Annotated in this window: 38 protein-coding genes (1 of these 38 running past the window's edge); 10 read left to right on the top strand and 28 right to left on the bottom strand. The window is 41.7% G+C overall.

The window, feature by feature from the left end; translation table 11 throughout:
* From HG263_RS22720 to HG263_RS17450, 4 genes are all read right to left on the bottom strand, one after another.
* Nucleotides 1-2,826, bottom strand: a 2,826-nt coding sequence (locus tag HG263_RS22720) for a SpvB/TcaC N-terminal domain-containing protein (RefSeq protein ID WP_171627381.1), incomplete at its 3' end; no start/stop codon positions are given.
* 4 nt (nucleotides 2,827-2,830) lie between these two features.
* Nucleotides 2,831-3,133, bottom strand: a complete 303-nt coding sequence (locus HG263_RS17460; protein ID WP_171627380.1) for a hypothetical protein — start codon at nucleotides 3,131-3,133, stop codon at nucleotides 2,831-2,833.
* 10 nt (nucleotides 3,134-3,143) lie between these two features.
* Complete coding sequence (locus HG263_RS17455; RefSeq protein WP_171627379.1) at nucleotides 3,144-3,884, bottom strand: hypothetical protein; 741 nt, start codon at nucleotides 3,882-3,884, stop codon at nucleotides 3,144-3,146.
* 28 nt (nucleotides 3,885-3,912) lie between these two features.
* The gene (locus HG263_RS17450; RefSeq protein WP_171627378.1) at nucleotides 3,913-4,635 is read right to left on the bottom strand and encodes a hypothetical protein; all 723 of its coding nucleotides are present in this window, start codon (nucleotides 4,633-4,635) and stop codon (nucleotides 3,913-3,915) included.
* A gap of 233 nt (nucleotides 4,636-4,868) precedes the next feature.
* Between HG263_RS17450 and HG263_RS17445 the strand changes: the two genes are divergently transcribed.
* Nucleotides 4,869-5,159, top strand: coding sequence for an ArsR/SmtB family transcription factor (locus tag HG263_RS17445; RefSeq protein WP_171627377.1), 291 nt, complete (start codon nucleotides 4,869-4,871; stop codon nucleotides 5,157-5,159).
* A 53-nt stretch (nucleotides 5,160-5,212) separates the two neighbouring features.
* Nucleotides 5,213-6,190: a permease gene (locus HG263_RS17440; protein WP_171627376.1), complete on the top strand. Its 978-nt coding sequence runs from the start codon at nucleotides 5,213-5,215 to the stop codon at nucleotides 6,188-6,190.
* 75 nt (nucleotides 6,191-6,265) lie between these two features.
* Here the strand turns inward: HG263_RS17440 and HG263_RS17435 are convergent, their stop codons facing one another.
* The 3 genes from HG263_RS17435 to HG263_RS17425 form a co-directional block, all read right to left on the bottom strand.
* Complete coding sequence (locus HG263_RS17435) at nucleotides 6,266-8,284, bottom strand: methyl-accepting chemotaxis protein (protein WP_171627375.1); 2,019 nt, start codon at nucleotides 8,282-8,284, stop codon at nucleotides 6,266-6,268.
* A 638-nt stretch (nucleotides 8,285-8,922) separates the two neighbouring features.
* Nucleotides 8,923-10,698 carry a hypothetical protein gene (locus tag HG263_RS17430; RefSeq protein ID WP_171627374.1) on the bottom strand — a complete coding sequence of 592 codons (1,776 nt, stop codon included), beginning with the start codon at nucleotides 10,696-10,698 and terminating at the stop codon, nucleotides 8,923-8,925.
* 115 nt (nucleotides 10,699-10,813) lie between these two features.
* Complete coding sequence (locus tag HG263_RS17425) at nucleotides 10,814-12,283, bottom strand: flavin monoamine oxidase family protein (RefSeq protein WP_171627373.1); 1,470 nt, start codon at nucleotides 12,281-12,283, stop codon at nucleotides 10,814-10,816.
* A 267-nt stretch (nucleotides 12,284-12,550) separates the two neighbouring features.
* Here HG263_RS17425 and HG263_RS17420 point away from each other — a divergent pair, with 267 nt between their 5' ends.
* Nucleotides 12,551-13,879, top strand: coding sequence for a dicarboxylate/amino acid:cation symporter (locus tag HG263_RS17420; RefSeq protein ID WP_171627372.1), 1,329 nt, complete (start codon nucleotides 12,551-12,553; stop codon nucleotides 13,877-13,879).
* 17 nt (nucleotides 13,880-13,896) lie between these two features.
* Here the strand turns inward: HG263_RS17420 and HG263_RS17415 are convergent, their stop codons facing one another.
* Together HG263_RS17415 and HG263_RS17410 are read right to left on the bottom strand one after the other, a co-directional pair.
* Nucleotides 13,897-15,009 carry an ATP-binding protein gene (locus HG263_RS17415; protein WP_171627371.1) on the bottom strand — a complete coding sequence of 371 codons (1,113 nt, stop codon included), beginning with the start codon at nucleotides 15,007-15,009 and terminating at the stop codon, nucleotides 13,897-13,899.
* Nucleotides 15,010-15,281: 272 nt separating this feature from the next.
* Entirely contained in the window at nucleotides 15,282-18,623 is a 3,342-nt protein-coding gene (locus tag HG263_RS17410; RefSeq protein WP_171627370.1) for a LamG domain-containing protein, read from the bottom strand.
* A gap of 356 nt (nucleotides 18,624-18,979) precedes the next feature.
* On the opposite strand from HG263_RS17410, the gene HG263_RS17405 reads away from it, so the two are divergent.
* Together HG263_RS17405 and HG263_RS17400 are read left to right on the top strand one after the other, a co-directional pair.
* A complete protein-coding gene (locus HG263_RS17405; protein WP_171627369.1) occupies nucleotides 18,980-19,792 on the top strand; it encodes an alpha/beta hydrolase in 813 nt (270 codons plus the stop codon).
* A 151-nt stretch (nucleotides 19,793-19,943) separates the two neighbouring features.
* Nucleotides 19,944-20,474 carry a hypothetical protein gene (locus tag HG263_RS17400; protein WP_171627368.1) on the top strand — a complete coding sequence of 177 codons (531 nt, stop codon included), beginning with the start codon at nucleotides 19,944-19,946 and terminating at the stop codon, nucleotides 20,472-20,474.
* A 53-nt stretch (nucleotides 20,475-20,527) separates the two neighbouring features.
* On the opposite strand, the gene HG263_RS17395 is transcribed toward HG263_RS17400, so the two are convergent.
* From HG263_RS17395 to HG263_RS17380, 4 genes are all read right to left on the bottom strand, one after another.
* Nucleotides 20,528-23,590 carry a hypothetical protein gene (locus HG263_RS17395; RefSeq protein ID WP_171627367.1) on the bottom strand — a complete coding sequence of 1,021 codons (3,063 nt, stop codon included), beginning with the start codon at nucleotides 23,588-23,590 and terminating at the stop codon, nucleotides 20,528-20,530.
* Between the two features lie 88 nt (nucleotides 23,591-23,678).
* The gene (locus HG263_RS17390) at nucleotides 23,679-24,869 is read right to left on the bottom strand and encodes an anhydro-N-acetylmuramic acid kinase (RefSeq protein WP_171627366.1); all 1,191 of its coding nucleotides are present in this window, start codon (nucleotides 24,867-24,869) and stop codon (nucleotides 23,679-23,681) included.
* Nucleotides 24,870-24,891: 22 nt separating this feature from the next.
* A complete protein-coding gene (locus HG263_RS17385) occupies nucleotides 24,892-25,296 on the bottom strand; it encodes a hypothetical protein (RefSeq protein ID WP_171627365.1) in 405 nt (134 codons plus the stop codon).
* Between the two features lie 63 nt (nucleotides 25,297-25,359).
* Nucleotides 25,360-27,315 carry a RecQ family ATP-dependent DNA helicase gene (locus tag HG263_RS17380; RefSeq protein ID WP_171627364.1) on the bottom strand — a complete coding sequence of 652 codons (1,956 nt, stop codon included), beginning with the start codon at nucleotides 27,313-27,315 and terminating at the stop codon, nucleotides 25,360-25,362.
* 125 nt (nucleotides 27,316-27,440) lie between these two features.
* On the opposite strand from HG263_RS17380, the gene HG263_RS17375 reads away from it, so the two are divergent.
* Entirely contained in the window at nucleotides 27,441-28,958 is a 1,518-nt protein-coding gene (locus HG263_RS17375) for a phospholipase effector Tle1 domain-containing protein (protein WP_171627363.1), read from the top strand.
* Here HG263_RS17375 and HG263_RS17370 read toward each other — a convergent pair.
* The 8 genes from HG263_RS17370 to HG263_RS17335 form a co-directional block, all read right to left on the bottom strand.
* Nucleotides 28,935-29,711, bottom strand: coding sequence for a substrate-binding periplasmic protein (locus HG263_RS17370; protein WP_439331997.1), 777 nt, complete (start codon nucleotides 29,709-29,711; stop codon nucleotides 28,935-28,937). The genes HG263_RS17375 and HG263_RS17370 overlap by 24 nt on opposite strands.
* Before the next feature lie 152 nt (nucleotides 29,712-29,863).
* Entirely contained in the window at nucleotides 29,864-30,082 is a 219-nt protein-coding gene (locus HG263_RS17365) for a DUF2798 domain-containing protein (RefSeq protein WP_171627362.1), read from the bottom strand.
* A 328-nt stretch (nucleotides 30,083-30,410) separates the two neighbouring features.
* Nucleotides 30,411-32,870 (bottom strand): glycosyl hydrolase family 18 protein, encoded by a 2,460-nt coding sequence (locus HG263_RS17360; RefSeq protein ID WP_171627361.1) that lies wholly within the window; start codon nucleotides 32,868-32,870, stop codon nucleotides 30,411-30,413.
* A gap of 116 nt (nucleotides 32,871-32,986) precedes the next feature.
* Nucleotides 32,987-34,423 (bottom strand): lytic polysaccharide monooxygenase, encoded by a 1,437-nt coding sequence (locus tag HG263_RS17355; RefSeq protein WP_171627360.1) that lies wholly within the window; start codon nucleotides 34,421-34,423, stop codon nucleotides 32,987-32,989.
* A gap of 44 nt (nucleotides 34,424-34,467) precedes the next feature.
* Nucleotides 34,468-37,590 carry a glycosyl hydrolase family 18 protein gene (locus HG263_RS17350; protein ID WP_171627359.1) on the bottom strand — a complete coding sequence of 1,041 codons (3,123 nt, stop codon included), beginning with the start codon at nucleotides 37,588-37,590 and terminating at the stop codon, nucleotides 34,468-34,470.
* A 557-nt stretch (nucleotides 37,591-38,147) separates the two neighbouring features.
* Nucleotides 38,148-39,107 carry a sensor histidine kinase gene (locus HG263_RS17345; RefSeq protein ID WP_171627358.1) on the bottom strand — a complete coding sequence of 320 codons (960 nt, stop codon included), beginning with the start codon at nucleotides 39,105-39,107 and terminating at the stop codon, nucleotides 38,148-38,150.
* Nucleotides 39,108-39,653 carry a heme NO-binding domain-containing protein gene (locus HG263_RS17340; protein ID WP_171627357.1) on the bottom strand — a complete coding sequence of 182 codons (546 nt, stop codon included), beginning with the start codon at nucleotides 39,651-39,653 and terminating at the stop codon, nucleotides 39,108-39,110. It abuts the gene before it with no gap.
* A 17-nt stretch (nucleotides 39,654-39,670) separates the two neighbouring features.
* Complete coding sequence (locus HG263_RS17335; protein ID WP_171627356.1) at nucleotides 39,671-40,783, bottom strand: HDOD domain-containing protein; 1,113 nt, start codon at nucleotides 40,781-40,783, stop codon at nucleotides 39,671-39,673.
* An 87-nt stretch (nucleotides 40,784-40,870) separates the two neighbouring features.
* On the opposite strand from HG263_RS17335, the gene nosR reads away from it, so the two are divergent.
* The gene (gene nosR / locus HG263_RS17330) at nucleotides 40,871-42,211 is read left to right on the top strand and encodes a response regulator c-di-GMP phosphodiesterase, NosR family (RefSeq protein WP_171627355.1); all 1,341 of its coding nucleotides are present in this window, start codon (nucleotides 40,871-40,873) and stop codon (nucleotides 42,209-42,211) included.
* Here the strand turns inward: nosR and HG263_RS17325 are convergent.
* The 4 genes from HG263_RS17325 to HG263_RS17310 form a co-directional block, all read right to left on the bottom strand.
* Nucleotides 42,174-45,320, bottom strand: a complete 3,147-nt coding sequence (locus tag HG263_RS17325; RefSeq protein ID WP_171627354.1) for an efflux RND transporter permease subunit — start codon at nucleotides 45,318-45,320, stop codon at nucleotides 42,174-42,176. The two genes, nosR and HG263_RS17325, sit on opposite strands and share 38 nt — an antisense overlap.
* A complete protein-coding gene (locus HG263_RS17320; RefSeq protein WP_171627353.1) occupies nucleotides 45,317-46,654 on the bottom strand; it encodes an efflux RND transporter periplasmic adaptor subunit in 1,338 nt (445 codons plus the stop codon). Before HG263_RS17320 ends, HG263_RS17325 begins: the two co-directional genes overlap by 4 nt.
* 1 nt (nucleotide 46,655) lies before the next feature.
* Nucleotides 46,656-47,306 carry a TetR/AcrR family transcriptional regulator gene (locus tag HG263_RS17315; RefSeq protein WP_171627352.1) on the bottom strand — a complete coding sequence of 217 codons (651 nt, stop codon included), beginning with the start codon at nucleotides 47,304-47,306 and terminating at the stop codon, nucleotides 46,656-46,658.
* A 110-nt stretch (nucleotides 47,307-47,416) separates the two neighbouring features.
* Nucleotides 47,417-48,967 carry a methyl-accepting chemotaxis protein gene (locus HG263_RS17310; protein WP_171627351.1) on the bottom strand — a complete coding sequence of 517 codons (1,551 nt, stop codon included), beginning with the start codon at nucleotides 48,965-48,967 and terminating at the stop codon, nucleotides 47,417-47,419.
* A 350-nt stretch (nucleotides 48,968-49,317) separates the two neighbouring features.
* On the opposite strand from HG263_RS17310, the gene hemH reads away from it, so the two are divergent.
* Nucleotides 49,318-50,337, top strand: a complete 1,020-nt coding sequence (gene hemH / locus HG263_RS17305; RefSeq protein WP_171627350.1) for a ferrochelatase — start codon at nucleotides 49,318-49,320, stop codon at nucleotides 50,335-50,337.
* Between the two features lie 54 nt (nucleotides 50,338-50,391).
* On the opposite strand, the gene HG263_RS17300 is transcribed toward hemH, so the two are convergent.
* The gene (locus HG263_RS17300) at nucleotides 50,392-51,132 is read right to left on the bottom strand and encodes a hypothetical protein (RefSeq protein ID WP_171627349.1); all 741 of its coding nucleotides are present in this window, start codon (nucleotides 51,130-51,132) and stop codon (nucleotides 50,392-50,394) included.
* Nucleotides 51,133-51,299: 167 nt separating this feature from the next.
* On the opposite strand from HG263_RS17300, the gene HG263_RS22715 reads away from it, so the two are divergent.
* Nucleotides 51,300-52,406 carry a histidine kinase gene (locus HG263_RS22715; protein WP_171627348.1) on the top strand — a complete coding sequence of 369 codons (1,107 nt, stop codon included), beginning with the start codon at nucleotides 51,300-51,302 and terminating at the stop codon, nucleotides 52,404-52,406.
* A complete protein-coding gene (locus HG263_RS17290) occupies nucleotides 52,399-53,040 on the top strand; it encodes a response regulator (RefSeq protein ID WP_171627347.1) in 642 nt (213 codons plus the stop codon). Before HG263_RS22715 ends, HG263_RS17290 begins: the two co-directional genes overlap by 8 nt.
* 450 nt (nucleotides 53,041-53,490) lie before the next feature.
* Here the strand turns inward: HG263_RS17290 and HG263_RS17285 are convergent, their stop codons facing one another.
* Complete coding sequence (locus HG263_RS17285) at nucleotides 53,491-53,733, bottom strand: hypothetical protein (protein WP_171627346.1); 243 nt, start codon at nucleotides 53,731-53,733, stop codon at nucleotides 53,491-53,493.
* A 488-nt stretch (nucleotides 53,734-54,221) separates the two neighbouring features.
* Nucleotides 54,222-55,310: the 3' portion of a winged helix-turn-helix domain-containing protein gene (locus tag HG263_RS17280; RefSeq protein WP_171627345.1), read on the bottom strand. It continues 1,029 nt past the right edge of the window; only the last 1,089 of its 2,118 coding nucleotides appear in the window; the start codon falls outside the window, past its right edge — the gene reads right to left on this strand; the stop codon is at nucleotides 54,222-54,224.

The raw sequence follows: 55,310 nt of genomic DNA, 5'->3' as shown, positions 1-55,310 counted from the left end.
GTGTGACTTACCACAACGTGTTATCGAAGACATACCCGCCAGTGACCAGCCAATACCCGCAGCCCCCATGCGCTTATTCGAACTTGAGTAACTTAAGCCCAGTTGCGGCTGAATGCCACCCGAGCCCACTGGTAAGTCAAACGGCACGTTATACGTGGCATTACCTGACTCATCAACCCTAAACTCACCCGGTGTGGTCAGCACTATGCCGCCTTCTTTATCATCCGGTAACGATAACGTATTTGAATCATTGCTTGGTGCAAAGTGTTGCTCACTAAATGAGTATAAGTCGCGATCTGCTTTCGGCTGAGCAATGTTAATCCAAGACGTACAAGTGTTATCCGAAAAACACACTTTTATGCGGTAAACCTTGCCTGCTGAATTACTCAGACCAAAACTCGTCTCACCATTTGTAAGTGTGGCTAACTCGTCCCAATCAAGCGATGCAAAATCACAGTTGCTTGCAGCAGCACACGAAGCGCTTTCAATCACAACACGGGTTGCACCTGGCACACTTGGCCAAGTTAGCTCTGTGCCTATATTTTGTGGTGCAAACTCGATGTCTATAATTTTTATACGCTGCTCTGTTTCTCGATACTTGTTACATATAAGCGGGTTACTTGCTTCACATACTCTTATATAGAAGAAATAAGTACCGAACGTTGAAAGAGGGCTATTAGGTTGGTATTCAACCAACTGTGATGAATTAGGTGCTTTGACCCAGTAGGTTGCAACAACATCAGATGTAAAAAGCTCTGGCATCGCCCAATCAAAGGTTACACCATGGTTTTCACCAGCACTGAGCACATCAAACCGTGTTACTTGAGGTAATACATCTCCTCCCACATTATAAGTTACCCCTCCGGTTCGACTTGCACATCGGCCATCAAGACTGCAAGGAACCACTTGTACTAAGTGATCTCCGCGTCTATAAAGAGGTCCCCTTTCTATCGCAAAATGGTCTCCGTCAGTAATTTCTGCAGCTGTAAGCTTACGCCTCCAAAGCAAAGGCATATCCTGAGGCTTTGTGATATATATGTCATAGACCAGTTCGTCATCATAATATGCTGGTTTTTGCCAAAATATTTTAACCTTATCGCCATAGGTTAACTTCGTTGCACTTAACGACAAGTTATCAACCGCCACTAAATCTAACGGCACTTTAATATCAAATGTAAACGGTTCACTGTCGTAGTATTTATCAGCTCTGAAAACAATTGTATGTTGCCCCGCAGGCAGTAGCCCAAAGCTATAATTAAACAACTGTCCATCGTCACTGCTTAAGGTTATCCATTCACCATCATTTATTTTTGCTTCTAGCTGTTTTAATTGGCCGCCATTTTGGGTTTGTATTTTTACGATAACTGCTTGGTCAACATACCCTACTTTATTATTTACACCAGTATAGGTGACATCATATTTGACCTCAGCAGGCTTCGAGTTAATGCGCACGGCTTGACTTCTCGGCCCACAGTTAACTTCAAAACCACCGGTTTCGTTATATGGATTACATGCTCTAACTGTTACTACATAGTCTTGTTGTGCAGCATCAAAGTGCATTTCATAATGAAAGTCGTTATCGTTGTAACGCCTTGCTATATATGGCGCAACACCAAACACTAGGCCTTGTTTTGTGTGCCCTTGTGGGTAATCAACTTCAACGAGATAGTAGCCTCGATCTGAGTCCACCTCCGAAGATTTTGGCCAACTTAGATAAACCGTGCTGTCAGGCTCCGTTCTAACAAAGTCATAAGGTGTGGTGTCACCTAACACACCATTGATGTAAACACCTGCTACTGGCTGTGTCGGTTTTCTATAAGGTGTCGGTGGAACGCCAACATAAACATGCACTTTTTGAGTTGGTCCACATACTTCGCCTGCACTAAGCCGATTACAAGCTCGCAGCGCAATATCATATTTACCATTACTTGATATTGAGATCTCTTTATGGAATTCATTTTGGCCATACTGATATGTTAGATAAGGTGCTGTTCTATAAATGATACCTTCATCACCATTTTCAATACGATATTTATAATACCCAGTATTTGGTGGGGCTATTTCTTCAGTAGCTTGCCAATGCAAAACTAAGTCTTCAGGGCTGCTGAGCACCAAGCTCTGTTGACTATGATAATTAGTCTGCCCAACTTTACCGATGGCTAAGCTATTAACTGCTTTGGTTGGCTGTCCATAAACCCTAAAAGATATCGGCTGGACCACTTCACCATTAATTTTTACATGTAGTTGGTACTGCCCAGGCTCAGAGATATTCACCGGAAAGGTAAATTGCGCGTTGCTGCTTTGACTGGTATGCCACACGCTTTTATCAATGCTAAATTCAACTTTATCCGTTGCTTGTAGCTGCTCTAGTAGCGTTAATGTAACTTGAGCACTGCCACCTGCTTCAATTACCCCCTGCTCGCCAAACACAACCTCAAGTCGTTTTTTAACCTCTAACTCTAATACTTCAGAGAATGGGCTACATATCTGCCCGTTACACGCTCTTACCTTGAACGATTTTTGCTCTGGGGTGGTAAAGTAAAATTCAGCACGATCTGTTGTATAAGTGTGCTTATTGCCATTTAGCCATAGTTCATAATGACTGGCATTGATATCTGTCGACCATTGTAGCGTTATTGTTTTATGTGTTGTAGGGTTGCTAGGTTGGTTGACCCACACTGGTTTAACTTCGAGCTGCTTTGGCTCAAAGGTGTTCATAATATATTGGCTATGTACCGGCAACCAAGCGGAGGCAAAGCTGGTTGCTGAGCATAACAAACACGCCGCTATGCTTATAGAAGCAAATATCGCACTTAATTTTTTCACGTGTTTAATCCTTTATGCTTACTTTGCTAATACGCTCGTAGCGACCATTACCAATACACACCTGTGTGCCTTCGATGGTTACAGGCTTTGCCATAGCAACCGCCGTTAAAATCAACCCGTATAATGCGTGGTCTTGCTCTTGGCTCATATCGAGCCCCCAAGATTGGGTTGTACATGGGGAGTCATTGCGCACAATGTTGGGCAAAATCACCACAACACCATTGTCGAGTTCTACCTGCTTTATTTTTGACGAGGCAAATGCACATGACGAACACGCCAAGGACAAAGCCAAAATATATTTATACACCGCTTAGTCCTTAATCTTCACGTATCTTACAAGGGCCTGTGCCGCAAACAGGGTGGGTTGTTTGTTTTATCAAAGGATAGGCTTTAAAGTTATAAGAACTTATATCTGGCTTAAAACAAGCACCATCCCTATATATCGACTTAGCTAAAACAGGATTGGCTTTATCTGAGTTATAGAAAGTCTTATCTTCAGTTGAATAATACAGGCTTTCGTGAAACAATTGCTCTCCAGTACAATTTAAACCCGAGTAATAAGTATCCACACTTTGCCTTCCAAACTGCATTCGTACTTCTTTAAAAGCACTTTGGTGACTATTTTCAGCATCCTTGTCGATGTACCTCCAGAAACCCAATGTACCTGATTGGTATAATCCTAATCGCGTCACTCCATCATGTTTATAAAGACCAATACTGCCGCTGATGTTGTTTTCTCGGCTGGTATCAGCCAACAAGCGCAGAGATTGAATACGCTCAACGTCTTGTGTATCTGCGCAATCTAGCGCCGAATGCACTTCAACGGCATAGTTTTTTGATAGCGCTGTAACAATCAGCGAGTACATAGCCCTGCCATCGTGAGTATTGAGCGAAAAAGCCCGGAGTTTTTTGTTGGTATTACTCGCACACGATATGGTGCTATCTGTCATTGATTCGGTTGAGAACAACACAGTATTGTTTTTAACTTCAACTTGGTTAACCAAGCCGGCTTGTGCAGCGGTGCTAGCAAATAGAGTTAATAAAATAAATTGGCGCATGGAGTCGTCCTGTTGGTTTTACAGTAGATTAGTCTTGTTTAATGGTGCAAGGGCTAGTGCCGCAGATGGGGTGCTCTCCAAGCTTGGTTCCAAAAGCGCTGGTTCCATAACCACCACAAGAAGAGTTTTTAGTGGAAGACTTTGACTGAACTCTAGTTTTTATTGTTTTATCCGCAACATAGTATTTGCCATTCGCCATAATCATAGTATTCGGTATACTATCTGGTATCACCAAATCTCCTGTGCAATTAGGACCAGAGTGGTATATGTCATATGAGGTAATAGTTTCTAACGTCTTTAAGCCCGTTTGAGCTTCATCATCGACGTAAGTTATTACTTTGGTAATATTATTAAAATTAACAAACGTTCCAACTCGCGTTTTACCATCTGCTTTATATACACCTATTGAATGCGACCCTGAGCTTTGCTGGATAGTCACAGCAGTTAAACTCACCTTTTGGGCTCGCTCTATTGTATCGATATCCCCACAGTCATTAGCTGACTCCACGTCAATACCATGTTGTTTTGTTAGCGCAGTGACTAGCAATGAGTAAGTTGCGCGCCCTTGGTGGGTATTCAACGACACCGTTCTATATGTTTTTTGATTATCTGCTGCACAAGCTGCTGTGCTAGGAGTCATTGAATCTGTACTAAACACAACGGTGTTGTCTTCAATTTCAAGATTGGTGATCAAACCCGCATTGCTAAAAAACGATGCGAATAAGCAAAGAATAGGGATGGCTTTAATCATAGTAAGTAGTCATTTTAGACACAAAGGCGACATTTTAATTTTATAAGCGAATAAAGCAAGCGCACAGGGGGAGAAAGTTTATTAAATAAACCAACTTTTAAGGGTATAGAGTCAGAATTAACCCTCAGTTGTCACTCTTATTATAAAAGTGACAATGATTGGGCAGCCCAAGACATTTCCACAATTGTAGAAATATCTTGCTTTTTAAAAATTCAGCCAATACACTGGCGAGCATGAAAATTGAACAAGCAGCCACACAGTTGGCTGAGCTGGGGCATGTTACCCGGCTCGAAATATATCGTATTTTGGTGCGTGCTGGTCACAATGGCTTGGCAGTGTCGGCTATTCAGCAGCAGTTGGATATTCCGGGCTCTACTTTGTCTCACCATATTTCACGCTTGGTTAAAGTAGGCTTAGTGAGTCAAACCCGCGAAGGCCGCGTGCTACGTTGCCAAGCACAATATCAACAGCTTGAAGGGCTGATTGCCTTTTTGTCTGAAGAGTGCTGCGCTAATAGCGGCTAAAAAATTTACCTTATATTTCGATAATTCTAGAAATATAAAAACAGGAGATAATTATGTCTACTTCAAAACAGTGGCAAAGTGCCATCGAGTTTTTTATTGGGGCTTTTATAGAGTTGGGCGTATTATTTGTGCTGATCAGCTTTATTGTCAGCATCGTTAATCACACTCTACCTATGAGCAAAGTGCGCGCACTACTGTCGGGTAATAAGGGCTATGGGATTGCAATGAGTTTAGGGGCAATAACACCCTTTTGTAGTTGCTCGACCTTACCAATGATGGTGGGATTGCTTAAAGCCAGAGCGGCATTTGGCCCAGTGATGGCATTTTTGTTTACTTCCCCCCTACTCAACCCATTTATTGTGGCATTATTTTGGGCCACATTTGGGCCGAGCCTTACTTTCATGTATGCATTTTTTGTGATTGTAATGGCGCTTTCGTCAGGTTTTTTGCTGCAATACTTGGGTTTTGAGCGTTATATCCGCCCTGAGTTATTTGCCGAGCAGCCGAATAAGAGTCCTCAGTGTAACACTGGTTCATCTACTTCATCATGCACTGACACCCGCCCAACATGCGCGCCAACAGCTGCTCACGAGCAACCAAAACAGTCCAAAGTTTCACTGGGAGTTACGCTGTTTAAAGGAGCGCTTTCACAACTCAAAAGCATGCTGCCTTATATGGTGCTAGGCATTGCTATTGGTGCTGTGTTACATGGCTTTGTGCCGAGTGAGCTGTTTGCCTCCCTCAGTGGCGTGCACACGGTTTTTCTCATTCCACTTTGCGCACTGGTTGGTACCTTTTTATACGTCAGAGCATCAACGATGATCCCCATTGCGGCATCATTAGTCGCCAAGGGTTTAAGTATGGGGGCGGTGATGTCTTTAACCATCGCAGGGGCTGGAGCGAGTTTGCCTGAGATGATCATGCTTAAAAAGCTGTTTTACTGGCCTCTTTTGGTCGCGTTTATCGGCCTTATATTCATTACAGCGTGCCTTACCGGCATCAGCATCGAGCTACTAAATTTGCAGCCATAAGCTGCGAGCAGCTAAAGCAAAGCGCACTATTGCCTTGAAATAATTAACATAGTGCGCTGTTGGTTTATCTTCAAATTACTGCGTTTTAAAGTGCTGCAAGCTTTGCAACAAGGTTTCACTCTCTTCTTGCAGCTGGCCTCCTGCCGTATTGGCTTTTTGCATCATTTGCGAGGTGTTATGCGATAAATCTTTGGTGGTAACGATGTTTTTTGATACCTCTTCAAGCACTGTGGATTGCTGATGCGTAGCAGTTGCAATTTCTACTGACTGCATTTGAATTTTTTCCACTTGGGCGGTTAATTCTGTCAGCTTTTGATGGATTGCTTGGGCATGTTGCACACTATCCTCGGCATGTGAGCGGTTTACAATCATTGCTTCTAATACGCGTTTGGTATTTTCACGTAGCGAGTTGATGATGGTTTGAATATTATGTGTTGATTCTTGCGTTTGTTTAGCCAAAGTTCTCACCTCGTCAGCTACAACCGCAAAGCCTCGACCATGCTCTCCCGCTCGTGCTGCCTCAATAGCCGCATTGAGTGCCAATAAATTGGTTTGGTCAGCAATGCTGCCGATCACATCAAGTACTTCACCGATGCGGTCACTGCTGTCATTAAGTTCGCTCACCAACACTTCATTGTCTCTAAAACTAGTGGCCATTTGATTGATCTGCTGATCGGCCTGAGTAGCAAGGCTCATGCCGTGCTCTACTTGTTTTTTAACTTCAACCGTTGCATCACTAGAACTTTGTGAACTTCGACTAATTTCACTGACAGCATGAGACAACTCGGTGGTTGCTGTAGCCACCATATCTAACTGTGCATCTTGCTCTTTAACCGCTTGCTCGGCTTTAACCATCATCTGTTGCATGTTGGCACTGGATGCAGACACTGAATTGGACACCCGCAAACTGTTTGAAACAATGTCGTTAATATTATCTACAAAGTCATTAAACAAACTGGCCACTTTGCCAATTTCATCATTGCTTTTTACTTCTAAACGTTGCGTCAGGTCGCCATCGCCGCTAACAATACGTGCCATGGCACTGGTCACTTCTTGTAATGGTTTTAAACCTAGTTTAATTGACCAAGTCAACACCATTGCAATCGCGACTAACAGCACAACAGTCATTAACACCAGCTGCCAAATGGCTCTATTAATTGGCTCATCAATTTTTGCTTGTGGGTAAAGAAGTACCAAACGCCAGTTCATCAGTGGCTCATCCATCGCCACTTTAACAACTGCAGCCAAATAGCGACTGTGTTGCCACTTAACAGGCACATAGGATAAATCCTCTGACAAATCATTTAACGCCGCAAATCCTGAGTTACCCGCTAATGAGTCGAGCTTTATTAGATTACGGTTTTGTGGTTTTAAGTTTGTATCGGGTAATAAGGTGATCAAACGACCATCGTCTTGGAATAAGAACGCATGACCAACCCCTTGATATTTAGTGTTGTTGGCAATTTGTCTTTGAATGGCTTCAAGTTTTAAATCTATGCCTGCAATGGCAATTCTACGTCCGTGCTGATCAAATATAGGTTTCGAAATAGCGGCAGATACAATTTGCGTTCTGCTATCTTCAAAAGGTTCGTTAACAACGCCTTTGCCCTTAGATTCAGTGAGCTGCCACCAAGGAATATCGGTGATAGGTCGCGTCATCACTTTTTGCGGTATACGGCCGCTTTCATCCCAGTACTCGCGACTGCGCTCGGGGCTATAAAATACACTGATGATCTCGGGTTCACTATTAACTATACGAGTAAGAAACTGATTGATATTGGCATATTCAGGCTCTGAGTCTAATGGTGCCCACGCTTGCGTACGACTACTTAGCCAGTTTTGCATGGTGGTTGAATCAAATGCGGTTTGTAACACTTTATAGCGACTTAAAAATAGCTCTTCAACATTTCCCGCTTCGGTTTCTATTGCACGTGCCAAGCCTGACTTTACGCGTGAGGTACTTTCTTCTGTTATGCGATTAACCGCAACAACAGACAGCACAATAAAAATGGCTGAAACGATGGCACACACACGCAGTACCAGGCGCCATGTGAGAGAAAGCTTTTGCAACGGTTCTCGTTGAGAGTTTTTCATAAAAGTTACCTAATTACTACGTAGATAGTTTGAGTGTTATTAACCTAAACACTGTATTGACGTATTCGCCAGTTGGGTTTCGAAAAATACAGCGATAGAACATTAAAGTAACCAATAAAGGTACTCGATTGTTGCACTCAATTGTTTAAATAAAAAGAATTTTTGTGTAACAGCAGGTGTTTTTATGATTGTTTAGTGCTGAATAAACGGTATTTTTGCGCCACCGTTATTATTGGTATTATTTGCGCTTGTGCTTAAACGAGTATTATTAAACAGAGTCGGCCAATCGAGTTGCCTTTACTGTTTAGCATACTGGCTTGCAAAGTATCTTGTCTAAAAAGGCGCGTAGTATACCAAGCACCAAGACACATGAGAAGGTACAAGAATAGATATCTAACCAGCATCATTCTAACGCCATATACCGCCTTGTTTTATATAAATAAAATTACAAACCCATCAATAAAAAAAGAAATTCATTGCGAATTGGTGAATATCTATGCACTTTACCATCAGTAAGAAACCACCACTGTAAAACATGTGTTTAAGCTTGGCTTTACACTACAACTACTTCGTAGCGATTCCTTCGTAGCGACGAAAATTCGCAACAACGTATACAACCATTCAGCTCCGGTTAGCAGCTAAAATGTACATTCTATTTCTATCAGTTCATCTGGCTTGTCAAAATCTAACTTGGGAAAGTGCTCAATGAGCCGATTATAGAGCCATTCATGCTTGCGTTTAATTTTATACATGGCATCGATGTGTGTGTCGTTTAATTGAGTATGTTCAATTAAACTTGAGAGCGCATTGAAAGGTAATGCTCGCTTTGGGTCTCCAACTTCATTAAGCGTTTGCAACTTAAACCACAGCGGATCTACGTCATTTTCACTACTGACTAACGAAACCCCTTGCGATATTAAAAACGGTATCAGTTCATCAACCACAGATTCTGGCCTTCTCAAGTCTTTTTCTAACACTTGTGTTATCAGCGAAAACCCCAACGGATTAGTATTTTTTAAGTTATATTGTTGCGCAACCAACAGCTGTTTTTGTTGCTCTATGGGTAAACGAAATAACATAGCGTAAAAGTCACTATTCAGTGGCGTTACCTTATCTTCAATTAACGTGTTAATTTGCTCACTAGTGTAAGGTGATTCTGCATACAGTTGTTCAAATAACACCGTAGATTCGTACCCGTCTAAATCTCTGAACACAGCTTTGAGTTTTGCGCTATTTGCCATGATCGTTTCAAAATTCTTTAAGCCATCTAAATTTAGCTGGTGATTGTTTAAACTAGAAGATATTGCAACGTACGCAAACACAAAGCTCTTTTTTGGACATAAGAAATCGCCAATAACTTGCCACCGTTTTCCCAGCTTTGTATTTAAATCGTCAGTCTTTATGTTGCGTATAGGGATACTCGGACGTATCGTTTGGTGAGCACAGATGTCGGCCGCATTGGGCTCAACTTGCAAACCTGAGTACCGTATTACTAATTCATCCATGCGCTTTTGAACACCCGGTGCTACTTCAAATGAATGTGAAGAAACCTCTTTAATGCGCCAGCTAGATTGGTCACGATTAATACCCATAAAAGTTTGTTTGATAAAACTAGTCTGACTATTATGCTTGTCGTCTAAATACACGGGGGCAAGTGCAAACATAGCATTAAACAACTGCTGAGCGTGTTGTTTTGCAAAAGCACTCAGTGAAACAACATTGTCGCTATTTCTTAGCGGGTGCTCAAAGAACAATTGGTTTCGAGAGAATTTTTGTAACTTATTAATAATACTTAAAGATCGTTGAAAATCTACGGCGTAAAGTGCTCGAGATAATTCGCCTAGCCAAAGAGTTAGCTCAACATCGGGGTAAAGGTTAAGCTGTTTATTAAAATCAAAGTGTTCAGTGTAAGTGTTTACCCTATAATCTCCTAGCTGATGTAAGCTAAGTTTGTCTGGTTCACTGATGGCATCATAATCTAGCTCGTCAATGCGCTGCATAAGGGCGGTGTGTTTTTCGTGATAGCGAGACAAGCCATTAACCTGCTCTACCCACATCATCGCTTTATCATAGCCGTACAATGCAGTGAGCGCTTGCGCTATTTGATGCTTGTCTGTGCCCTCAAAATACCAACCAATCGCTTTTAAACCAACAAAGTTAAATTTCATCCTGTATAACTTTTCTTGTGCGCGCTCAAACGCTTCACAGCTTGTACTGTCTTTTTGATTTATTTTTTCCGACTGGGTGGAAAGCTGCGGCGGTATCTGCTTTGGATTATTTGCCGTACTCACTTGATGTGTATCGTTCACAGACTGAGGTGCTGCGGGGCCTTGCTCTGCTTTTGAGGTGATGAAATAAAGCAAAACACAACAAGAAAGGATTAACAGCAATATAATTATTTTTCTTTGTGACATGTGTGAATCAGTCCATGTATACAAGGTAATTCCATTAGGTCTACTAATACTGCATGTATGTTTCTAAAAAGACAACTGCCTTTGGCTAAGATAGACCAAAGGCAGTTCAATAAATCTACAGACCTAGCGCTTTAATCTGCTCAGCAACCCGAACACCACTTCTAACAGCACCTTCCATGTAGCCAAGATATAAAGTATCGGTATGCTCGCCTGCAAAGTACACTCGCCCTACTGGCGCATAGAATAATTTCCAGTATTCACTTACCTGACCCGGACCATAAGCTAAATAGCCGCCTTGCGTCCATTGTTCATTAAGCCAATTTTGCGCTTTGGCTTCAATAAAGTAATCAGATGAACCGGGATACATTTGCTCTATTTCGTCTAGACGAGCATTAATAATTTGCTGATCTGTCCAATGCTTTTGTATTTCACTAAAATCGCCCGAGGTATACGCTATAAGGATCCCGCCTTCACCGCCTTGCCGCTCGGTGGTTTCCCATGTCCAACCCGTTGGTAAACTTGCCACAACGGTATCGCCACCTAATTTTTTATCTAACCAAAAGCGTTTGCTGTAACGCAATAATACTTTAGAGTGCGTACCGTAATTTATATTATCTGCAGCTTGCGTTAATGCTTCTGGCAAAGCGGGAGAAAATGCTATTTTACTTAATACCTTCAGTGGAACAGTGACAACTATTACATCAGATGTATAGCTTTTATTTGTTGCAGTTGTCACCATTATTTTGTTTTCTACTTGCTGAATGTGAGTAACCGCCTGATTAAGTATAATCTCACCATTGATATTATCTTTATACGCTTGCGTCATAGCCCGCCCGCCTTTTAAAAACCTAGAAGACTCAACATCATCATCAGAAACATTTTCATATACTTTGGCATATTGTGCTAAATGTAATAATGACAGGTCGCTCGGTTCATCAAACTCACCACGTACAAACTGCTCGGCCATTTGCTTTGCTGTTGGGTGTAACTGCAATTCATTTAGCCAGCTTTGTACGGTGACTCTATCGTATTCTTTAGCTTGGGGTAATTGCGCTGGGTTTTCTGGATCTGGCACTGCATCCGCCAACTGTTTCATGCTGTCTTTAAAGCGTTGGTAATCATTTACTACGGCTTTATCATAATTATTATCGAACTCTTTGTAGCTAACTAATTGGCCGTCTATATAGTATGCCCCTTCGTCAATATCACCGTCGTAGCCAACATCTGCTAGCTCAACATTAAACAATGTTGCATAACGGTGTAGTTCCTTGTGGACTGTTTCACCGTCAATAAGCTCGCCGCCTATCTCACCGGTTTGAGTGCCCATTTCTATCGTTGCGACTCGCCCACCAATCCTATCTCTTGCCTCTAGTATGATTACAGCAAAGCCTTGCTGTTCTAACTCATATGCCGCAGTTAATCCCGCCAAACCAGCTCCCACAACTATCGCATTTTTGCTTAATACAGCCGGCTTATCTACCTGCTTTGATTGCGCCGTTTTATTACTGCCACATGCCGTTAATATGATTGAGAATATAACGGTCATTACAACATGACGGAAAATATCCTTTTTCCAAAATTTCATTTTTATAAACCTCTTACTGTTAAAGTTAAATTAAAATCAATAATGCAGTTAATATTTTAAATACCACTAAAAATTAAAACCACAAAATGATATACAAGAAATTAAAATTAACAACAAAAATAAAATATTATTTTACCTTCCGTTAATATCACCTTTTAAGATTTTATAGCTACACTTTACAGACAAATAAACTTGGCTTGATGCGCATCAAGTCACAACTGTACAAACTTGCTAACGTTAAAGCTTCAGTTCCAACAAGGAAAGAACATGACATCGCATTTCTCAATAGAGCATTTATTAAATCGCAAACGGTTATGGTTACAAATCATTATTGCATTGCTGCTTGGTGTGGGTATTGGTTTGCTGCTTTCACCAAAAGGTGCCGCAATTGTGAGTCCCCCAGTTGCCGAGCAAATTGCTCAGTGGGTCGCGCTGCCAGGTAAAGTTTTTTTGGCACTTATCCAAATGGTGGTGATCCCACTCGTACTCTCGTCGATCATATTGGGGGTGGCGGGTAATAAAGACACCAGCTTCTTAAAAAAGGTTGGGATCAGAATATTCCCATATTTTGTACTCACCACTTTTGTTGCTGTCCTCATTGGATTATTGGTCGTCACGATTATGGAGCCGGGTAACTATGTTGATAACCAGTTACTTACCAGCCTTAATTCACAAACCAATGACGTGCAAATAAGTCAAATAGAAACCAAGACTCTCCCTGATCGAGTCGTTTCAATCATTCCAGAGAACATAACTCGCTCTACGCTAGATAAAGATATGTTTGCGGTAGTCATGTACGCTTGTTTTATTGGTATTGCTTTAACTACGTTATCAATCAAACAAAAAACGCTACTTCTTGAAATAACGCAAGCTGCACAATCTCTGTCACTGCGCATTGTAAACTGGGCCATGTTTTTGGCTCCATTGGCGGTATTTGGTTTGCTGTGTGACATTACAATTAGAATTGGTATTGACGCACTCATAGGGGTATCGGCTTATGTCGGCACCGTTCTTATTGGCTTACTGATACTGCTACTCGTCTATCTTTTGATAGCAAAGGTGCTGGGCAAAGTCTCGCCATTCAAGTTTTTAAGTGCCATAAGAAGTGCCCAACTGTTGGCGTTTTCAACCTCAAGCTCTGCCGCAGTTATGCCGCTTTCGATGCGAACGGCTGAGATAGAGTTAGGTGTTAAAAAACCCATCTCACAATTTATCATACCTTTAGGCGCCACTATCAATATGGATGGGACCGCGCTATATCAAGTTATTGCTGCGATTTTTCTTACCCAAGTATTTGGTGTGCAACTGTCAGATAATCAAATCATCTTACTTATATTGACAACGGTGGGGGCCTCAATCGGCTCTCCCAGTACACCAGGGGTCGGTATTGTTATTTTAGCATCTGTGCTTGCTAACTTTGGGATCCCAGCTGGCGGCATTGCGCTTATACTGGGGGTCGACCGTATCTTGGATATGTGTAGAACCGTGCTCAATGTCACGGGTGACTTAACAGCTTGTGTTGTTATGAATCGCTTATTGGGTGATGACATTGATATGCACACCCACCCCGTTACGCCTACATCGACACAAGCTTAAAGTTAATATCAGGATATTTAGGGGCTGTTAGCCTCTAAATATCTGATAAATCCTGGAGATTCAATATAATATTTGTCTGCATATTGAGAGATAATTTCCATTCCTTTGAGTTTTTTTACGCTGGTTTGAATCGCTGAAGTCGTCACCTCTGACGCCACTGTTTTTGAAAGTTCCTCCACGACCTGAGCGCTATATAATGCTGTTTTTTCTTGTCTGATCAATCTGAGTATTTCGATATCTAAATCTCTTAAACGTTTTTTAAGCCCCTCAAAATCACCATCTTGGATCATCAACGCTTTGATATAATCTGTGCCCTCAGTTAAAGATGCCTTATGAGCCATTAAGTAGGTCATCAACTTCATCATCCAAAATGGCGACTTATCTATTTCTTCATAAAACGCATTAACGGCAAGTGCGTCGTAATTTAAGTCAAAATGTTCTCTTAGCGTGTCACAACAGTGCCTTACAAACTCTTCGCCCAAACGAGGAAAATCAATCATAAATGCCGAATCATAAAAGGGCTTATCTTTATCAGAAAACATTGCATTGACACCCGAACGGCTAGAGCCTGCGAACACCACACAAATATCACTATAAGTATCAAGCGCAGTGCGCAGTGCATGCTGCACGCTTAAAAACTTCTCTGATGAAGCTAGGTGTTGAATCTCATCGATGATGATCAAGGCCTTATCACCACATTTATTGAATAATGCTTCGACTAATTGACCTATTTTAAAAAGTTCAGATTCGCTGGGCTTATGTGCATTTTTATCACTGAATTCAATGGTTGCTTTGCCAAACACATTGTTGCCCACCTCTAACTTTTTTATCTCGCTATTAGCAAGTTCGCTGAGCTTTCCTGTAACCGTCTCATTAAGTGCATTCAGGGTATTATTCAGAGCCTGAGTAATAGCAAGCGTTGGGCTATCAGGCTCTCCCCAAAGATTGATATAAACGGGGATAAAACCATTTTCCAAGGCTATTGGATATAGATCCTTAAGTAAAAACGTTGTTTTGCCTGTGCGCCGCACGTCTAATAAAGCAATACGACTCATCGCACCTTGATACACAGTTTGTAAATATGATTCGGCTAATGTTTTACGCTGAAAATGCCAATTTACCTTTTTCATAACTTCCCACCCTGCTGGTTATGGCCGTTTATGCACTATTATGGTTAGTATACATAACAAGACATAAATGAACATAACCGTAGGTAAACAATTTTATTAAAAAGTATATTTAGCGAGCAGGAATTGCTACAACACAATGAAATGTATTGCTTTTATGAAATAAAGAAGAAGGCTTTAATTTAAACGCAAGTCGCAAGCCCTATGACCAAGGGCTCGCGTGGCAAGCAAGAAAAAAGACAAAGCCAGAGCAACACTGGCTTTGTCTGTTTCGATTAGTTACCAGTGAAAAGAGCCTGCACTTCGGCGTTTGTTAGCGCCTTTTTATAAAAGCCGACATTGTCGATATCACCATCAAAGTGATTACTCATGCTCTGGTTATCGCCATCGCGTCTTGCACCTATCAAGATGTCCATACCATTACTTGGCATCAAACCTGATAACTTGGAGCCTAATTTTTGACCATCAAGATATAACGTAAACTCGTTCTTTGTGTGATCATTAACCAAAGCGGCAAAGTGCCATTGACCATCATCAATGATGTTTTTATCGCTACGAATGGTTCTATAAGCATTTCCCTCAAGGCCAACCCTGCTATACAGCGCCCCATTGCTTCCTGCAAAAAGATAAAACTGAACATCTGAAGTTGAGTTTTTAACTTTAGAGATCAAAGCACCACTTTGTGTGGTTCTAAACCATAATGTAGCTGTAAAGCTATGCTGTGCTGGGTTCACATCCATCAGCTCATGGCTGCCTAAGTTGACATAGTCATCACCATCAAAGTGTAAGGCGCCTTGTTGATAGCCGTCCGCGGTCCACGTGGCTCCCCCAACTATGCCATTTACATCCGTTAGAGTACCGCTATTTACAGCAACATTACCCGACGTTTCATCAAGTTGTAGTGACACCAAGTGTGCATAACTTTGGTCAAAACCAAAACGAGCTTCAATAACGTGATGCGCTGTTAAGTTATCAAAAGTATATTGCTGTGCAGGTTCGACAGATTCGCCATCAACACTTAATGACACTACTTTGTGTAACGGAGCTGGCACCATAGTAACCACTTGCTGTGCTGTGCGAGCAACAGAGATTGGACCATTTGGAGTAATGTCACCATTTTCATTGGCAAAAGTACTGATCCTGACAAATTTAGGGGCAAAATTAGCCGTTACTATTTTATGCCCTGTCACTTCGCAACGACCGTCGACAATCTGGTCGCACCCTTCCCAACCCATAAAATCATGGTCACTGTCTGCAATCGCGAATAACGTGATCAATTGATCCTCAGCAAAAGCATGTCCACAGGTTGTCGGACATTCAATACCATTAGGGTTACTCACTACACGCCCACCACTATTGGCTAACACCCTTAACGTTACATACTCAAGTGCACCGATATCATAGGCACCTTGCAAAGGTCTGATAATATTAACTAAGTCTTTCGTAAGTCGAGTGCCATCAATACCAAAATCATTAGGCATATCGGTGCCGGTATTTACAGCAGCTGTGCCACTGGCGAGGGCGTAAGGTAGGCTGGTAGTTCCTTCAAGTACAGTCGATGAAGTATTAAAGTTACTCACAACCACTACGTCACCCTCTACATCCATCGGCGTATCAGCTGGAATAATTAGGTTATTGGCGATCGAATGCGTTTCTCGGAGCATTCTAAAATCAACACTCTCTTTAACTGCATCGATGATGGTGTTGTTGATCACATGATGAGATTTGCCCGCATAAATCTGTTGCCATGGGATATGCTGATCGTACTCGTCATACATTTTATGATGATCATCATCAGTATTAAAACGCACTTGAATAGCCGCTTCTTTGCCATCTCGACCGCCTTTCCCCGCGCCTTTAATGACGTTGTTAGCAATTACACCGCCAAGATTTGGCGCATGTATTCCTAAGCCATATCCGCCCTCATCACCTCCTTCAAGCGTATTGCGATAAACATCACACTCTGTATTTGTTTGCAGGCTAATTGCGCCAATTTGGTCGCGATGATAGTTTTTAGTCGAAAAGTGAGTGACATGGTTATCGAATATCTCACACGATACTGCACTCGATTTTACATTGATCGAATCCCAACCAGTCCTATCCACCAGATTACTATAAATTTTTACTCCAACCAACTGACCAGCCATTGGCTCGTTATAATCACCAAAGGCAACTTGCTGTTGTTTATCAGGTGCTTGGTAATATTGGCAAATTCTTCTCTCATTACCGCCCATACCTGAACCCGGCAAATGAAATGGATCAGGGTGTTCTGTGGGTTTATACAATCGGTAGCCCCCATTGGAGCCAATATACATCCCCTCAGTACCCGTATGATGAATATAATTGTGATGGATACTCGCATTGTAAAAAACCATCTCGCTGCGACCGCTTGCGTCAAGCTGATCTATCACACCGTCATTATTGTAATCGTGCATATGCTCTTTTTGATACTGCTCAGGCGTGTCGTGTAATACTAACGGTTCATTGTAAGCATCATAAAACTGTGGCGTTTCATTTTGTTCTGCATAGCGCGCAGGGACTGAGCCATCAGAGCAATTGCTAAAGGTCTTTAAATTAACGCCTGATTGAGACGTATAGCCAACCTCAAAATGATCCAGCTCTATATCGCTGCTGCGTTTATAATAACTCACGCCTTTGCGGATTGTTCCGACACGACCATCGACTGTAAAACCATATTGATATGCCTGATTACCAGAGCCCGTGATCCGTAAATGCTGACTATTTAACACCTCAAACGCGGTATCAATATAACCACTGCTATCACGGTTTTTGAAAACAACCTGACCGCCCGTATTGATGAGCGTAATTGGCGCATCGGCACTGCCAGCTACGTTTTCAATTCTTAACTCATTACTTGCACCACTGGGCGCACCTTTAACACACAATACCGCACCAGGAGTCAGTAGTTCTGACGGGTTAAGCTGCTCATTGCCTTGGCCGTTTACGCTTGCGAGGCGACCATCAACGGTAACCCTCTCATTATCGCTCAATGTCACGGTATTCGATGCTGTACATAGGGACTGAGTTTTTAAGGCTGTGATCACACCCTCAACACGCGTATTGTTTATCTCACTACCAGGGACTGACTGGTCAAATAAACGCATATAAAAGGTATGCGACATCCATTGCTCAAATGTCGGTTCAAGTAATGTACTACCTACTGGGTTATTATTGGCTTCAAACTCCATATACAAATCACTTGTGCGCACACAGAGCTGGTTATTAGCCGCAATATTATCGGGCATAATTAAATATGAGCCAGCGTGTTCAGGTTCAATAACAACTCTAAGTGATGGGTTCTGTTTATCCATGTTTAGACTTAAGCCATCCACTGTGGCTTGGTAACGAATACCTGCAGAATTAGATTGCGCCGTGTAATTTGGATGTTCACTCAAATCATGCATTTGGTCGTCATACCAATATTCACCTGAGATGGCACCACCTTGTTTAATCGTATTAGTAACCAGCTGATGTGGGTCATTTACTTCACTGACGTAACCGCTAAAAGTCACGCGGTACATCTGAGCGGCGCTTGTTAGCGGCAGACAAACAAGGCTGGTTGCTAAAAGTGCCAGTTGAGGTTTAGATAAAGCCATTATTAATCCTTTTGTATTAAATTTGCTTATTCGGTAAACACCTCATTATGTTTAGATTATTTATTCTATACATTGTGTTTATCTGAATAACATTAACCCCCCCCCGACAATACACCTATATTTTATATGGGTATAAATTGTAAGATATCATTAATAAAACCAACGGCAAGCGAGATAAATATGATTTTTTTAATAAAAACATTTGCTTGGTAGTTATCAGAAAATACGCCAAACTATTGCCAATAAAAGAATACGAAATAAGACTGAGAAACTAAATTCACTATTACTATACAAAGCAGTGCGCTTTTTTTATCATTCCGAAGCAGAACAAAATTCCCGCTGCGCAAGGAGCAAGCATGGCCAGAACAATCATTAAGTTTATAAGCCTTATCATGGCTTTTTCTGTCATAGCAAATGACAATGTTACTATTAAGCCTTTTGAATTTGCACACTCCGTTGCATTTGAATCGAAAGTATTAAAGCAGTCTCGTTTAATTAACGTTTATTTACCAAATGGTTACGATGCAAATCAAAGTCTAAGGTATCCTGTTATCTACTTACTTGATGGCTCTAAGGATGAAGATTTTATTCATATTGCAGGGTTAGTACAGTTTACTAATTTCCCTTGGTTGAATATTTTACCCAAGAGTATTGTTGTAGGGATAAGTAACCTCGATAGAAAACATGATTTCACTACCCCAAGTAATAACGCACTGGATAAAAAAGAGCTGCCCACACATGGTGGAGCCAAAAACTTTATCCGATTCTTAGACGAAGAACTCCGCCCTTTGGTAAATAAGCAATATCGAACTAACTCAACGTCTACTCTCATCGGGCAATCTTTAGGGGGACTGTTAGCAAGCGAAATTTTATTTAACCACACGACGATGTTTGAGCATTATGTGATCATCAGCCCAAGCCTTTGGTGGGATGATGAGTCATTACTTGCCAGCAAGTTTGAACCCACACACTTTCCACAATCTGTTTATATTGGTGTAGGTAAAGAAGGCGAGATTATGGAACGTGTAGCAAAAGCACTTTATCAAAAAATATTGCCTAAGCTAAAAGATAAAACACAGCTCAAGTTTAATCAGTTTTCACAGCTTAGTCATGGTGATACGTTACATTTGGCAGTATACGACGCGTTTAATACTATCAATTATCAGTAGTCAATGTGCTCACAGCGCGCCGGTGTGAGCATAGCACTTAGAGCATAAACTCCAGTTAGTTCCTATAAAATTAACAAGGAAATGGGAAATTGCTACATTTTTGTTTATTGTTGCAAACAAAGTCATAAAACTGTCATTTTATTGCGCAATAATGCGCCCCACTTTAAATCAACCATTACTTTTGACCATGACACAACCGCCAGTACTGCTGAGCTTTTCAGCTCGTGCCTTAGATGAACATGCAGAAGATCAAGCATGTCAGCATGCATTGCAGTACGATACGCTAAAGCTAGATTACCACTCCTTAGGGCTGTCATTTTTATGCGAGCTACCTTTTGATGCTCAATTAGGAGATGTGATTGCTTTATATGCAACGCCAATCCAAGCGCGTTATGCAAGCTTCAGTGCCGAATCTCCATTAACTAAACAAGCGCTGGAAACAGGTCACCAAAGTTTACATCTAACAGGATACGGTGAATCAGGTGAGTATATTGTGCAGTTAAACTTAATTGGGCGTCATGGTATGGTAAAAAATTCGGTTGAATACAATGCATATATTAACAGTTCAGTGCAAGGTGACGGATTGTCTTCGCACAAGCCCCCATTGATATCAGGTTCTATGACATCAGCATTAAAACGCCATACAACTAACCTAATGGCGTCTTTACTCGCAATTTTTTAAACTGATGCTTATGTTAAAAAGGCTGAACGAGAGTTCAGCCAGATAACTTCAACTTATAAATTTTTCTTATTTTTTAAAACTCTTACGTTCCAAACTGAGTAACATAGTAATAACAGCATAATGTAAGAAAGGCTCCCACTGCTTTTTTTTGTGTTATTTGATGCCGCTTTTTCAACTTGAATTTGCGTATCTATATTCAAAGTGATGGTATTGGGTGCTGAATACTCGACACCATCAAACACACTATATTGCAACTGCTCAGTGAATAACTTATTACTTGGTACATAAAAAGTCATCGTGCCTGTTTCTTTATTCAGTGCAATATCGATATGCTTGGGCTTCTCTATCCACTCAAATGTCAATAAGTCTGTGTCCTCATCTTTTGCTTCGAGTGTTATGCTTACTAAGCCAGCACTACTTATCGTTCGCTCTAAGTCCACGCCAACAGGAGGAGTGTTGGTACGCACTATATCAACTCTTTTCTTGAACATAGTACCTTGACTGTCAACAACTGCAACTTCAACTACATCCTTACCTATACTATTACCAGACGGTATGTATACAAACTCACTCGAACGCTCGTCGATAAACTTAAAATGCCCCATCATCGGCGCTTGTACTAAGCTATAAGTCACTTCCTTTGGATTTACACCTGAGGTAACAAGTTCTGATGTAAGTGTATCTGACCAATGTGTTGAGAACTCTTCAGATATAATTCTTAAGGGCTCTCTAACCAATACTGAAATATTAAAGACCAGTTTTGTGACACCATTTTTGGTTGCTAATACAGTAAAGCTGTCATTTCCATCTTTTTCACTGTCAGCTTTATAAATGAGTTCACCTAACTTTCTATTAGTAAAAGTGACTTTCCCATTTTTTGGACCCTGAGATACATAAAATAAATACCCTTTATCCTGCAAACCATCGAGCAACTTGAGTTCAGCTGAAGTATTCGAATACAGGGCCATCTCATGATTATATTGTTCTACCGAGCCTGTCGGCGTACCACTGATCTTAAACAATATATTGTCAATAACCGTCTCTATGAGCCAATAAACATCACTTTCTATCAGTTCTATTTTAGAACTGCGTGCATAACCTTGAATTTCTTTAGACCAAACTAACGTGTCTGTTTTGATATCAAAAACACCAAATGTATCCAAGCAAAGAAAATGCACTTTGTTATCAACAAGTTGCTCTAACTCAATAATTCTAGAGTCACATATGTTCAGCGCTTTAACTGGGTTTCCTTTTTGATTCAAAACAATGAGCTGATTGTTTTTGTCAAGTGCCGATAGAAATGTCATGCCTTGCATATTCAACTCATTAAACAGCTCATAGTTCGTTGAATCAAAGGAACTATTTTCGCCGCTGAGCAAATCGTAAATAGTCGTCATCCCGTCCAGCGTTAAAACCAATTCTTTGACACCATCTTGGTTAAAATCAACTGCCCGCAAGTCGCTACATAGTAGGCATTCTGAAATACCTTTAGTTACCGGCGTTTTTAGAGTTACGTCAAAGTCTATTTCAGAGTCGGTAATGTTTTTAATTATAATATTTTTGACTTTGTTACTTTGCTCAGTACCTAGCGTGGCATATTCTGTTTTACCGTCTCCATCAATATCACCGAGCACCTTAAACTCGCCACTGATACTTGCTAGACTTTCAGGCTTTCCATCTAAACCCCAAAATGCTGTAAAAGATTCATAATAGGACGTAACCGTATAAAAGATATGACCTGGCATACCTGTTTCAACTGCTATCCCTCCCCAATCAGAAAAATAACTTCCAAGTGCATTGCCAATGATACTATCAGATTTCCATTGAACCTCATTGGTTTCTATATCCACATTTGCAAGATATGCTGAAGATGCATAAAGGGATGAACTATATCCGATAGAAAAAATACTCATATGAGCGTCTAATTCAATTACATTTAACTTATTATTAGCCTGACTAATAGAAACACCACCATTTTGCGCAAATAGGGTCTTTTCACCAATATTAAGCTCCGTCAACGACCACCCAGCAGTCTTAGTTGTAGTGGAAACAAGTTGCTCTTCATTTTTTCCATATAAATCAACGACACCGATGAGCGTATTAGGTATATTAGGGTCTTCTGGATAATAACCCCCAGTGAATGTATTCATAACATGTGCAGAATCACCAGTGAATAAATTGATCGACATATAGGCAACATGAAATGATGTGGATGGTCTACCTAAATAATAGAAATACTTAGCGTTATTCAACTCATTGTTGTAATAGCTTGGTGAGCTCGTCAAAGGTGTTATGTTTTTGGTGCCTTCAACACAATCTTGAAGCTCTTTTCCTGCGGGCCAAATGACAGATTTCGTTTTTATGTTCACAGCACATTGAGAAGATACAGCATCATCAAAACCATCTTTATCTATATCTTTTGCAAAGAAAAAGTGCGAGTTCAGCGATAACTCACCAATCTCTTTTAATTCATTATCTTTAAAAGCCAGCAATTTACCATTAGCGAGCAAGAGCTCTGATTTATATTTTCCAGTAAAATTGCCCACTAAGAAATGTACATCAGTACCATCTAAAGGAAAGCTATTTTTGATGTTATAGTTTTTAGGATCTACCAACGTGACTGTATTGCTGTCTTGTAAGACAACCTCTATATTGCCGTCGTTGTCTATATCTTTAAAACGAACATTACTGGCAACCGCGTTTTCTATTTTCGTCACATATTTATCTGCTGTGACATTGAAAACGTGTACTTCATGATTTGTTGAAATAACAAAAGCGAAGTAATTATCAGAGGCTTCATCATAGAACATTTCAAATGACTCAACATTCTCATCTTGTGGTAAAACCTTACTACTTATTATGTTATAATCACTCTGCTCTTGAGCAGACATTAACTCAGCTACAGAAATGGCCCAACTACCATTTACAAATATTATTTCCTTATTACCATTGCCATCTAAATCAATAAAACGTGCATTTTTTATACTTCTCATTTTACCGTAGTGTTTTAAAACCTCTACTTCGACCGAGCTATCCGCAATAGATATACATGAAAAAACACAGGTGAAAAAACAAACCAACTCCCTGAACCTCATACAAACTCCTTGATATTTCATATTTAAAAGCACCCACTTTACAGTGTGATTTTATTTCGCAGAAAAAAACAAAAGTACCACACCCTCCCTATTAAGGAAACAAACACAATTAGTCCGCAAAGCTGACTTTACCCATCGTCACGCTGGGTGCAGTAGTGAATCGTTGTTTTGTTTGCTCGCCAGCTAAACATTCATTGGCGAGCATAGCAAATAACACCGCTTCTTTTGCATCAGGATGAATGCCTAAAACATCACTCCCTTTAACACAAATATGGGTGCCCAGCTGTTGCTGTATTTGTTGCATGAGCAACGGATTATGCACTCCACCCCCACTACAATAGACGGTTGTGTATGCACTCGCTAACTCGTTAATATGCTTTGCGATTATATGTGCAGATAAAGCACTGAGCGTTGCCATTACGTCTTGGTGGGATAGCTGCTGTGTTTGACTCTGAGCTTGGGCCAAAGTCAATAAACCTAGGTTAAAAACCTCCGGGCCGGTGGTTTTTGGCAAGTCGAGATTAAAAAACGCGTCTTTTAGAAGTGCATTCAGAAGAGACTTATTTACCTTGCCTTGCTTTGCAACTATTGCTTTGTCATCAAAGGGTTTTGCAAAGTGCATACGCATGTACGCATCCATAAGCGTATTACCGGGGCCTAAGTCACTGCATACCACATCATCAAGCTGCGCGGCTTTTGGTAAATAAGTTAAATTTGCAATGCCGCCCATATTCAACAAAATACGATTTTCATCGTCACTGGCAAAATAAAAATAATCACCATATTGCGCAAGTGGCGCTCCCTCTCCTCCTGCAGCGATATGTTTCTGTCTAAAGTCTGAAACTGTCGTAATACCAGTCGTAATGGCAATATGATCGCCATCTGCTATTTGTAAGGTGGCATTACCAAACTCATTATGACTATGTTGATGCTTTGGACAATGAAATATAGTTTGGCCATGACTGGCTATCACATCGATGCTTTGAGGGCTTACTTGCCAGCGTGCCAAACATTGATTGATCAGTTGACCATGATATTGCCCAAGCCACGGGTTTAGTAAGGTTAGGTACTCAAGGTTTACCGTTTGCTTTGCAAACACACGCGTTATTTTGTCTTTTACGCTTTGGGGATAGTCACAGGTTGTAAATGCCTCAACAGTCACACTGGTATTACGACCATGGCCACTTATTCGGCATAAAGCCACGTCTAACCCATCCAAAGAAGTACCGCTCATCAGCCCGATAATCAACCGCTCAGATTTTTCTGCACTTAGATAAAGCTTTTTAATATGTGGATGCATGACTGGAAATTTACTCGTCTTGTTAATTGTTAGAAGTGTATAGGCTCACAATGGGGTAATTGTGACGACCAAATTCTAATGTCAGCGTTAATGTATCGTTGGCACTTATCGCGTATTTATCCGCATTCATGAAAGGCGTAATACGCTGCCCATCGGCCAATAATGCCATTACATGGGAGTTTTCAAGAAATCGTTTACCACTGCTAACATTTTTAATAGTAACCAAGGCGGCTCTATCACCTTGCTCAGTGCTCATAGGAAAAAAAGTTTGCACCATAAAATCTCCCTGTTTAGGGTATTTACGAGCCTCATTGGTAAATGCATTATTAGGTAACTTTGTAATGCTATTATCAAATCTATAAACCAAGTCTTGCGCGTGTATCTGATAACTTATTAACAATAAAACGAATAGCAAAGTAGATTTCATACTGTCCTCCTAAAGGCGCTAATCTGCCAAATCATTAATGAATACACCCTGAGCCAAGGCAGGTTAATTTGCGTCGTGGGCCAACGCTAATTGTTTAACCTTGCTGGCAATTTCTAAAAAGCGTACTCCTTCACAACATGCAAAACCTGGTAATTGTTTGAGCTTATATTGACTAATAAATGGCGTAGTTACCCCAGCTAAAAAGCGAATAATGGTCTCTTTACTAGCCACAATACCACCTTGGCGTAAGTGCTTTTGTAATGCAAACACATAATTGCGCAATATGTCATCATCAGGTAATGCAAGTGCTTGGCTGCGCGTTAATGAAGCCACCAGCCCTTTACACACACTACAATGCCCACAATGGGTTGGCACATCACTGTCATCAAAATAATACGCTAAATTGGCGCTTAAACATCTATCAAGTTCAAAAAAGCGCAACATAGCCGCAATGCGTTTTAATTCTGCTTGCTCTTTGTCTTTAAAGTAGGTGTATAAAGTGTCGACAAGGTGAGGCTGACTGAGCGTTTGTTGATTGACTTGATAAACCTGAACCATACGCTTGCTTTCAAGCTCTATCAAACCCTGTTGATGCAAATAATCAAGTGCAGCTACCGCCCTTTGCCTATCAACTCCTGAACCAACCAGCGCCTGCATATCAACTGTTCCCCATACTTTTTTGAACTGTGTATACATAAAAATATGTTTCAAAAAAGCCTGCCTAGTGGGGTCAAACTGGGAGAGTAATTTTGCTTCATTGGTAGTAAACTTGAATCTAAAATCAGCGTAGTAAGAATATTTAGCGCTGATTGCGCCAAGCAGTTCAAGCTGTACCAATAAGGTTTTTAAAGCCAATATACGTATGTTACTGACTTTAGAAAGCGGCAATTCTTGTAGTTCCCATTTTCCACCCACTTGCTCTTGTAAACACTGCGAAATAACTTTTTCAATCCCGCTTCGCTCTGGTGTGTCTCCATACACAAAGTTTTCAACCGTTGCTACACCGTCTAAATTAGCTAACACTGTACAGTATGCTTGTGCACCATCTCTTCCAGCTCGACCAATTTCTTGGCTATAGTTTTCAATTGATTTGGGTAAGTCATGATGTATCACGAAACGAATGTCTGACTTGTCGACTCCCATACCAAAAGCTATCGTTGCAACAACAACCTGAATGTCGTTGCTCATAAACTGCTGTTGCACACGCATGCGCAGCTCATCCTTTAACCCAGCATGGTAAGCTGCGGCTTTTATACCTGCTGCTTGCAGTTGCTTTGCTACCTGTTCGGCTTGTTGCTGCAATGTCACATAAACGATGCCTGCACCTTGATAGCCTCGCACCAATTGCAATAACGTTTGTAGCTTATCGCTTTCTTTGACACTCAACACAGATAAATCTAAATTAGAACGGTAGAAGCCTGTTTGTACAATATGCTCAGGCGCAATATCAAAGCGCTTCGCCATATCAAACTTAACTTTTTTGGTTGCTGTTGCAGTTAACAACAGCGCCAAAGGAATATTCAGTTCACGTCGATACTCTGGCAACTTTAAATAGTCTGGCCTAAAGTTGTGTCCCCACTCTGAAATACAGTGCGCCTCATCCACTACCATCATTGACACTTTGACTTGTTTGATAAACTCACGAAAGCGTTCATTTTTAAAACGCTCTACCGACACCATTAAAATTTTGATATCACCACTACTAACTCCCTGCATTACCGCCTGACTTTGCTCTGTTGACTGGCTGGAATCTAGCGTTGCTGCGCTTATGCTTTTACTGTTCAAAAACATGACCTGATCGTGCATCAATGCCAGTAAAGGCGACACGACCAGAGTTAAATAGGGTAAATGTAAAGCACTTAATTGGTAGCACAAAGATTTCCCTGAACCCGTTGGAAAAATAGCAAGCGATGAGTGCCCTGCTAATAACTGAGAAATAGTTTGCGATTGTCCTGGTCGAAAACTGGCAAAACCAAAATGTTGCGATAAGCTTTCTAGCAACTGCTGTCCGTGCTCCATAGGGAGGCCTCGATTGGTGTAATTACTTGACTTAAAAGTATCATATTTTGTGTTTAGCATTAACGATAATGCGCCAATTATTGTGCGTTTTAGCAAATCATCACTGTGTATAAGAGGAGAAAACCATGTCTAATCCTTCCACCCCTTCCCTATTGGTTTTCAGTTTTGACGGTACAGGTAGCGAACCTCGTGATGCACAGCAGTATAGTGCAGAGCAATTTAAAGAAGATTGTGAAATTAGTAATGTACTCAAACTACATTTGTTACTTGGCGGACGAATACATCCGGACGCACAAAGTCACTTTGCAAATCAAAAGTGCTTTTACTATAGCGGTATTGGCAACCAAGGTAGTGCCGTAAAAAAAATATTAAATCAAATACTTGCTCCACAAAGTAGTGACGTTGCCAGTATTTTGTCTCAGGCAATGCAAGATTTTGAAAAGAATTATGACAGTGGTGCTCAGGTTTTACTCATTGGTTTTAGTCGCGGAGCCGCACTGGCAAGGCGATTTGCTAAATGCCTTGAAAAACATGTCAGCAGCAATGTGTTCTTATGCGTATTTGATACCATCGCATCCATCGGCTTTAGTAAAATCACCAAAGCGGCCTGTGGTACCGAGCATGTCATATTTACTGATCATGATGTCGCCAATAATGTCTCAGCCGCGCTGCATTGTGTAAGCCTAGATGATAAGCGAAGAGCATTTGAAGCGACTTTATTTAATCATGCACCGCAAGTGCACGAACTTTGGTTTGCGGGCAGCCACTCAGATATCGGTGGTGGCTTTTACCGCAGTGGCCTTTCAGATATCTGCTTGCGATACACCCTTGAGTGGTTGCTCGTACAACCTCTCAATGTCAATGTTCTCACTCGCGAACAGGTTAACTACGCTGACTTATTACCACATGATGGAGAATTGCTAATAGATGCAGATGACTTAGCGATTAAGCCTGACGCACTTGCACCAAGCCACCAGCATGACTACTTCTGGGGGAATATAAACTTCAAAGCGACTCACCGATTATGTGTTGTAATGCAAAATAACCAAGTCAGCGATAAACCGCCTATTATCCACCACAGCGTTGCAAAACGCATATACAACAGCAGTAGTTACCGCCCTGAGTCGCTCAAAGGACTGCAACACTGCTTAGAATATGCCAATGGAGAACTACTTCAGTGTAAGGGAATTAATCCTCATATTGAACTTCCGACGCAGCAACTCAATATTCTACAAGTTGGCGAGACAATGCGTATCAAAGTGTTTGCCTGTGAACCTTATAACCACACAGGGCTTTGGCTAGAAAAGGGGGCAACGTATCGTATTAATCCAACCGATTCGCAAGTTTGGTTTGATAGAGACATGAAAGTCACGGCAAGCGGCTGGCATCGTGATAACCGAACAGTTGGCGTTAAACAGCTGCCAATAGAACTTATGGAACCATTTAAACGCTTGCCGGGACGCCCATGGTTTTCTTTGGTTGGCTGTATCAACGCCAACGATAGTTTAGCTTTTTCTCTTAATGGCGGAGGGGATATAAAAGTCAATCAACATGGTGAATTTACACCCTTTGCCAACGACATATGCGGTGATTATGGGCTAAACCTAGGAGCAATTGAATTAGAAGTGGTGCGCTTGGGATAACGGCTCCAACTTCGTTAGGTACTTGTCTTCAATAATTTTCAGTTGCTTGTCCATAGCGCTAATTGCCCTGTTTATCTGGGCAATTTGCTCTATATTAAAGGCATCTTTGTTGAGCATAAAGTGAATGCCATTATCGTGAACAACATAAGGGTGAATACGCAATTTTTTGTACCCTAGCAAGTATTTGTAATATATCCCGCTGGCCTCATCCTCGATAAGAAAGTCCACACGACCTCGACGTACCAACTCCATTCGTTGCGATAAACTTGCTACTTCAAAATAGTTCTCTTTAAAGCGCTCAATTCGTAATATGTCGGCCAACTCTTCGCCATAAAACGCTCCCGAATTGGCGGTAAACAAATATCCTTTGGTAAACAACTGCGTTAAATTTTTAACTTCGTCCATCGTTGTCATTGTAAACAAACGCATTTTTTCACGCCGATATTCAGCACTGAAATACGCTATTTTTGCTCTTTGCTCGTTATAACTCGCGGAGGGGAGAATATCAATGAAACCTTTTTCAAGCTCTGTGATTCCCCGTGCAGAGGACGGTAGCTTGACGAAGTTAATACACAAACCAGCCTGATTAAAGATTGATTGAGTTGCTTCGATATCCATACCAAAATATCGCTCTCCGTCATACATCACATAAGGAGGCCATGAAGTACCTACGCCAACTTTAAATGTTCGCTCACAGGCAAGACATTGAATAGAAGCAAAAAACAGTATGATTAAACAAGATTTGTAATACAACTTAATACATCAACCGTAACCAAGGACGCTCAATCTATTATGGGATAATACCAAAATATTACCAACGTGAAGAGACGAAACTCAAGCTTTTGCTGTTCGAGACAAAATTAATCCGGCTGTCAACAAACTACAAGAGACGACTAAACTTATACCTAAGACATTAATTTATTTGTTAACTTTTGTGCAATGGGCGCACTAAAGAATGACACAACGGCTGCTGCCGGCCAAGCTAATATAAATGCCTTTCCCCAATTAAGTAAAAAGTGTGAAGTTATTCCTAAGTTAATATAGGTTACCCAAAGCGTCATTAAAACGGATAGGAAAAAAGACAACAGCAGTGTAAATGTAATACGGTGTTTTAAAGTTGGCATAGCACGCTCTGTCGAATGGACATAATCACTTAAACGTAAAAATCGCCGCTGATTATAAGCCTATACCTTGTGCGCAAGCAAACCTTTACCTTTATACCAATCTACTTAACCAAGTAAGCTCCTTAGAGACAATTAAAAGCTTCGCTCTTTTTTGTCCTAAATGAGGAAGTTTTAACGTCGTTAGTGTCAGGTTTTGTCGGTCAAAATAATTAAGTATTATTGCCCGTTAATGTTGGGCATAAAAAACGCCAATCTTTCGATTGGCGTTGTGTTAGCTTTAATTGGCAGTGCTCATCCTTGAGTCAACCATTTCAGATGTAAAGCCTAATTATAAAGCTTGCCATACTAGTGCTTTGCCTGGTTCTTCACCACGCGTCCACCATTTAGCACGGTAGTTTTTACCACCATATACAACCGTATCACCACCAACATAAACCTTGTTGCGATCCCACGTATCTACTGGGCCAGATTTATCTGTTACGGTTACTTGGAACGATTGTGAAACACTTGCAGTGCCATCTGATACTGACACTGATACTGTATAAGTTGTATCTTGTGATACTTCACCAGCACTTAGACTGACGCTCGCACCAGACCCTGATACCGATAGGCCTGCAGGTACATTCCACGTATAGGTTAATGCATCATTATCTGCATCAGTTGCCACAGCGTTAACATTCACCGACATGTTTTCTTCTACACTTACATCTGCAATAGGTGCAAGTACAGGCTCATTATTCGCGGCTGTGCTTACTGTCACAGTGACATCTTTAGAAACAGACGTCGTACCGTCAGACACAGTGACCGTTAATGTGTAGCTCGCATCAGAGGTCAGTGTTGGCGCCGTCACAACCACACTTGCAGAATTTGCGTTTGCTAAGCTAAGCGCTGCATCCGCACTCCAAGAGTATGTGAGAGGGTCACGATCGGCATCAGTTGCACTGGCAGTCACAGTGGCAGTACCACCATTAGCGATAGTTACTTGGCTATCAACTGACACAACTGGCGCACGATTAGGAGGTACATCCCCCGCAAGTCCATCGTGAATTGCATTTAAGATATCACCGTTATCAGCATCAATTTCCCATGCAAATAAACCGCCTAGATCATTGACTTTTACATAACCACCTTTGGCTTTCACTGAGCGAGGGCTATCAAAGGTTAATAACTTACCATTACTGCGGTTCCACACATAAGCGGCCTCAGCTTGCTCATCATAACCTGCTTCAAAACCATTGATACCGGTACCGTTTGGACCTAAAAGATTTGCAACAATCCCTTTGTAATCCATGATACCTGGTTCCCAAACACCTTCCGTTGTAGAGCCTGTAAATTTGCCGTTACCCGGCGCCGTCATTGGGTTACCTGGAATGGTTGCATTTGCCTCCATCACACCTTCCCAGCCACGACCGTACATTGCTGCGCCAACCACCAGCTTTTTAGAGTCAACACCTTGAGCTAGCAATAGTTTAATTGCATTGTCAGTGCTATATGCAGGACCTTTACGAGGTTCACCATTATCATCAACGCCTGTACCGTTACATTCATCAGTACTAATATGTGAGCCACAGTATAATGCTGTTTGGTGACCTGTTACATTGTTCCAACCACCATAGAAGTCATACGTCATGGCAAAGATGTAGTCCATATATTGCGAAGCAGCTTGATAGTCCACATCTTCAATCTTGTCGTAACCAGTACCTATTGCAGAAGTTAATTGGTACTGACGGCCAGTTTCCGCTTCAAGCTCATCCAACATTGCACGTAACTCTTGCATTAGTGCTACATATGCAGGACCATCATTAACTGGGTCACCTAAGTTGCCATTTGGACCGCCACCACCAGGGAATTCCCAGTCAATATCAACACCATCATAAAACTTCCACGTTTTTAGGAACTTTTTCATTGATGCTACGAACGTATCGCGGTTTGCTTTATTGGTAAATCCGTGGAATGGGTCTGATAAAGTCCAACCACCCACTGAAGGTAAAATTTTAAGATCTGGATAACGTTGCTTCAGTGCCATTAATTGAGCATACGTACCCCTTATAGGGTCTTTAGAGTCAACGCCAGGTAATGCTTTTTGAATAGCAGCCCATGGGTCGTGGATAACCACTTCATAGTCCGCAGAGCCCGCACAGGCAGTTTGTAACGCGCGCCAGCTATTGCCATTTTCTATTTCTTTAAGCGACTCGTTTGCACCACAGATTGGAATGAAGCCGTAAAGTAAGTGTGATAAGTTTTGCGCAGGGATCTTTGTAGCGTCAAAGTTGCGACCATATATACCCCACTCAACAAAGTATGCACCCGTTACATAATTTGGGTTAGTACCATAATTTTTGTTATTTGGATTAACATTCATTGGCAGTGGATCTAAATGGCCGCCATCAGTATCGGCAATCACAATCGGCTTGCCAGCACTGCGAGCACATGTGCTACCTTCACACAGTTCAACATACAAAGTGTGACGACCAGAGCTGCTATAAGGGAACTCAATTACACCGCTTTTGGTACCAGCAGGTAAAGAGCCTTCATTAACCAGCTTGTCATCAAAAAATACTTTGTAACCATCGCCACCAGCACCACTCCATGCATTCCATTTTATGCTAATGTTAACTTGCTCTTTGGCGTTAACTAAATCTTTGTACGAGCCCTGCCCATCGAGGTTTACCTCAACAAAAGAATACTGCTGAGCCTCCCAGCTTAAACTTGGTGTAGAAGGTGCAGCTATAACAACTCCCGACGTCATCGCTAAGGCCACCGCGGCCGTTAAATGTTTCATTTTCATTTCTTTCTCAACCTTATTTACATGTTGTATCCAACCCATTCAGGCGGATGATTGTTGTACCAATAATTTACGACTAACACTGACTCCGACACTTAAAAAGTAGCGGAGCATCATATTTACAGCGCTAACCAAACCAATGCAGAACCTGGCTCTTCACCACGAGTCCACCATTTTGCTTGGTAGTTTTTCCCTTTATGAGACACTTTATCGCCACCGACATAGGTTTTACTTGGGCTCCATTCTGGGTACTGAGACTGATCACTGTCTTTTACTGTCACTGACACTTGTGCTGTAGTACTTAACTGGCCATCAGAGACCGTTACAGTGATGCTGTATTGAGTGTCTGCTGATACCTCAGGTGCAGTGATTTCGATGGTTGCGCCAGAACCAGTCCAAGACAACTCACTGGGCACTTGCCATTGATAAGTCAAATCTTGCTGTTCATCATCAAATGCATGAACATGCAAGGTCGCTGCTGATAACTCGTCCATGACGATTGGATCTGTTGGGTTAATTTTTGGTGGCGTGTTATCCGGTGCAGCTTGAATAGTCAGGTTGTAAGTATAATTTTCATTACTCACAAACACTTCATTTGATAGCAGGTTCTGCGGGTCGAATACTATCTTATTGTCACTTTGTTTAACGCCCACTTGCATAACACTGGCATGGTCAAGGTTGAGCATTTGTGCCAGTTGTTCAGCCCAATTGCCATGATTGAAGTCAGTTACCTTCAACGAAGTACTCACCAACTCCTTCCCTGTACCGTCAAATACACGAGCCCAAACAGTATCACCAACTTGTGCTTGTTGACCTTGAGAAACAAAGTATCCCGCACTTGTCCAGTTAATAGGGCCTGTATCACGCATGATTGTGATATCGCTACAGTTGTAAAAGCCTTCACCAACCACATCAATACGCTGCCAACGGGTATATAAAATGGCATCCCCAACGCGATTTTGAGGAATAGACACTTTCATTTCGTAAAAGCGTTTACCATCAGGGTCTTTCACAAACTCTACATTGCCAAGCTCAGTAACGAGTTCTAAATCTTCCCAACGCAGTGTATCTGTTGCTCTGTTGAACTCTGGTTTGGTGATGTAGAACTTCCAAAAGCTTGGGTTGTGTGGCGTGGTTGCTCTAAAGCGGACCGCTATCTCGCCGTTGGCATTCGGAGTTACTTCAGTACTTTGCCAATGTGTCGAAGGCAGGTTAATACCCCGCTTAGCGTTATCTCCACCAGCACACAGAGAGCCATTTGGCACATTCGCTTCAACAGCTGCTTGATCGTTATAGTTTGCGGTATTAACCGAGAACTCGTGCTCTTGAATAAACTGTACGTAGCCAGACTCTAAAAACGCAGCTCTACATGCTTGGTTAGGAATATTTGAGCCATCTTCTGGCCACCAATAACCACCTTGAGCCTCACAGATTGATTGGCGCGCTTTAGGAAAGTCCATAAAGCCATGAGCATTCACGTTAAAACTCAAGGTACTCAATAATGTTGTGCTGACCGTTGCCAATAATAATGGGGTTTTAACTAACATCTTGTTCATCGTTGTTTTCTCCTTAAGTGGGCAGCCGAGGCTGCCCTACATCTTTAAAGGCTGCATACCTTCTGGTAATCACTGCTGCCCTCTGGCGCTTGATTAGTCCACCATTTGGCTTTATAAACTGCTTGGCCTTGGCGTACTAAATCACCTCCCGATGCGTGCGTACCTCTTGGTAGCGTTGGATAAACAACGATGTCTTCAATTGGTGTACCTTCACACGTATTCACTGGGTCACCACCACCGTCACCAGGCTTTGCTTCTGGTAGTTTTGGATACTCAGACTTGAAGGCGTACTGTTTACCATCCTTTTCAACTACAAAGTTGATTGGACCTGAAATAGGCATGTAGTACATCACTTGTGCATTAACCGTTTCACCCGGTGCAAATGACTTAGGTACACTGCCCCACTCATTCACCAGCGTGATGGAGAAACGGTGGAACTCGTTTTCAAACCCACCAATGTTATTACCCGCAGCATTTGAGCCATTAGCGTCAACTGCCATTTTCAGCTTTTCCGTTGCATTCCAATTCGATTTGAAAATTGCAGAGGTTGCCACTGGCACATCAAACGAAATCTTCGCACCAGTTAAATCAATCTCAGAATTGTTCTTGAATGAGAAAGTTGGGCTAATTGGATAGTTAGCATCTCCCAGCGGGAAATCTTTCGCAGTAAAACTAACATCCACCGATTTTTCAGGTAACTGGAAGTTAACATTTCCCTGATGCACATTGTATTTAGAGCCGTTTTGGTTGAACTTGTTATAAGCAAGCGACGTCATGCTTGAACCCATAAAGTATTCACCTTTAGAGGCATCGTAATCAAAATCACCAGCAAGCTCCCAGAACATGATCCCACCTAAGCCATTATTAATGACGTAATCCACTTTGGTGGCCATAGATTCTTCATCTTCTATTGAGATGAAAACTTTTTTCTGGTCATTCCAAAGCCAAGGCGCAACGGCAACAGAATCATAGTGGCGTGTATAAGTACCTGTCAGTTGATCAGTTGGGTCGTTTTCTGGATCAAGGCCGTAGTCTGAAGCATAGCTAGGCATTACCCCTTTTTGCAGGTTTTTAGCATGCCAAAGTGGGTTAGAACCAGCTGGCACTTCTAGACCTACATCATTTTTGTCATGCCATAGGTTGTCGATACCAACAGCCCCGTTACCACATTTGTTCTTGTCACCTTTGCCGGTTCCTGGAGGGCAGTTAGTTTGGTCTGATAACGCTGCTTGTCCCCAAAGGCCATTAGTACCACCTTGCACATTTTGAAAGCCACGGGTGTAGTAAGGAATACCAATATTGATACGCCCTGCAGAGACTGAACCTCTGAAATAACGCACCGCCCAATCCGTATTCAAGTAGCCAATACCTTCAAATTCTTTGGTGCCGTATACATTCCATTGCTTCAGTTCTGAATCTTCACCTGTATCGAATAACGACGCGTTGTGGCCTACATGTGAGTTCCATGCACCGTGTAAGTCGTAAGACATGATGTTTACATAATCTAGGTATTTAACTGCTTGGAATGTTTCCATACCACGTAGCAAGTAACCTGAAGATGGAGACGCGATAGTAAGCATATAGTGCTGACCGTCCGCCTCACCCGCCTTGTCTAACTCTTCACGTAAACGTTTCATTAGTACTTGATAAGACGCATTTAAACCTGCGCGGCGCGCATTTGAAATAGGGAAGTCATCAGGGTGCCCCGAATCATCCATGGAAGAAGGATATTCGTAGTCAATGTCTACGCCGTCAAAACCGTATTTTTTGATAAACTCAACAGCACTTTTTGCAAATGCATCAATACCAGCATGATTAACTGAACCATCGGCATTGGTCGTCATAGTGTAAAAACCACCGCTTTTAACACGCGTACCATCAGACCCAAAGTAGCCGCCAGTTTCAGCCCAACCGCCAACAGAGATCAGCGTTTTCACATCTGGATATTGCTTTTTGTATTTATTAAGTAAGTTAAAGTGGCCTTTGTAAGGTAAGCTCGGGTCTAACTCAGCGCCTGCAACGCCAGGCCATTCCATGTTAGTGGCAGGGTTACCTGCTGCATTAGGGTCACCAATCGATACTTTGTTATTTGCATCAACATGGGCAAACGCATAATTGATGTGTGTGATCTTATCCCACGGAATGTCCTTAACCAGATAGCTTGGCTGCCCATTCGCGCCGTTTCTCCAGCTTGTAAAGTAACCAATCACACGACGAGGGTGATCCGAGCCCATCAGTTCACGGCCGTCTTGGTCGTAGATAGTACAATAAGGCGTGTTCACACCAGGTGTTTGATATAGCCCTTCTGGTCTACATGCATCCGCATCTGCACTCGGGTCAATGACATTCACTGATTTGCTGATCTGACCTGTTGCGCCTTCATTGTCAGTCACTGTAAGCGTAAAGGTAACTTGACCAAGCTCAGTTGCTTGCCATGTATGCTCCGTTGCAGTGCCATTTGTGGCGACAACTTCAGTACCGTTGACAGCAAAGCTTAGTTTACTCACTGAACCATCTTCATCAGTACCTGACAAAGCAAATTTAACGCTTGAACCAATCACTAGCTCAGGCGGCATGTTCACAATACTGAGCACTGCAACCGGTGCTTTGTTTACAGGCGTGTCGGTTTTAACAATGACTTGATGACTAAGCATACTTGATACGGCGCCTTCATTATCAGTCGCCTTAACAGAGATAGTATGTGTGCCTTCTTCAGCCTGCCAAGCAGCTTCAAAATTATCGTTTGTTCCTGACGTGTCCGTTAAGATAAGCGAGCCATTTACGTAAAAGTCAACTTTAGCCACACTACCATCTTCATCAGTTGCATTTGCAACAATGGCAACGCTGTCATTTACTTTAAATTCAGACCCATCAAGTGGGCTCAACTGGTTGATCTTAGGATCTTTATTTATGACAACGCTGTCACAAGCACCCAAACTTAACCATTCTTGCCATGGACCAGAATGTGTTTCAGGTTCTGTCTGATTCCACCATTTAGCCTCATAAGCGACTTGATTTTGCTGAACGATGTCACCTGCAGTGGAAGTCATCCCAGCACTCCATTCAGTAACACCTGTACAATCGTAAGCATACGACTGCGCGCCCATTAACCCCAAAGTTAAGGCGCTCAACTTGAGCGCCGACTTGAGTATTTTTTGTGAACTCATGATTATCTCCGACCTTTACATGTAACTTTTGTTTAACAAATTAACATTAAAGCTAACACATAAATAAAGACCGTCAATCACGTTTTGTTTAGTTTTCAACCGAAGAAGAGGTGATGAACATATAAAATTAGTAATATTTTCGTATAAATTTATTTATACACCTAGTTCTCGTCCATCCCGTTCTTTTCAGTAATTACATGAGTTGAATTCATGTAACCGCTAACAAAAATATATAAAATATATTCTAAAAACATACAGTTGTGACATTAATTTGTCATATAGATAAATTTAATTTTTGGCTAACAGTAAAAAAACTAATCGAAAATCAGTGAATTTCAGTTATACCCAAAAAGAATAAGACAATACTTTTTGCTATAAATAATTATATGCCCCCACCCCTTTACGTTAACGTTAACGTGATGTGAAAAGTGTTTTTATATACTTTTTGATTATTAAAAATGCAAAGCTAGGTAAATTTGGGTATAGAACAGGCGACAGCCTGTTACAACCGACATAACATTAAGGTGTGTATTGTGAATAGAAAATGTAGATAAAGGTTATAAATCAGGCATGCTTAAAATCGGTAGTTCACAGGTTATTTTACTGCCAACACCAAGCGAGCTTTCAATTAAAATCTGCCCTTGGTGCTCTTGTATAATTGAATACACAATCGACATCCCCATGCCAGTGCCTTGCCCCACAGGTTTCGTCGTATAAAAGGGGTCAAATATATGCTTTTTTGTCTCTTCACTCATTCCACACCCGTTATCTGAGACGCTTAAGTAGATAAACTTTTGCTTACTAAAAAGCTCTACAATAATTTCAGCCTTTCGATGTTGCTCGTCACAGGCTTGCTTCGCATTCAGCAATAAATTCACAATAACTTGGTTTAAGGCAGCTAAATTACAGTAGCTCAAAGGAATAGGTTGGATATGACAAATTAAGTGGACGTTTTTTAATTGGTTATGCAGTAGTTTTAGAGCGCTGTCCAAGGAGTTCGAAATATCACTCATGGCCAATAAATTGTTTTTTGGTCGAGCAAAACTCAATAGGTTTTTTACAATCGCACCAATTCTTCTTAGACCCTCTTGAGCATCTTCCAAAAGTTCATCTATATCAGTTATTAAAAAATCAAAACTCTGTTGTTTGTTTAACCTCTTCAGTGCAGTTAAGGCATCTTCACTGGTGATTTTACCCGCTATATAATCGTTGCTAATACACAGTAGTTCATTGAATACAGGTTTTACATAGTTAAGGCTTTCTAAATTACTCATCGCATAAGCGAGCGGGTTGTTAATTTCATGCGCAACCCCTGCGGACAAAGTGCCTAACGTTGCCATTTTTTCAGCCTGCATTAACACCGCTTGCTGGGTTTGTAATTGTAGGACTTTTTCCTCCAGCGCCTGATTGGATTCATACAGCGCCCTTGTTTTTTCTTCTAACAAAAGCTCTAATTCATCGCGTGCTTGCTTTTCACGCACAAACGCTTGGTAATAGTCTTCAGGTGTTTCGGACATTTAATTCCCTCCAAATGTGAGCAACAAGTGGCATTGTTCGTAACCATCGTGCATGCATTGCATGTGCTCAATTTTAGTTTTCACCCCATAATGAGCCCCTGCACCATAAATTAATCCTTCAGCGCAAAAACATAGCTTTCTGCGAGAACTGTAGCGCAGTAAAATACGTCCATCTTCAAGTTGCTGACTATTTATAGTCGGTAAATTTGGCTCATGATAGAGTTTAGCCACTTCTGTATGTATCACAGAGTCGATGCCAAGTATAAGCGACTGAAAGTCGCTAAACTGTTGTAAAATGCCCTGATGTCTTTCGGTCAAATAGCCAAATAAGTACTCACCGAATAGGCGCAGTACATCCGTTAGTGGTTTATCTAAAATTTCAGCTACCTCGTTGGCTAACGCAAACAGCTCTTCATCAGGATAGCTTTGCGCACTTACATATACGCGATTCTGAGGTGCATGTTTGTCCAACAATGCTTCCCATGCTGACATTCCCTGATTCTTTATAACTAACTCTTCGAGCCCTCTAAAAACAACACCTTTCATAGTTTCTCACTTTTGCACTAAAAGTTGTTATACCACTGTTTTACGTTATTAAATTCGCCGCATGTATATAATATTGAAGTCAACTGCGCAGAAATATTAAACGCCTTATTTAGGGTTAGCTGTTCCACTAGGGCATGCATTACAACAACAGAAATTACGGGCTCGATAGGGATCTGTTCAACTAACTGGGCTCTAACAAGCTCTTGATCGTACCCCCATAACGCCAAAAGGTAGGCACCGATATCGTAACAAGACACCTTTGTGCATAATCGCTCATCGTTAAGTACACTCTCTTTTGTGAGTACGCCGATGGCACTTAACAAACAACATGCAAATACTTTTTGCTGCTCTTGCAAGTCTTGCCCTAAACAACGGCTAAGCGACTGCCCCATAACCGCCTTAGAAAAAGCAGTGTCCATAATCAATTCTATTTCTGATTGCCTTAGCTGATTGATGAACACGTTTGAGATTTCATAACAAGTCACCACGGCGGTGAAAGCAGTCAGCCCAATACGGGTGATAGCTTCTTTTACATCTTGAGTAGTGCTTTGAAAGCCCATAAATGCTGAATTAGCAATTTGTAAAAGCTTACTGACCAATATTGGGTCATGGTTAACCAGTTCAGCCAGCTCATTGACATTTGCAGAGCCTTCATTGAGTAACTCTAGTAGCTCAGATACATTTGAATTCAAACAAGGCAAACCTGAAAGTTGCCCCAATTTAACTCGAATTGCGTCATTTATTGGTAGGCTTTTTAAAGTTAATGCGCTATCAACCACTTTAGATAAATGTGCAGGTGTGTAAGGTTTAGCTAGGTGAAAGTGAATAGTGTTATCAATCTGCCATTTGCATTCTTGCTGCAAGTTATCGCTAAATAAACACCTAATTGCACGTGGACAGAGCATCCGAGCGGCAATTAAAACATCATGCCCAAAAGAACCATGTAGGTGCTCTTCACACAAAAGAATATCTGGTTCTCCTTGATCTACAATACAGCTTTCAAAATCCTCAGGGGTTTCAAGACAAACAATAACGGTATTCTCGTAAAGCCGGCTCAATGAACGTGATAATGCTTTTAGCAGCAGTTCATCATCGTCTACCAAGAGTATGTTGAGTACCTGTTCACCCATCCACTTCAACCATCTAACAAAGTTGTATATATAGACAGCTTAGTCTAAATTTATTCACATACACATTTTTGTAATGCACTGTTTTTTATGCAAGATATAGAAACTCTCAAGGAACGATCTCAGCAACCAGCCAAAGTGCTTTGTGTTGACGATGAAGTGAGTGTATTACGCTCTCTATCCCGCCTTCTAAATCATAACAAAATGGAAGTAGTGACATTTACATGCGCCGAAGAAGCACTTAACGAACTAACAAACAATGCGTTTGAAGTTGTCATTAGCGATATGCGGATGCCAAAAATGGATGGCATTGAATTTCTTAGTAAAGTTAAAGAGTTAAACCCAGACACTCAACGTATTTTACTCACAGGGTATGCCGACATTGACAACACCATCGGTGCCATCAATCAGGCCAAGATCCACGCCTACTTAAATAAGCCCTGGGAAAATGACCATCTAGTACATGTGATAGCTCAAGCGGCAGAAAAGTATCGGCTCAAGAAACATAACGAGCAATTACAAGCGCATATCATTGAACAAAATAAACAATTACACGATCTCAACCATTCACTAGAGCAGCTCGTTGAAAAACGGACCAAACAAATTCGCCAAGTACTAAAGCAGCTTGAAGTTTCCCATAAGCATGAACAAAGTGAGCATAAGGCAACGGTTGAGCTACTTTACAACTTTATCAACGCCAACCCATATATTGACGGCAAACTAGCAAGTAACATAGGTAGGACATGTCGATTAGTGGCTAAGCAGTTACAGCTACCTAATACCATTGTGCAGACCGCTGGCATGGCGGGCTTTTTAGCGCAAGTAGGCTTGCTTGCAATGGACCCTGCGCTTTATAAAGTGCCTACAAATCAACTGACAGATCAGCAAAAAAAGTTATTCTACACGCACCCAGCAACTGCACAGCTTATGCTCATGCCTGCGCAACACCTGAACGATGTCACCGAAGCAATTTACCACCAGTTTGAAAAATATAATGGTGAAGGCATACCTAAAGGACTTAAAAAGGACCAAATACCGATTTGTGCGCAAATATTAACAGTTGCCCGAGACTATTGGCAGTATTTCACCAACAATCAAAAGAGTGAAGAAGAAAGGCAACTTGATGCGCTATCACACATCAAAGCTTTTAGTGAACACCTGTACCACCCTAAAGTTGTTAATGCCCTCGAGAAATGCGCAAGTCAGTTACATAAGAAACAAGATAAAGCGGGTTCAATGCAAATTATCACCAGCGAACAACTCCAACCTGGCATGACCTTAGGTTTGGCAGTGCACAATCATCAAGGCATTATGCTCCTGCCTAAAGGCCATGTATTTACTGCCACATCGATAGCTAAACTCAAACAACTAGAGCAACAAAAACCGACTCCATTTAGACTGATGGTGAACCATGCTGTAAATGGTGCTTAGCCGTTAAGTTAAAATCTTCTAACAGTACATAAATTGCGGGTAATACAAACACGATTAATAAGGTAGACAACGCCATCCCAAATACCATACTCACCACGAGTGGCTGTACCACTTGCGCTTGCAAACTGGTTTCTAGCAGTAAAGGTAAAGTACCCGCAATGGTGGTTGCCGACGTGATAAAAATGGCCCTAAATCGAGCTTTTGCGGCCAAAACAGCGGCTTGCTCTAAGCCGATACCATCACTTTGATGATCCTTAATGAATGCCACTAGCAAAATAGAATCGTTTACTACGATACCCGCAAGCGAGATAAACCCTATCATGCTGGGCATCGACAGATCATAACCCAACAAAAAATGCCCCCAAACGACCCCAATTAGGGCAAGTGGTATCGCCAGCATCACCATCACAGGTTCAAAGTAGCTACGAAATTGAAAGCTCAAAATAATAAACACACCAATAAGCCCTAACACAAACTTACCTGCCATTGACTTACCTGTTTGTGAACCGGTTTTTATTTCGCCTTCATAACTTACGCTTAAACTTTGCTCAGCTTCGAGTAATGGCGCTATGCTGCGCTTTTGCAGTTGTGCCATCACTTCATTGGTATTAGTCAGCAATGAATCAACATCTGCTGTAATGGTCACCGTGCGCTGCCCATCAACTCGATTTATCCGCGTCACATCTTGTTCTAATGTGAGTTGAGCTATACTCGCCAGCGGCACTTGAGTCCCTGAGTTTAACGTGATTGGGAAGTTAAGTAGGCTTTTTATACTGCTCTTATCTTTTTCTTGCAGGCGTACATACAACTCTATACTACTATTGTCACGCTGTACTTCATCTGCGACTTGCCCAAATAAGGCGCTGCGAAGCTGATTTGCTACTGATTGGCCATCAATACCTTGTGCCAAACTACCGGGCTGCAACTTAATTTGCCAACGCAGTTTTCCATGACGCAAATCATCCATAACGTTAGATACTCCAGCATAGTTCGCCAGATCACGCTTTAATTTGGCTGAAGAACGCATTAAGGTGTCTAACTGCTCACCATGTAGACGAATTTCAATTGCTCGACCTGCCGGACCAAGTACTGGCTCTTTAAACGAAATCGCTTGAACCCCAGCGATTGCTCCCGCTTCGTTGCGCCAGATCTTAATTAGCTCGGCTAAACGCGTATTGCGCTGTTGCGCCGTTAACAAGTCTACTCTGACGGTCGCCAAATGCTCCCCTTGTTCAAATGCATCTGAATTACGGTTGTATTGCACAGTAATATGTTCAACTAACTCGCGACCTTCTCCTTCTTGTTCAGACAGGCGCGTATTTACCCGCCCTAGGGCATCAACATATTTGTCAACTACACGCATCGTTTGCTCAAGTGGCGTACTTGGTGGCATGAGTAAGCGCATCTCTAAAGTATCACCTTCTAACTGCGGAAACGCTTTAAACTTAACAATACCACCCGCAATTAAAGAGATAGACACTAAAAACAGCATCACAGTAGCGCCGATAAACTGATAACGATTCTGTACACACCAGTGTACTGCATTCACAAGGGTTGTCTGTCTAAAATGTTCAAATGAAGTAGTAAAACGCGTTTTTACTTTCCAAATAAAAGCCAATAAACGATGCGGTGCTTTTTGGCTATTACCTTTGCCCTTGTGTAAAGAATGGATGAGGTGATTTGGCAAAATAAAAAATGCTTCGATCACACTAACAAATATCGTCGCAATCAACACCAAAGGGATATCTTTTAGAACTTTCCCTATATCACCACTGATAAACGCCAGACCAATAAACACTACGATGGTTGTTAAAAAAGATGAAAAAACCCCTGCGCCAACTTGTAATACGCCTTTGATTGCGTCGGCGTCTAAATCATCCCCTTGCTCTACTTTTGCCGCTATGCTCTCAGCAATCACAATGGCATCATCCATCAAGATGCCAATTGACATTAATAGCGCAACCATAGAAATCATATTGATGCTCACTCCCATCAGCATCATCAGCGCAAACGCACCTAAAAACGAGACAGGCAAGCCCATTGACACCCAAAAGGAGTAACGAAAAGAGAAGAACAAATACATCACCAACAGCACCAAAGCAAAACCTTGCCAACCGTTATTAAGCAACATGGCTAGCCTGTCTTCGATAATATGTGCGGTATTTTGCGTGAGCGTTAACGTCACGCCTTTTGGCACTTGCTGTTTTTGCTGTTCGACAAATTGGCTAACCACTTCAACCAAGGTAATGGCATCTTGGCTTTTAGTTTTTTTGATATCCAGCAAAGCAACACGCTTACCATCAAATAGCACTTGCTCCTCATCAAGTTCAAAACCCTCGGATAATTGCGCAACATCCCTAAGGTAAATTTGCTCGCCATTTTTTAAGCTTTTAATTACTAAAGACTGTAAGCTTTGAGCTGTCACTTTTTGCTGATCAAAGCTCACTAACATGGTTTTACCATCGTTACTCATTTCACCAGCAGGCAACTTTACATTTTGCCGCTGTAATAACGCCACTACATCCGTTGCTGAAAGGCCATATTCTCGCAGTTTAAACAGCGATAAATCTATCTTGATTTGCTGATCTGAAAAGCCCTGAATATCAACTATATCAACGCCCGGCTGACGCTTGAGTTTGTCTTTTAACTGCTGCGCATATAACTTCAACTGATAAACCGGTAAATCAGCAGATATTGCTAATGAAATCAGGTGTTGATCGCGCCCCAGCTCTCGCACAATAGGCGACTCAATTTGCTTTGGGAAATTATCGATGGCATCAATTTGGGTTTTTACGTCACTCAGTAACATCGCAACATTAACACCATGCTGCGCTTCCACCGTAAGATTGGCTATCCCCTCTCTTGATTCACAACTAAGTGTTTTTATGCCATCTAAGCCGTCCACCGCCTCTTCCATCACAATACATAAAGCTTGCTCAACCTCAGTAGAACTAGCTCCCGGATAGATAACACTTACTAATACCTTGTCGCTACTAAACTCAGGAAACGTTTCACGTTTTAACTGCGGCAATGAGCTTAAACCGGCAATACAAATGATCAGCATCAATAAGTTTGCAGCGGTAGGATGACGAGCAAAAAACGCAATCATGGTAACACCTCAGCAACGTTCACTTGCATACCATCTAACGTTGGTAGCAACTGCGTCAACAACACCTTATCGCCCAAACGAACTGTATCTGGTAGCTGGTTATCGAGCGCCGCAAACTGGGTAGTTTCAAAAAGCACTTTTACAGACTTTTTAACCAGTTTTTTATCTTCTACAACAAACACATAATTGTTATGTACTGCCGATAAAGGCACACTCAAATACGACTCGACGGGGCTTGACATCTGTACTTCAAGAAACATGTTATCAAGCAGCGGTGGGCGGTTGATAGGATCGAAATTAAGCCATTGATTATCTGTTTCCAAGATAACTTGCAAACTATTGCTATGCTCGGTGCTTTGTATTATCCGTGTTACTTTTGCTGGCCACTGTAAAGACGCCTCAGAAGCGTTACCACTTGAATAGTAGTTTAAGGTTGCTTGCAGCGGTAAGGTAGCAACATTAGGAAAATCCCGCGTTTGGCTGCCTTTATTTTGCTCAAGCCACACCTGGCTCAACATTTTGCGTGCCTGCGACATGTTAAACTGTGCATTTACCTTCATCACTCCTAAGTGGCGCGCCTCTAACAAGGTATCTCGTGCGTTCACAACTTGCTGCAGTTCAACATTAACCTGTGTAATTTTACTATCTTTAGGCAAGGTGAATACGGTTTTTTCCAGTAAATTTTGCGCTTCTTGCATACGTGCGCGGTGTGCCGACACACTTGCTTTGGCAAGTGCTAAATCGGACGGGATCAAATTTAAATTAGTTTGTAATTCAAGCACTTTTTGCTGCTGTGAAAACAACTGACTTTGCTGTTGTTCAACCGCAGATTGAGATACCGAGCCACGCTTTAACAGCCCTGTAAGTCTTGTCAGCTCTTGGCGTAAAATGGCCAAACGTTCAGATTCTAATGTCAAAGACTGGCTAAGCTTTTGCTTATTGAACGCTATCATATCAAGGCGTTCTTGGGCGGCGTTTAAATCATACTTTGCTTGCGCAAGCTTTAACTCATAATCGACTGGGTCAATTTTTAACAACACCGTTCCCGCGCCCAATATCGCGCCTACTTCTAAGTCTGGGTGTTTATAAATCACACGTCCTGATACTTGCGAGACAGCGTGCCAAATTTGCTTAGCCTGTGCACGTCCATAGCCCGTAATACTATGCTGCAACTTGCGCTGAGCGACTTCAGAGACCACAACATTGGGAATATTGAGTGCATTACCAATTTGCTTTGGCGCTGATTTTAGTTTTACAAAAGTCATTAAAATTATCACGCCGAATAGTGGCAACAAAAGCAACCAATACTTTTGCTTTAATTTGAACAAAGCCATATCAGTGCCTCTCATCCATATTAAACAACCCTGATGTCATCAGCATCGTGTTATGCTGTATTAAAGATTCTAAAAAAGACTCGTCATATTCAATCCCTTCCATCTTTAACATAAGCTCTCTCATGTACCATGGGTAAATCATTAGCCCCATAAGTGAAATTCGAAACAACACCGGATCAACGCCTTCTTTGACCAAACCTTTGCTTGCAAAGTATGAATATACTGCGTCGATCACCTTCAGATGTGTGCTACCGATTTGCTCTAAGAAAAACTCTCTACATACGCCCTGGTTTAAAATCACTTCTTTTAACATCAATAAGGGAAATTCAGGCGAGCAGGCCATCACTTTGGTAAAACTGCGAAAAACATCGCTAATAGAAGTAAAGTCGTTACCCGTTAAGTGCGTTTTTATATTGCTCATCACCTGACCGGTCACCTCCAAAATCATGGCCTTGTATAATCCTTGTTTGTTACCAAAGTAATATTTGATCAATGCAGAATTAACCCCAGCGGCATCGCTAAGTTCTCGAATACTGACTTTATCGTAAGGCTTTTTGGTGAATTTGTGCCGAGCGGCTTGAATAAGCGCATCACGAGCTTGCTCGTTATGCTTAATTGGTCTGCCAAGTTTTTTAGTGGAAGGGCTAGCCATACTATCTGGTCGCTATTATTTAATCACTTGGTTAAATAATAGCGACTCAATCTTGATAAGCGAGGCAAATAATTAATCAAAAAGCAGGTTTTGATTAATCATTAAAATAGTTAACGTCTAAAGCGAACAACCAATTCGTACATATCACTGGCAACATCGGTCAATTGGGCACTCACTTGCTTAACGGTATCGGCACTGTCTAAGCTGTCACTCGCAAGACCGGCAATATTGACAATTTGCTGATTAATATCATCAGACACAGCCGCTTGTTCTTCTACCGAGGTTGCAATTTGCATCGACATATCATGAATTTGGCGCACTGCTTGCTGAATTTGCATAAGCATATCGGTACTTTGGGCTAATTGCTCAATACCCGATACCGACTCTTGTTCACCCTGTTGGGCAATAGTCACCGCATGTTGCGTGCTATCACTGAGTTCACTAATAATCGTATGTATTTCTTTGGTGGACTGCTGAGTACGCTGTGCTAAATGACGCACCTCATCTGCAACAACTGCAAAGCCTCTGCCTTGCTCACCCGCTCTTGCTGCCTCAATTGCCGCATTTAAAGCAAGTAAATTGGTTTGCTCTGCGATCTGCTCAATAATTTGCGCCGCATCTGCAATACGTGTGGTTTGTTTTGATACACCTAACACCGAATCGCGAATTTGTGACACCGTTTCACCCAGTGCTTCAATAGCATGCTTGGTTAATTCGGCAATACGCGTATTTTCATCCGCCATCAACAACGCGCTTTGTGCATGCTCTGCACTTACTTGTACATTGCCCGACACATCATTAATTGTGGTGCTCATTTCGTTCATAGCGGTAGCCACTTGCTCAGTTTCAAGCTGTTGTTTTTGCAACTGCTTGTAGCTATCACCCGCTCGTTCAAGTGCTTGGCGAGCACCTGATGTGACCTCTTTAGCTGAATGCTCAATACGCGTGATCACAGTATCTAAATGTGCTTGCTCACTTAGCATTCGAACATGAATGCTCGCCATTTTGCCATCCCAAGTTGAGTAGACTTGCTTCGCTACTTCATCGCAAAAGCTGTGCTCTAAGCTTTGCTCTAGCCGTTTTAGCTGCTCACTATCTCGCCAAAGGTTATAGCCACAAATACTCAGACTATTAAGCAGCACCCAAAAAAACGCAGCATTTTCAGCGCCACAGAGCCACAATACAGCCCCCACAATGACCATCAATATTGGCCACAGCACCCTGAGTTTAGGCCATTTAAACTGCGTATTTTTGTTATTAATTAAGTTACTATACAGAGCCTGTGCTCTGGCAACAGTCTCTTGATCAGGGCAACGACGAACTGACTCATAACCAATCACCTTGCCGTTTTCCGTCACCGGCGTGACATAAGCATCTACCCAATAAAAGTCACCATTTTTACAGCGATTTTTAACTATCCCCATCCAAGGCTGACCTGATTTTAGCTGTGCCCACATGGTTGCAAAGGCTTCGGGTGGCATATCTGGGTGACGCACAATATTATGTGGCTGACCAATAAGTTCTTCTCGAGAGAAGCCACTTATGGCAACAAAGTGATCGTTGCAATCAACAATTCTTCCTTGTAGATCGGTTATCGATACCAATTTTACATCTTTAGCAAACTGCTTTTGACGCTGTGTTATGGGTTGATTGAGTCGCATACACCCTCTTTAAGTACTTTAAATTTATGCTATTCCAGCACGACTTTATAAAATGGGGGCCAAAGGTACTGTGACACCCATTGGCTTGCAAATAGAATCGGTTGAAAATCGCATAAAGTGGAAAAAATCTGCGAGCGCACCCGCAATTGTCCGTTATTTGCACAGCCCGCATGTGGTTTTATAAATTTATTCATTAAAGAGGAGTATAGCGAGCAATAAATATAGATCGAGTTAATAGTTACGAACGTACTGATAATCTTGTAAAATTAACCGAATTGGTGCAATACGAATCGCGACCTAGCAAGGTAGTGAGTCGTTTGAGTACAACTTTATGTTCAAAGGAGCCGTGTGTGTCACGTTTTTCAGCAATTACCGATAACCCTCATGATGGGCGTTTTAATCAAAAAACAGGTATTTTAGTTACTAACTTAGGCAGCCCTGATGCCCCCACACCAAAGGCTTTAAGAACCTACTTAGCAGAGTTTTTATCAGATCCAAGAATTGTTGAGATCCCAAGATTAATCTGGTTGATGATTTTGCACGGCATTATTTTGCGCGTCAGACCCAAAAAGTCAGCCAAAGCTTATCAAAGTATTTGGACCGAGCACGGTTCACCTTTGATACACATATCGCAGCAGCAAACAGATAAGCTCGGTGCTTTAATTAAACAACAAGGTTTTGATAATACCGAAGTGGTTATGGCGATGCGCTATGGCAATCCATCAATTGAAGCCGGCCTCGAAGCACTGCGTGATAAAGGCCTGACTCGTATAATTGTATTACCGCTGTATCCGCAGTATTCAAGCCCAACGACGGGCTCTACCTTTGATGCAGTTGCTAACGTTTTGAAAAAATGGCGTTGGGTACCTGAACTTCACTTTATAAATGGTTATCACAAAAATCCACTGTATATAGAATCTCTTGCAAACTCGATTGCCGAAGACCTACAAGCCAATGGTACGCCACAAAAGCTGGTTTTTTCATACCACGGTATGCCTAAGCAGTTTTTAGATCACGGCGACCCTTATCATTGCTTGTGCCAGCAAACAACTCGCCTAGTAGTTGAAAAGCTCGGTATTGATAAGTCTTTGGTTGAGACTACTTTTCAGAGTCGCTTTGGTAAGGCTGAATGGTTAAAACCATACACCGACGCGACGCTTTCAAGCTATCCTGAGCAAGGCATTAAAGATGTGGCAATTGTTAGCCCTGCTTTTAGCGCAGACTGTTTAGAGACCTTAGAAGAACTTGAAGAAGAAAACCGCGAGATTTTTGAACACGCTGGTGGCGAGAAATATCGCTATATCGCAGCACTGAACGACAGAGATGACCATATTGACGCGTTATACGACGTGATAAAACCTTTGCTGTAATCATGCTAAAAAGGCACGGTATGCACCACCAAGGTACTCACCGTGCCAACGTTTTTATTTTGCAACTTTAAACTTTTTCTCAAAATAACGTCTTGACCAACTGATTGAAACCGTACCTATTACTGAAGGGACTATCCAACTCAAAAATGCCGCCTGCTCGCCCAACAGATAGCTGAATATATGACGCCCACCAAATGCCGAAAATGCTGTGTACACACCAATACCAGAGCCTAGCATGGCAATTAAATGCTCAATAACCCAAGCTCTTGGCTGTACTTTCGCTTTATACACGTAACGGATGTAGCGACTCACTACCAGCAATGACAAAACCGCAAATACAATCAATAACGTTTGCGAATGTATGATACCCAAAGCCATGGAAATCAAAGCGGTGACCACCAGTATGCAGAACAACCCCAAGTGTAGTGGCGTGCGCAACAGTGCATTATTGGCTTTCGCTTTTAGGACTTGCTCACCATGATAAATCGACACCAACACGAGCAATGACAGCATTAGTAAAAACAACGAAAAGATACGAGTATTACTGATGTACTGCGCTTGTTCGGCCATATCTACAAACGTTTTAGGTTTAACGCTTACAGGGTCGACAAGGACCAAGATACATGCGATAACCCCTAAAATAGACGTACCATACATCGACCAGTTGTAATATTGCCCATACCGATTATGTGTTTTACTGCCTTTGCTTGCAAAAATTGGCACCCAGAACAGTACTAACGCAAAACTGCCTAAACAAATATGTAAGTAAACCGCAAACTTATGAATGTATTCCATTGCTTTGTCCTCAACTAAAGTTCATACAGCTAGGTTAATCAAAACGCTTACTCTCACACAGTCACGGATGTCACATCATCATCGTGACAAATGTCATGAACCGATATTTAGGACTAGCATGCTTCGCCCAAGCACATTAAGATAAAGCCAAAAAAGGCCAACGACGCGTGTTTAAGTATCCAATAAGTTCATTAATTACCGTCCTGTTAACTTGGGCAGCAGTGGCTATCCCAAGCATATTTGATGCTTCTAGAAATATGATTAGCCCAGCAGAATACCTACTACATGGCTGTGTTTTGGTACTGACGTTACTCGTCATTAATGAGTCCACTCGTTATGGTTATAAAACTCGCTATTACTTGCTGTTTTTACTCTTTACATCCATTGCCTATTTAATGTTCTTAGTGCCATTGAGCATTGTTTTGATCTACAGCGTGATGTACTGCTCAATTCTCGCATTTTATGCACCTATTCGATTTTGCTACGTTTACATTTTTGCCAGTCATGGGCTTTTTTTAATAGTCCACACTTTTTATTGGCAAACTGGTTGGCAGTGGGCCAGTGCCGGCATGTTTATGGCATTTCACCTGTTTGCTTTAGTGATGACGCAACGCATGATCAGTGAGCGTAACGCCAAAGAAGAATTAGCACTAACAAACGCTAAGCTCGAAGCAACCCAGCATCTATTAAGCAATGCTGCTGCACAAAGTGAGCGCCTGCGCATAGCTCGAGATTTACATGATGAAGTTGGACACTCACTAACATCTCTCATTATCAATTTAGATGTCACCAGAAGAACCTGTATGCCAACGCAGCTGACACAATTACAAGCATGTTATGAACAAGCCAAACAAGCGCTCGCCACAACACGTGCCATTGTGAGCGACAAACGTAATGACATCGGCTTTGATTTAGTCCAGAGCTTAACTCAGCTGAGCAAACAGACCCCTAGAGTCAAAGTGCATTTAAAGATCAGCCCAAAGGTTAAGCATGTGCAACTTAGCACCGCACAATGTCTATTAAAATGTGTTCAAGAAGCCATTACCAATACACTCAAACACGCCCCGACTGCAACTGATATGGATATCACTTTGCAAGAACAAAACGGTAACCTTGAGTTATTTATCAAAGATAATGGTTTATTAAAGGGGGAGGTTGTGCTTGGAAATGGGCTCACTGGCATGCAAGAGCGAGTCGCACAGATTAAAGGCCAACTTGATATCGACACCTCTAAACAAGGACTAAGCCTAACCATACGAGTACCTTATGAATAAAATAAAAATACACTTAGTAGATGACCAACCTCTGATAAGACAAGGTATGCGGTCGCTTTTACAACTCACCAACACCATTGATGTAACGGGTGAATCAAGCAGCGGCAATGCTTTTTTAGAGCAATTAACTGATAACACGATTAACGCCGATGTTGTTTTACTCGATATGCGCATGAACGATGGCAGCGGTTTAGATGTGCTCAACGCCTCTATCGCGCAACAAAGCGCACTTAAGTTTTTAATTTTAACTACTTTTAACGAAAATGACTTTTTGCTAGGCGGCATGGAAGCAGGCGCCAGCGGCTTTTTACTCAAAGATGTATCGCTAGAAGAGCTAGTGGATGCAATTGAGCGCGTTCATGCTGGTGAAATTGTGCTGCAAAACGAACTCACACAGCAACTTTTAAAAGCTAAGCGCCAGCCGCAGCAGCAACTTAACGAACCACTCACAGAAAAAGAGCAACAAATCTTAGCATTGATGGTATCGGGCTTGTCGAATAAAGAAATCGCCGCACAGATATTTAAAGCCGAAGGCACCGTGCGCAACCATGTATCTAATATTTTAGCCAAACTGCAAGTACGTGATAGAACCCAAGCGATACTAAAAACGCTGGAATTGGGATTGTTGAGTTAAGGCAACCTAGGCGTGGGTACAGCCTCGCAACAGCTCGCTGTTTTGACTTGACCAACGCTCATCAGCTGTAAGGTAGCTGCTGTGCTGTAGAGGAAAACTTATAACGAAGTGGTCAAAAAATAGCGGGCACAAAAATTATCATTTGAAGTTCATTGAAAGCTGAAAAATAGAAACAAAAACTTCATCTAAAAGTGACTACTCTAAGTGACGGTCCGCTTTGCTCTATTACACTTTATAGCTTACCTACGCCATTTATCGCAAGTCTTCACAAAACCGCTTTTGTTGGGCACTAAATCAGTTTTACCACCATATATTTTGCCATTTCTTTGGCATCTTCTTTCTACGTACCATCCCACGCTATTGCAATATTAATCGGGCTAGATCCTGTTTCATCCGAAACAGCTATTGCCTCTCATTATTATTTTTTGCACAAGCCCAAAATATGGAAAATCATAACAATATTGCAACTTTAGCGACATCAATGCTAATTGTTGCTTCTTGCTCTGATACTGTATCTCCAAAAAGCCCACAATCGTCTTGAATGGTTAAAGTTGAATGCTCAAAGTCAACATAAAAATTAAAGAGGTTTGAGAACAATTCTGCGTATACTTTAGAGGTTCGATTTTCCAATAAAATCCTCAATTCATGAACGTATTCAGGTTCTTGCAAAATAAAATAATTCAGTAGTTCCATCTTCCCCACCAGAGTAGCTTTTTACACACGATTCAACTCAAACAGTAACTCGCCATCGCTTTGCAGCCCTTTGCACTGTCAAGCTGCTTTAAATAAAGCTGTTCAGCGCGTGTATCGGGGTCAGCCCCTAGATGAACGCTGGTTAGCCATTTTTGCCAGGCCAAAATAACCATTTGATTTATAAATACTTTACTAAAGACCATTCCTTCATAACTTGGTTCAACAAACAACACCCAAATAGAACAAGTTTGTTTGCAATACCAAACCCTAAATTTCACCGTCAATTTTAACAACCTAACCTTTCCCTGTTTGTTCAATTTCAGGGATGTAGTGCTCCTAGGTAATCGCAGTGCTGGTCAGCATATTTTCCTTCACGGCCATGCGAATTCATTGCATTTGTGTAATATCTTGGCGCGCTGCAACTCGGCATATCATGTTCTGTTATCCTTTGCTGCTATTTGAGTACGATGTTGTTACACAACATGTAATCACTCAAAAGTCAGCTCAACCACTTCTTTTTTTGATGCTATTTGAATACTCATCAGTAGCTCGCTACCGTTGTTATCGGTTAAAAAATCAATATTGCTTGGTACATCGCCTAGCACGTTATATTCATTGCTATCGAGTGTATATGACCACAGTTGTAAGTTGTCATTCACACCAAAAATGGTTTCTCCACGGATAACAAAGCGCTTTTCGCTCCCCTGGCCGTTAAGTGCGCTTATCAGCTTATCTTCAGCAGGCCCGGGTTGCCAAAATCGCCCTAACAAATCGGTGTAAATCAGTGCTCCGCTTGCCGACTCTTGCGCCCATACAGCTGACTTGTCGTAAACAACACTGTTACTAGGTGTCACTAAACTTAATTCAGCCAACCTATACGCGCCGTTAGACCATATTAAAGACAAAGCGGTTTGTTGCTCACTGTCCCACTGAAAAAGCTTATCAACTGAGTGCGGCAGCGCAAATTTACGTTCTGTACCATCTAAAAATAGCTGCACCAGCTCTTTATCGGCATTCACCAAAATACTTTGTCCATCTTTTGCCCACTCTATAGAGAATATATAGGTGTCAATCGGAAACTGACTGAGCTGCCACGCACTCTGTCCATCAGATATCCATACCTGCTGCTCACCTGAGCGCTTAGAGGTAAATGCAATATCATTCCCTTCAGGCTGAAATTTGGCGTTATCTTCGGAGACATTCGAGCGGTGCAGTACGCTATTTTTTACCGAATCTCTATCTAGATTCAACGTGGCATAATCGGCGACTGGCACAGAGATGATATCACTATCATAGTAGCCCTTTATTGCCAGCATTTTGCCCCTGTTAGGGTGTACTTTTGGTGAACCAATGGGCTGATCCAGTGGCAAACTAATACTCTCTATTTTTCCGTCTGTTGATATAGTAAAAAGCCGTTTACCCGTACTAAAAATCAGCTGTTCATCTAACGATGAAAAGTTGGGATAGATGTATCTGAATTTACCGATTTGATCTGGATAGTTTACGCGATTACTTGAGATCACTTCACCATTGGGCTTTAACATTTCAAGATAATACTCACCATCTTGATGGACACT

It is taken from the genome of Pseudoalteromonas caenipelagi (assembly GCF_013140855.1).
In the GTDB taxonomy this organism is placed as follows: domain Bacteria; phylum Pseudomonadota; class Gammaproteobacteria; order Enterobacterales; family Alteromonadaceae; genus Pseudoalteromonas; species Pseudoalteromonas caenipelagi.
The sequence above is the reverse complement of the archived record's forward strand: the minus strand, read 5'-3'. Positions and strand labels throughout refer to the sequence as shown.

Excerpts from the sequence above, each read along its gene's own strand:
- HG263_RS17455 (WP_171627379.1), bottom strand. The coding sequence starts at position 3,884 with ATGCGCCAATTTATTTTATTAACTCTATTTGCTAGCACCGCTGCACAA.
- HG263_RS17450 (WP_171627378.1), bottom strand. The coding sequence starts at position 4,635 with ATGATTAAAGCCATCCCTATTCTTTGCTTATTCGCATCGTTTTTTAGC.
- HG263_RS17445 (WP_171627377.1), top strand. The coding sequence starts at position 4,869 with ATGAAAATTGAACAAGCAGCCACACAGTTGGCTGAGCTGGGGCATGTT.
- HG263_RS17440 (WP_171627376.1), top strand. The coding sequence starts at position 5,213 with ATGTCTACTTCAAAACAGTGGCAAAGTGCCATCGAGTTTTTTATTGGG.
- HG263_RS17435 (WP_171627375.1), bottom strand. The coding sequence starts at position 8,284 with ATGAAAAACTCTCAACGAGAACCGTTGCAAAAGCTTTCTCTCACATGG.
- HG263_RS17430 (WP_171627374.1), bottom strand. The coding sequence starts at position 10,698 with ATGTCACAAAGAAAAATAATTATATTGCTGTTAATCCTTTCTTGTTGT.
- HG263_RS17425 (WP_171627373.1), bottom strand. The coding sequence starts at position 12,283 with ATGAAATTTTGGAAAAAGGATATTTTCCGTCATGTTGTAATGACCGTT.
- HG263_RS17420 (WP_171627372.1), top strand. The coding sequence starts at position 12,551 with ATGACATCGCATTTCTCAATAGAGCATTTATTAAATCGCAAACGGTTA.
- HG263_RS17415 (WP_171627371.1), bottom strand. The coding sequence starts at position 15,009 with ATGAAAAAGGTAAATTGGCATTTTCAGCGTAAAACATTAGCCGAATCA.
- HG263_RS17410 (WP_171627370.1), bottom strand. The coding sequence starts at position 18,623 with ATGGCTTTATCTAAACCTCAACTGGCACTTTTAGCAACCAGCCTTGTT.
- HG263_RS17405 (WP_171627369.1), top strand. The coding sequence starts at position 18,980 with ATGGCCAGAACAATCATTAAGTTTATAAGCCTTATCATGGCTTTTTCT.
- HG263_RS17400 (WP_171627368.1), top strand. The coding sequence starts at position 19,944 with ATGCGCCCCACTTTAAATCAACCATTACTTTTGACCATGACACAACCG.
- HG263_RS17395 (WP_171627367.1), bottom strand. The coding sequence starts at position 23,590 with ATGAAATATCAAGGAGTTTGTATGAGGTTCAGGGAGTTGGTTTGTTTT.
- HG263_RS17390 (WP_171627366.1), bottom strand. The coding sequence starts at position 24,869 with ATGCATCCACATATTAAAAAGCTTTATCTAAGTGCAGAAAAATCTGAG.
- HG263_RS17385 (WP_171627365.1), bottom strand. The coding sequence starts at position 25,296 with ATGAAATCTACTTTGCTATTCGTTTTATTGTTAATAAGTTATCAGATA.
- HG263_RS17380 (WP_171627364.1), bottom strand. The coding sequence starts at position 27,315 with ATGGAGCACGGACAGCAGTTGCTAGAAAGCTTATCGCAACATTTTGGT.
- HG263_RS17375 (WP_171627363.1), top strand. The coding sequence starts at position 27,441 with ATGTCTAATCCTTCCACCCCTTCCCTATTGGTTTTCAGTTTTGACGGT.
- HG263_RS17365 (WP_171627362.1), bottom strand. The coding sequence starts at position 30,082 with ATGCCAACTTTAAAACACCGTATTACATTTACACTGCTGTTGTCTTTT.
- HG263_RS17360 (WP_171627361.1), bottom strand. The coding sequence starts at position 32,870 with ATGAAAATGAAACATTTAACGGCCGCGGTGGCCTTAGCGATGACGTCG.
- HG263_RS17355 (WP_171627360.1), bottom strand. The coding sequence starts at position 34,423 with ATGAACAAGATGTTAGTTAAAACCCCATTATTATTGGCAACGGTCAGC.
- HG263_RS17350 (WP_171627359.1), bottom strand. The coding sequence starts at position 37,590 with ATGAGTTCACAAAAAATACTCAAGTCGGCGCTCAAGTTGAGCGCCTTA.
- HG263_RS17345 (WP_171627358.1), bottom strand. The coding sequence starts at position 39,107 with ATGTCCGAAACACCTGAAGACTATTACCAAGCGTTTGTGCGTGAAAAG.
- HG263_RS17340 (WP_171627357.1), bottom strand. The coding sequence starts at position 39,653 with ATGAAAGGTGTTGTTTTTAGAGGGCTCGAAGAGTTAGTTATAAAGAAT.
- HG263_RS17335 (WP_171627356.1), bottom strand. The coding sequence starts at position 40,783 with ATGGGTGAACAGGTACTCAACATACTCTTGGTAGACGATGATGAACTG.
- nosR (WP_171627355.1), top strand. The coding sequence starts at position 40,871 with ATGCAAGATATAGAAACTCTCAAGGAACGATCTCAGCAACCAGCCAAA.
- HG263_RS17325 (WP_171627354.1), bottom strand. The coding sequence starts at position 45,320 with ATGATTGCGTTTTTTGCTCGTCATCCTACCGCTGCAAACTTATTGATG.
- HG263_RS17320 (WP_171627353.1), bottom strand. The coding sequence starts at position 46,654 with ATGGCTTTGTTCAAATTAAAGCAAAAGTATTGGTTGCTTTTGTTGCCA.
- HG263_RS17315 (WP_171627352.1), bottom strand. The coding sequence starts at position 47,306 with ATGGCTAGCCCTTCCACTAAAAAACTTGGCAGACCAATTAAGCATAAC.
- HG263_RS17310 (WP_171627351.1), bottom strand. The coding sequence starts at position 48,967 with ATGCGACTCAATCAACCCATAACACAGCGTCAAAAGCAGTTTGCTAAA.
- HG263_RS17300 (WP_171627349.1), bottom strand. The coding sequence starts at position 51,132 with ATGGAATACATTCATAAGTTTGCGGTTTACTTACATATTTGTTTAGGC.
- HG263_RS17290 (WP_171627347.1), top strand. The coding sequence starts at position 52,399 with ATGAATAAAATAAAAATACACTTAGTAGATGACCAACCTCTGATAAGA.
- HG263_RS17285 (WP_171627346.1), bottom strand. The coding sequence starts at position 53,733 with ATGGAACTACTGAATTATTTTATTTTGCAAGAACCTGAATACGTTCAT.